This is a genomic window from Streptomyces cyaneochromogenes (genome assembly GCF_003963535.1).
In the GTDB taxonomy this organism is placed as follows: Bacteria; Actinomycetota; Actinomycetes; order Streptomycetales; family Streptomycetaceae; genus Streptomyces; species Streptomyces shaanxiensis.
The window spans coordinates 5,530,137-5,585,903 of the sequence record NZ_CP034539.1; the positions used below are offsets into that span (position 1 = coordinate 5,530,137).

Below are 55,767 nucleotides of genomic sequence, written 5' to 3' on the forward strand. Positions count from 1 at the left end.
AGCCGGTGGGCGATCAGGACGACCGTGCAGTGCTCGGCCGCGCGCTCCACGGTCTGCCGCAGTGCCGTCTCGCTCAGTCCGTCGAGGTGGGCCGTCGCCTCGTCGAGCAGCAGCACCTGCGGGCGGCGCAGCAGGGCGCGGGCGATGGCCAGGCGCTGGCGTTCTCCGCCGGACAGGGCCAGACCGCGGGTGCCGACGTGCGTGTCGAGGCCCTCGGGGAGCCGGGCGACGAGCGCGTCGAGCAGGGTGTCCCGGAGCACCCGGTCGACCTCCTCCCCGGTGGCGTCGGGGGCGGCGTACAGCAGGTTCTCGCGAAGGGTGCCCGCCAGCATGGGGGTGTCCTGCTCGACGTACGCGATCCGGCGGCGCACCTCGGCGCGGCTGAGGGTGGCGATGTCGGTGCCGTCGAGCAGGATGCGGCCGGAGTCCAGGTCGTAGAAGCGCTGGAGGAGGGAGAAGACGGTCGTCTTGCCGCTGCCGGACGGGCCGACGAGCGCGGTGACGCCGCCCGCCGGGGCGGTGAGGCTGACGTCGTCGAGGGTGCCGGTGCGGCCCGCGTAGGCGAACGTGACGTGCTCCAGCGTGACTCGGGGCGGCGGACCGACGGGGCGGGCCGGGGTCTCGTCGACGTCCGTCTCGGTCTCCATCTGCCGCACCTCCTCGATCCGGGTGAGCGCGCCGAGGCCCTGCTGGAGGGAGGTCGTGCCGCCGACCAGGGAGAGCACCGGGCCGCCGAGGTTGAACAGATAGAGCAGGAAGGCGATCAGCGCGGCCAGGTCCAGGGTGCCGGTCGCGACCAGGGCGCCGCCGAAGCCGATCACCGCGAGGAACGAGGCCTGGACGACCAGGGCGGACAGCACCGCGATCGTGGCCTGGTAGCGGGCGCCGGCCAGGCCCGCCCGGTAGGCGTCCTCGGCGGCGGCCACGGCCCGCGCGGTCTCCGTCGCCTCGCCGCCGTTGGCCTTCACGGTGCGGGCGGCGCCGAGCGAACGGTCGAGAGCGGCGCCGATCTCACCGACCGACGTCTGCGCGACCGTGGTGACGCGGCGGATCCGCGGCATCACCACGCCCATGGCGACACCGACCACCAGCAGGACGCCGGAGGTGATGCCGAGCAGCGGCAGACTGGTCATGCCCATCAAGACGATGGTGGCCAGCAGATGGATGCCTCCGTCGAGCAGCTGGATGACCCCGCTGGTCGCCGCGTGCTGCACGAGCGTGCTGTCCGAGGTCACCCGGGTCGTCAGACCGCCGGGCTCGTGCTGGTCCAACTCTCCGGTACGCAACCGGATCAGACGGTGGATCAGGCCCTTGCGGACATGCAGGACGACCTTCTCCGCCGTGCGTTCGCTCAACAGGGCCTGGGCCCAGGTGAGGACGATCGAACCGGCCAGCAGGGCCAGCATCAGCAGGATCTCGTCGCCGAGGCCCCGGCCGGTCATGAGTGCCGTGAGCGCCGACTCGACGACCATCGGCTGTGCCAGCCCCGCCGCGCTGCCCGCGAGGGTCAGCACCAGGACCAGCAGGAGGACGCGCCGGTGCGGGCGCGCGTGGGCGAGGAGGGCCCGAAGCGGCGGCCGGGGCGCGGGCCGCGGGGCCTGGGCGGTTGCGGAGTCAGGTGAGTTCACCCTGATCTTTTTACGCGGGAGGGCGGGGGCGGCGGTATTGGCGGTTGCGGCAGTGCCGAGTCCGGTCATGCCGTGCTCGGTTATGCCGGCACCGGTTATGCCGCCACCGGTCATGCCGATCCCGGTCATGCCGTAACTGACAATAGCGGGCGGCTTTTCGGGTGGGTCATATTTCTCATGTCCGCAGCGGACAGCAAGAAAATCCAAGAGCTTCCCAAAGCTCGTCACACCAAGGGAGAGACTCATGCAGTCGACGCAGAACGAGAAGGACCTGTTCGAGGGTTACACCGCCTACACCTCCGCCGAGGAGCTGGGCCTGTACGACGGCAAGGACGCCGCGCCCGCGTTCAGCCCGACCATCCCGTGGGCGATCCGCGCGACCATCATCACGGCCCGCTCCTCGCAGCAGTGCGCCGCGGCCATCGGTTCGCTGACCGCCAAGACCATCGAGAACAAGTGCTGACGGGACATCCCGAGCAGTGACCCGCGGGGAGGGGCCGGTGCCGGCCACCGGCCCCTCCCCGGGCAACCGAACCACATATCCCAGGAGGAAGGTCATGGAGATCCCGGACCCCACCGGTGTCGCGGATCCCGGATTCCGACGAGTGCTCCTTGTGGGCACCGGAGCGCTCAGCGTGGCATTTCTTCCTTTCTGGATCAACTGGCTGAACAACACCTTTCCGGAGATGGAGAAAAGGGTCGTGCTGACCCGCTCCGCCCGCCGATTCGTTTCGGTGGAGGCGATATCCACACTCAGTGGAAGGAAAGTCTTCACCGACGACTGGAACGAGGCGGAACCCGGCACCGCCCCCCATGTGGAACTGGCCCGCTGGCCCGACCTCGTCCTCGTCCACCCCGCGACGATGCACTTCCTGACCCGGTACGCGCTCGGGCTCACCGACACCCCGCTGCTGTGTGCCCTCCAGTCCACCACCGCCCTCGTCGGCGTGGCCCCCTCGCTGCCGCCCGGCGCCCAGCTGAGCCCCGTGCTGCAGGGCCACCTGGACACCCTGCGGGCCCGCCCCGGAGTCGTCGTCGCGCCGACCGTGCCCGCGGTCAGCGCGAGCACCGGCGAACGCGAGGACGGCGGCGCGGCCCCGCTCTCGGAGCTGATGGGGCTGTGCGTGGGCGCGTACGCGAGGGCGCGGCGAGGGGAGGGGGAGTGACGGCGGCCGTTGCGACGCCCGGCACCGCACAGCCGGTCGCGGAGTTCGGCACCGGGCTCCAGGTCACCCGCGTCACGCCCACGTCCGACGGGCGTTACGAGTGGTGGCAGGGGCCTGGAGCGCGGCGGGCGGACCCACCGACGGTGCCTTACGTGTCGTACGTTCCCCGCCACACCTCGGGCGCTCGACTGGTCGTCCCCCGCCCCTCGGGGCGCGGGCTCGCCTACCTCGCCGACGGGCCGTACTCGGCCGCCGCATGGCTGCGTGATCCACGGCCGCAGGCACGGCGGCTGGTCGCGCACGCGCTGGCGGCGACGGGTGCGGCGCTGCGGGAGCTGCACACGACTCCCGTGCCCGCGGCGGAGGTTCCGCCCGCGCTCGCACGACTGCGGTCGTTCGTCGACGGCCGCGACGCGGCCCCTCCTGCCGTACGACGCCTGCGCGAGCACTCGGCACGCGTCTGGGGGCCCGCCCGTCTCGAACTGCTCCGGGCCTGGTGCGCCGAGCTGACGCGCCCCGCCGGCCCCGTTCTCGTCCACGGTTTCGCCTCCCTCGGCGCGCTGATCCCGCCCCTGCACCGGGGTCCGGTGGCGCTGCTGACCGGGGAGGACCTGGGGGCAGGCCGGCCCGAGCTGGACCTGGGCTGGCTGCTGGGCGACCTGGCCGAACTCGCCTGGGCCGTCCCGGTGTTCGGGGACGATCCGGGGCCCGATCTGCCGGGTGCGCTGCTCGACGCGTACGGGCCGGGCGCGAACCGGGAGTGGGCGGCCCGGGCCGCCGTGCTGCGGATCACCGCGCACATGCGCGACTTCGCCGCGTACTGCGACTGGAGCGACGAACTCACCGACTACACCGCCTTCATCGCTGACCTGATCGACGAGGAGGGCCGCCGCGCGGTCCCCGGGGGAGCCACACCGTGACCACCATGACCACCGCCGTGAACACCACCGCCGTGAACACCACCGCGACCGAACAGCCGCGTACCCGGCAGCGCTACCGGCCCACCGAGCTGGAGACGGTGCCCGCCGTGAACGCACTGCTGGAGCGGCTCGGGCTGGGTCGTCTCGACGCGCAGGCGGTCACCGCGTTCGGCGGGCGCAACGACAACTGGGCGGGACCGACCACCACCGGCGAGCAGGTCTTCGTCAAGACGGTCACCCTGCTGCCGGACGGCGACTGCCCCGAACTCGGACGCGCCCTGAGCTTCGAGGAGTTGGCGTCCCGTCGGCTGCCGCCGGGCTCGCCGCTGCGCTCGCCCGCGCTGCTCGGCGCCGACCGCGCGGCCGGGGTGACGGTGCACCGCCTGGTGCCGGGCGCCCGCTCGGGCGCCGAGCTCGCCCTGGACGGGGAGTTCGACGACGCGCTGTGCCGCGCGGCCGGCCGCGCCGTCGGCACCCTGCACGGGCTGGGCCCCGCCGAGGACGTGGACACCGGTGAGGCGCCGCTGCCGCCGCTCGCCTGGCTGAAGGCCCTGCCCTGGAGTGCCGTCCAGGAGCGGAGCATGGCGCAGATCGCCGCCTGGCAGCTGGTCCAGGACGACACCGAAGTGGTCGCGGCGCTGCACCGGCTGCGGGACCTGGAGAAGACCGTGCCGCACGGGCCCACGCACTGCGACCTGCGCTTCGACCAGTTCATCCGGGCGGACGAAGGCACCGGGGACCTCTACCTGTGCGACTGGGAGGAGTTCCGGCTCGCCGATCCCGCGCGGGACGTGGGCGCGTTCGCCGGGGAGTGGCTCTTCCACGCCGCGTACTCCGTGTTCGCGCCGACGGGCGAGGGCGGGGACGGGGGCGGGGGTGACGGCGGGGGCGCGGGGCAGCCGGGGCCCGCCGCCGGGTTCGGGCTGACGCACGAGGAGATCGTGGCGCGCGGCTCGGCGAGCCTGCGCCGCCATCTGCCGCGGATCGGTTCCTTCTGGCGCGGCTATCTGGAGTGCCGTACGCCCGACGCCGGGCTGCCCGAGCGGGCCGCCGCGTATGCCGGGTGGCACATGTTCGACCGGCTGATCGCCACGGCCGAGGCGCACGCCACGCTCAACCCGGTCGCGCGGGCCGCCGCCGGCATCGGCCGGACGGTCCTGCTCGACCCGGCGGCCGCCGCGCGGACGCTGGGCCTGACCCTGCCGGCCTCTTCCCTGCCGGGGCGGTCCCTCACAACCCCTTCCCGCCCGGCCCCTTCCCGCCCGGCCCCATCCCTCTCGAACGGGAGCAGCCACCGATGACCCTCGCCGCCCCCCTCACTCCCCTCCGTCCCCTCGCTCCCCTCGACTCCCCGGTGCCGGACGCTTCCCCCGTCGCCCCGCACCGGGGCCTCGCACCGCGGCCTGCCGCCGCGCTCGCCGCCGTCACCGTCGCGCCGGGCGCCCGTGAGGCCACCGTCGCCGGGCGTACGGTCACCGCCGACAGCCCGCGAGACCTGCGCGGCCGGCTCACCAACGCGCTGTACGAGGAACTGCACGCGGGCCGCCACCAGGGCGGTGCCCTTCCCGACGGGCCGCCGCCCCGGCGCACCCTGCGCGACCCCGACCTGGAGCGTCGGCTCGCGGCCGCCGTGCCGCACCGCACCACGCCCACCCGGGGCCGCCTCATCGAGGTGCTGCGGCGGGCGGACGGCGACCAGCTCGTCGTACGTCTCCCGGAGGTCACCACGCGTGTGCCGGCCGACCGGCTGCTGAGCCCGGGCACGCCGCCCGCGCCGGGCGATTACGTCGAACTCGCGCTGGAGGCCGCGCGGCCCGCGCTGTCCCCCGGGTTCTTCTACGTCATGGGGTCGCGCCCGCTGCCCCGGCCCGCCGGTGCCGTCCGCCGTCTCTTCCTGCACGCGCGGGACGCGGACGCGGCGGTCGTGCTGTGGGGCCTGGCGCTCGACGCGCTGGAGTCCGCCGGGGCCCGGTACCACGCGAAGGTGCTCTCCGATCCGCAGGACTTCCCGCGCCGTGACGCCGTCGTGGTCTATCTGCATGGCGACCACCTGCCCGGCGAGCACGCGGTCGCGGCCGCCGTGGCTCCGCACGCGGGCACGCTGACCGGCGCCGAGACCTCGGTCTTCACCGAGGAGCTGGCCCCCGGCGTCGCCGCCGCCTGGGATCCCGAGGACCCGCGCCCCGGCCAGGACGGCATGAGCTTCGGCCAGCACCGTGCCTTCGCCCTCGCCTCCGGGCTCATCGCGCACGCCCTGGCCGACGGCTCCGAGGCCCGTACCCGCGAGGAGTACGTCGTACGGGCCTTCCGCGAGGCGGGAATCGACCCGCTGCAGCCCCAGAACAACCTCGACACCCGCTCGGGAGACGGACGATGACCACCAGCACCGCGACCACCGAAGCCCGCGCGCTCCCCGAGGCCGGCGGGCTCGGCACCGCCCTGACCACCGCCTACAGCGACGCGATCGCCGAGGTGTACGACGAGATCTACCCCTCCACCCCGGACCTGGAGGACATCGCCGACTTCCTCCTCACGCTCACCGCATCCGGTTCGAGCGTGCTCGAACTCGGCGTCGGCACGGGCCGGGTCGCGCTGCCGCTGGCCGACAAGGGCTTCCGGGTGCACGGCGTCGACTCCTCCGCGGGCATGCTCGCCCGGCTCGCCGAGAAGGACCCCGAGGGCCGGATCACACCCGTGCACGCCGACTTCGCCGCGCTCGACCTGGGGCGGGCCTTCGACGTCGTCCTCGCCCCGTTCAACTCGCTGTGCTGCGCGGTCACTCCGGACGAGCAGATCGCCCTCATGCACGCCGTGGCCCGGCACACCGCGCCGGACGGATGCGTCGTGATCGAGACGTTCGACCCCAGCGACTACCACGTCCAGAAGAAGAACGAGATCAGCACCTACCCCGTCGACGGGCGCGGCGCCATGATCGAGTCCATCGGGGTGCTGCCCGCCTCGCAGAACATGATGGTGCACAACACCCTCTTCCTCGACGGTGAGCCGCCCAAGTCCGCGACCACCGTGATGCGTTACCTGTGGCCGAGCGAGCTGGACCTGCTCGCCGGGATCGCCCGCCTGGAGCTGTCCGGCCGCTACTCCGGCTGGCGCGAGCAGCCCTTCGACGGGGGCGACAGCCGCAAGATGTGCGTGTCCGTGTACCGGCCGCTGCGGTGAGCCCTCGGCCGGATACGGGGATGCGGCTGGTCACCGAGGAGATGCCGGGGCGCGGACGCGGGCTCGTGGCCGTCGCGCTGACCGTGGGCGCGGGCGGCGACGACGATCCGGCCGGGCGGCACGGCATGGCGCACCTGGTGGAGCATCTGATGTTCCCGCGCGACGACGAGGCCGACGGCTTCGTGGCCCTCGTGCAGGAGGCGGGCGGCATGTGCAACGCCGAGACCCACCGCGACCACACGGTCTTCCACAGCGTCGTCCCCGCCGACGCGCTGCCCGATGTCCTCGCCCTGGAGGCCCGTCGCCTGCTGCGCTTCGGGCCGTCCGCCGCGACGCTCCGCTCCGAGGCGGCCGTCATCGGCGAGGAGATCCGCGCCGCCGGAGCCGGGAACCGCCTGTGGGACACCGTGCTCGCCGCGCTCCACCCCGGCGCGCGGGACGCCTACGGCACGACAGCGGAGCTGCGGGACGCCACCGTGGAGGAGGCGCAGACCTTCTTCCGCCGTCACTACCGGCCCGAGCGGGTCGTGCTGTCCGTCGTCGGAGACGTGGACGCGGGGCGGGTGGAGGAGCTGGTGCGGCGGGAGTTCGGTGCGTGGACGACGCCTGCAGCGGAGGTGGGGGCGGAGGCCGGCCCCGCCGCCGAGGCGCCCGCCCACCGGGAAGCGGCCCGCCGCACGCCCGGCGTCACCTCCTCCCTCCCGTATGCCCAAAACGGCGTCGCGATCGGCCACGCCCTGGCCGACCCGAACCGGTGGGGCCTCGGGCCGTACCTCGCCCAGGTCGTGCTCTGCGAGGTGATGCGCCGCCGGATCCCCGGACTGATCGCCCGCACCGGCGCGTGGGACGCGGCGAGCGTGCACACCGGCTACCAGGGCCAGTGGCTCGCCTCGGCAGCGCCCGACCTCGCACTCGTCCTGCTCGGCCGGGCGCCGGGCGCCGACAGCGAGGAGGCCGTCGGCCCATGGCTGGACGCGCTCGCCGACGTGGCCACCGCCCCGCCGGACGAGCCCGAACTCAGGCGCGCGGTCGCCGTGTTGAGGGCGTCCTGCTACCGCCAGGCCGACTCACTCGCCGCCCGCGCGGTCACCCACGGCCGCACCGCGCTCCTCTTCACCCCGGCGGACGGCGACACGAACCCCGACGCCATCCCCGCCCACCTGGCCGCCGTCACCGCCGCCGATGTGTCCGAGGCCGCTCGTGGGCTGCTGGTCGCGCCCCGGTCCGTGCACGCCCTGGAGGGGGTCGCCGTATGACCGCGTCACCCGCGCTCGGGTTCCCCCGGCGCACCGCCCTGCCGAACCGATCCCCCCTGCGCACCGTCCTGCCGAACGGCCTGGACACGGTCGTAGTGGCCGCCCCGGGCGCCCCCCTCGCCGAGATCCGCCTCGTCCTGCCGTACGCCCGTACCGAACCCGCCCTCGCCGCCGTGCGGGAGCTGCTCGCGGCCGGGCTCGGTACCGCCACGGTCTCCCGGGACCGCCGGGCCGTCGCCGACCGTGCGGCCGATCTCGGGGCCGAGTTCAGCACGGTGGTGACCGCCGAGCAGCTGGTGCTGTCGGCGAGTGTGCTGGCGGAGGGGCTGCGCGGTGCGCTGGAGCTCCTCGGCGACCTGCTGCTGCGACCGGCGTACGACCACCTGCCGCCCCCGGGGAGTACACCCGCGCCGCGGACGAGCCCCGGCCCCCGCACCCGCCTGCGCCGTGCCCAGCTCCGCCATGCCTTCGGCGGCCCGCACCCGCTGGTCGACGACGACCACGCCACCGGCACGGCGGACGTCGACCTGCTCGCCTTCCACCGCCGGGCCGTCGTCCCGGCCGGTGCCGTACTGCTCATCCTCGGCGGCGACGACCCGGACCGCGTCCTGGCCGCCGTACGCGAGGAGTTGGCCGACTGGACCGGCGGCCCCTCCGGGCTCACGCTGCCGCCGTTCCCCCGCCCCGAGCCCACCCCCGGGCGGCTCGCCCTGCACGACCCGTCCGCCGACCAGGCGCTCCTGCTCACCGCCGGCCCGGCCGTACCCGTCCGCGACCCCGGCCACACCGCGCTGCACCTCGCCCAGACCGTCCTCGGCGGCCACGCCACCTCCCGGCTGACCCGGCGGCTGCGGGAGCGGCACGGGCTGGCCTACGCGGTGGACGCGCGGATCCGGCAGAACGGCGCGGGCTGCTGGCTGGAGATCGACTGTGCCGGGGCCCCAGGCACGGGGGACCGGCTGGCCGAGGAGGTCACCGCCTGCATGGCGGAGCTGGCCCGAAGCGGGCCCACGCCCGAGGAGACGCACCGCATCCGCCGTTACACGGCCGGGTTCACCCGGTTCGCCCTCGCCACCCGCGCAGAGGAGGCGAGTGCCCTGGCGGGCTTCGCGGCGAGCGGGATGGACCTGGACTGGCTGACGCGCTACCCGGACGCCATCGCCGAGGTGACGGACCGTCACCTCGCCGAAGCCGCCGCCCACTTCCTCGACCCGGCCCGCACGCTCGTGGCCACCCTCGACCGCACACCCACAGGAACCCGCCCGTGACCGCACCCGAGCCCCTCCCCGCCCCTGCTCCCGCCTCCACCTCCGTCCCCGCCGTCCTCTACCCCCTCCAGCCCGACCACCCCGAACTCGTGGCCCCCTTCGCCGAGTTGGTCGCCCGCACCGACGCGCGCCGCCTCTGGCTCTGCCAGTCCTTCCGGTCGGAACCGCACCAGGTGCTGGCGTACCTGGCGGGCCTGGGCCACACCGTCCCCGTGGGCACGGCCGTCACCCTGCTGCCCCTGCGGCACCCGTACGAGGCGGCACTCCAGGCCCGCTCCCTGGCCCTGCTCACCGGGCGGCCGGTGGTGGCCGGGTACGGCATCGGCACCCCCGAGTTCGCGCACGGGCTCACCCCTCAGCCGTATCGCAGTCCGCGTACGGCGGTCGGGGAGTACGTCACCTCCGTACGGGCCCTGCTGGACGGCGAGAGCGTGGCGCACGACGGCCCGTACCACCGCCTGCACGCGGCGCTCCCGCCGGTCGGGCCGCACGCGCCGGTGGAAGTGGGCGCCGGGGTGCTCCGCCCCGGCATGGCGCATACGGCGGGCGCCACCGCGGACGTGGCGATCACCTGGATGACCCCGCCCGACTACCTCCGCGACACCCTCGTACCCCGCCTCGCCGCCGGCGCCGCCGAGGCGGGCCGCGCCACCCGGCCCCGCGTCGCCACGGCGGTCCACGTCGCCGTCCGCCGCCCGGGCCGCGACCCGCGACGCCTGGCGCAGGCGGCCGCGGGCACCCACCTGTGCGCCCCGCACTACGCGGACATGCTGCGCCGCGCCGGCGTGGACGTCGACGGGCCCGACCCGGCGACGCAGCTCCTGCGCGCCGACGTGGTCGTCACCGGCACCCCGGACGAGATCGCCGCGACCCTGGCCGGCTACCGCGCCGCCGGCGTCGACGAGATCCTCCTCAACCCCACCGCCGTCCTCCTCACCGAGGGCGTCCACGCGGCGGTGACGGACCTGGAGGAGATCGTCACCGCGTGCCGGTCGTCCGGCCGGTCAGCCGCCGGTTCGACCGGCCGGTCAGCCGCCCCTGCTTCTGGCCGGGTTCGTTCGGTCCTCTGATCGACCAGCGCATCCCGGCCGGCTCTTTGATCAAGTTCCGGTGGAGGGGGTGTAACGGATGATCAAGAACTGATGGAGGGGGTGTAATGGGCGTTTGGGTGCGGTCCGTCATGTCTTCACAAGCTCAGCGGAGCGTGGTGTTGCGCACTCGTTAAGTAGTTCGGCTTGACGCTGAGGGGCCACGGCGCGTTGTCTTTTCAGACATCTGGGCGCAACGGCGCGCCCGTGTCCCGAAGGCACCAGAAGTGAGCTCCTCTATGCGTCCCCTGCGCCCCCTGCGCCGTACTGCCACCGCTGTGGCCGCCGCCTCCACGCTGACCCTCTCGCTGGCCGCGTGCGGGGCACTGGGCGTCACCGGGGACAGCAGCGAGGCGAGCCCGACCAAGGGCAACGACGTGACCGTGGGGTTGCTGCTGCCGGAGACGGCGAACACGCGCTATGACAAGTTCGACTTCCCCATCATCAGGAACAAGGTCCTGGAGCTCACCGACAAGCAGGGCCGGGTCGTCTACCAGAACGCGGACGCGGACGCGAGCAAGCAGGCGGCCCAGCTCCAGCAGATGATCGACGACCAGGTCGACGTGATCCTGCTGGACGCCGTCGACTCGCACGCCATCGCCACCGGCGTGCAGAAGGCCAAGGACGCCGGAATCCCGGTCATCGCCTACGACCGCCTGGCCGAGGGGCCCATCGACGCGTACGTCTCCTTCGACAACGAGCTGGTCGGCGAGGTCCAGGGCCGCTCCCTGCTGGAGGCCATGGAGGCGCCCGACTCCTCCGACAAGATCGTCATGATGAACGGCTCGCCCACCGACCCGAACGCCAAGCAGTTCAAGGCGGGCGCCCTCTCCGAGCTCAACGGCTCGGTGGACATCGCCAAGTCGTACGACACCAAGGACTGGAAGCCGGAGAACGCCCAGGCCAACATGGCCCAGGCGATCAAGTCGATCGGCCTGAACAACATCAAGGGCGTCTACTCCGCCAACGACGGCATGGCCGGCGGCGTCATCAAGGCCCTGCAGGCCGCGGGCGTGACCGATCTGCCGCCGATCACCGGGCAGGACGCCGAACTGGACGCCGTCCAGCGGATCGTGAGCGGCGAGCAGTACATGAGCGTGTACAAGTCGTACCCGCAGGAGGCCGAGAGCGCCGCGCAGATGGCCGTGGCCAAGGTCCAGGGCAAGGACATCCAGTTCGACTCCCTCACCCAGAACCAGGTCGACAGCCCCACCGGCAAGGACATCCCGGCCCTGCTGGTCCCCGTGGTCGCCCTGACCCAGGACAACATCAAGGAGACCGTCCTCGCCGACGGGATCTACGAGCTGTCCGAGATCTGCACGGCCGAGTACAAGGCCGACTGCGCGCGGATCGGGCTCAGCAAGTAAGGGACGCGCAGACGGGGCCCGTCGGTCTCCCGACGGGCCCCGCCCGTTCCACCGGCTCATCCCACCGGGCTCACCCCACCCGCGTGAACTCCACCGTCACCTCCGGCGGCCCGCCGGGAACCCCCCGGTAGATGCCCTTGTGCGGGGTGACGTCGTCGTAGTCGCGCCCGCGCCCGACCACGACGTGCGACTCGTCGGCCCGGGTCCGGTTCGTGGGGTCGTAGCCGCACCAGTCGCCCGCCCAGTACTCGATCCAGGCATGGCTCTGCCCGGCCACCGGACGGTGCAGTTCCGCGTCCCGCTCCGGGTGGAGATAGCCGGAGACGTATCTCGTCGGCAGCCCCAGCCCCCGCAGCAGCGCGATCGTCAGATGGGCGATGTCCTGGCAGACGCCCGCGCCCTGCTCCCAGGCCTCGGCGGCCGAGGTGTTCACGCCGGTGGCGCCGGGGAGGTATTCCACCCGGTCCGCGACCAGGGCCGAGACCGCCACCGCCGTGCCGTGCGGGTCGAGGCCCGCCGCGGCCTCCCGCGCCTTGTCGACCAGCCCGTCCGGGACGGTCGTACGGGGAGTGGTGCCCGCGAACTCCAGCAGGCGGGTCCGCGCGACCTGTTCGACCACCTCCGCCCAGGCGGGCGCCTCGGGGAGCGTGCCCGGCGGGGACGTCTCGACCAGGCTGGAGGCCGTGATGGTGAGGTCGGCGTGCGGGTCCATCAGGTCGAAGCCGGTGACCTGGGTGCCCCAGTAGTCCCAGTACGACCAGGTGGTGGCCGCCGGGCTGATGGTGACCCGGGAGTCCAGCGTGGTCTGGGCGGGCAGCGTCAGCGGCGTCATGCGGACCTCGTTGTGGGAGGACGCGGCGGGCTGGGCGTACGAGACGCGGGTGACGTGCTTGATGCGGAGCCTGCGAGTCATCTCACGCTCCTTCCTGGGCCCACTCGACGGGCCCCTGGTACGGGAAGAACCGGTCGGCCACCGCGTCCGCCGAGGCCATGCAGGCCTGCCGCAGGTCCCGCAGCAGCACGGGCAGTTGGTCCTCCAGCGCGTGCGTGTCCAGGTACTCCAGCCGGGTGCGCATCCGGCCGATCGGGCGGCGCGCCGGGTCCTGCCGGGGGCGGCCCAGCGCGGTGAGGCACTCCTCGGCGGTGGTCAGCGCGTGCAGCGCCGAGCGCGGGAAGTCGCGGTCGAGGAGCAGGAACTCGGCGACGCGCGGGGTGTCGCCGAAACCGCCGTACACGCGCGCGTACGCCTCGTCCGCGCCGGACGCGCTCAGCAGGGTCGGCCAGTCAGGCGCGTGGGCGGCGTCCAGCACCCGCACCGACAGCAGCCGTACGGTCATGTCCACCCGCTCCAGACTCCGGCCCAGCACGACGAAACGCCAGCTGTCGTCCCGGCTCATCGTCGAGTCGGCGAGCCCGAAGAACAGCGCCGCGCGCCTGCGCACCAGCTCCAGATAGGCATACGGTCCCGTCCGCCTGGCCGCCATCCGCTGATCGGCCAGCGCGTGCCACGTCGAGTTCAGGCACTCCCACATCTCGGACGAGACGGCCTCGCGGGCACTGCGCGCGTTCAGCCGGGCGGCGCCCAGCGCGCCCTCGATCGAGCCGGTGGAACGGGCGTCGAAGGCCAGCTGGTCGAGCACCCGCTGCATGTCCACGGGCTCGTCGCCCGCGTCCATCCCGAGGATCGCGTACAACGACCGGCAGGCCACGTCCTCGTCGCGCCAGGGGTCCTCCAGCATGCGGTGGAGGTAGGCGTCGAGGATCCGGCCGGTGGCGTCGGCCCGCTCGACATACCGTCCGGTCCAGGTCAGGGCCTCGGCGATGCGGGAGAGGATCACGTCGTTCACTGCTGCTGCGCCCCTTCCTGTACGACGGTGGGGGTGCCGTCGGGTCCGAGCTGACGGGGTGCGACGGCGAGCGGATCGCCCGCGCCGATGGGCACGGGGGAGTCCGCCGGCCCCTCCGCGAGCACCCAGGTGTCCTTGGAGCCGCCGCCCTGGCTGGAGTTGACGATCAGGTTGCCCTCCTGGAGGGCAACTCGGGTGAGGCCGCCGGGCAGCACCCAGACATCGTTGCCGTCGTTGACGGCGAAGGGCCGCAGATCGATGTGGCGCGGCGCCATCCGCTCGCCCGCGAGGGTCGGGGAGGTGGACAGGGCGACGGGCCGCTGGGCGATGAAGCCGCGCGGATCGGCGACGACCGCTTTGCGAGTGCGTTCGATCGTGTCCCGGTCCGCCTTGGGTCCGATGACGATGCCCTGCCCTCCCGCGCCGTCGACCGGCTTGATGACGAGCTGCTCGATCTGGTCGAGGACGGCCTCCAACTGGCCGGGCTCGTCGGGCCGGTAGGACTCGACGTTGGGGAGAATCGGTTCCTCGCCGAGGTAGTACCGGATGAGGTCCGGGACGTAGGTGTAGAGGAGCTTGTCGTCGGCGATGCCGTTGCCCACGGCGTTCGCGAGTGTGACGTTGCCCGCCATGGCCGCGCTCATGACGCCCGGGCAGCCGATCACCGAGTCGGGGCGGAAGTGGAGGGGATCGAGGAAGTCGTCGTCGAGCCGCCGGTATACGACGTGGACGGGCACCTCGCCGCGCGTTGTCCGCATCCACACGCGGTTGTTGCGGCAGACGAGGTCGTGCCCCTCGACGAGCTGCACACCCATCAGCCGGGCCAGCAGGGCGTGTTCGAAGTAGGCGGCGTTACTGGGCCCGGGGGTGAGGACGACCACGCGCGGATCCTCGATGCCGTCGGGAGCGGCCGCGCGCAGGGCGGCGAGCAGTTTCTGTGTGTAGCCGTCGACGGGCAGGACGTGCTGCTCGGCGAAGAGGGAGGGGAAGATCCGGGTCATGGCACGCCGGTTCTCGATGACGTACGAGACGCCGCTGGGCACGCGCACGTTGTCTTCCAGTACCCGGAAGTCCCCGGCCTCGTCCCGTACGAGGTCGATGCCGGCGACGTGGATCCGTACCCCGCCCGGTGGTTGGACCCCGTGCGCGGCTCTGTGGAAGTGCGGGGAGTTGAGCAGCAGCCGCCAGGGCACGACGCCGTCCTCGAAGGCACGGGCGTGTCCGTAGGCGTCGGCGAGGTAGGCCTCCAGGGCCCTGACCCGTTGGCTCACCCCGCGTTGTATGAGATCCCATTCGAGGGCGTCGAGGATGCGGGGCACGAGATCCAGCGGCCAGGGCCGCTCCTCGCCCGCGAAGGCGTACGTCACGCCTCTGTCGGTGAACGCCCGGGCCATCTGGTCGGCCCGGAACCGCAGTTCACTCGGCTCGATCGGCTGAAGTGCAGCCAGCACCGGCTCATAGGCGGTTCTGACCTCACCCGGCCGCTCAAACATCTCGTCCCACGCGTCGGCCAACGCGTACGCGTCAAATATGTCCGCCATGGCCTGACGTTAAGTGGGGGGTGTAACGCGGTGATCTCTGGGGGATTTCCGGGAGGTGCACGTGGAAGGGGGGCGTCCGGGTCGCCTGGGGCGGTCGGCGGCATCCGGCAGTTCGGGGGGCGGCGGCTTTGCTGCGCACACGGCAAAGTCCGGTAAGAGACCCCCAGCTTGTTGCAACTCGACGGACGGAGGCCCGGAGATAGTGGTTCATACCGGTGCTTTAAGGCGCCCTTCCCGGCGGGAGCCGTGTTGCGGAGCACGGCCGGTCCGCGCATAGTTGCGCTGCGGAAGCGCGAGCGAACCGTAGGCCCGACGGGCTGTGCAGGTGGGCCCCTCGACCAGGGCCATGCCTGCCGTGGCGCCCCGGCAAGGGTGTCGGCACCGCGCTCCGGAGGTGGGCGAGCCGGCGAAAGAGGCAAGGACCGGGGGTGGATGGGCGATGGCCGGGCACGGGACGGAGGAGCATCCACACGGTGCCGACCGACTGTGCGAGGCCGGGGATCGCGTGTATTCCCGGGCCGTACGGCGCGGCCGTGTGCCGCGCCGGGACGCCGAGCAGGTGCCCTGCCTGCTGGAACTGGCGCTGCTGCACCCCGACCCCGACGACATGGACTGGCTGGTGCCCACCTCCCCGCAGGAGGTCATGACGCGGCTGCTGCGCGGGGTGTACGACGAGGTCAGCGCGAGCCAGCGGCGGGTGGGCTCGGCGGTGGCCGCCTTCGAGTGGTACGCCGGGCTCGGTCCCCAGCAGCGGCAGGCGTCCGGCGCGGAGGGCGCGGCGATCCGGGTGCTGGACGGCTCCTCCCGCATCCAGGGGGCGCTGGACGCGGCGACGGAGGCGTGCACGGCGGAGGTGCTGACCGTGCAGCCCGGCGGCATCCGTCCTGAGCACGAGCTGACGGAGGGTCTGCACCGGGCGCTGGCGCTGCGGGGGCGGGGCGTGCGGATGCGCGACCTGTACACGCACGTGGCCCGGCACGGCCAGGGCCTGCTCAACTACCTGGAGCTGATGGGCGATTCGGTCGAGGCCCGCACGCTGGACGAGGTGATCGACCGGCTGATCCTCTTCGACCGCACGGTGGCCTTCATCCCGGCGAACGCGGACCGCACGCTGGCCCTGGAACTGCGCCACCCCGCCCTGGTGAACTACCTGGTGACGGTGTTCGAGCGCCTGTGGCGCCTGGCCATCCCGCTGACGGCGCCCCTCCCCGACACCGGCATCGAGGGCATCTCCCACCGCGAGCAGTCCATTGCCGCGCTGCTCGCCGAGGGCCATCAGGACGCGGTGATCGCGGAGCGGCTCGGCATAAGCGTGCGGACCTGCCGGGCGCACATCGCGCGGCTGTCGGAGACGCTGGGCGCGGCGAGCCGGACGCAGCTCGGGGTGCGGATCGCGCACGTGGGCCTGGACCGCCCGCGGGCGTCGTCGTCCGAGGCGGCGGTGATCAGCGTTGCCGGGGTGCCGGGGGTTCCCGGCGCGCCGGGGGGTCCTGGGATGCCCGGGGTTCCTGGTCAAGGATCCCCGACTGGCCTATGAGATAGCCGAGTTGGGCCCGGCTCTCACTGCCCAGCGTCGCCGCGAGCTTGGCGATGTGGACGCGGGCGGTGCGGATGTTCATGCCGAGGCGGCCGGCGATGACGGCGTCGGTGTGGCCCTCGACCAGGAGGCTCGCGATGGCGCGCTGGCGGGGGGTGACGCCGTTGAGGGTGGGCTGCTGGACGGCTTCGGGGTGCATGGGGGTGGCCAGGCGCCAGAGGCGGTCGAACACCGTGACCAGGTAGTCCACCAGTGCCGGGTGGCGGACTTCGAGGGCGAAGGTGCGGTCCTTGTTGGCGGGGATGAAGGCGACGGTCCGGTCGACGACGATGAGCCGGTCGGTGACCTCGTCGAGGGTGCGGGCCTCGGCATCGCCCCTGAGTTGCTCGTAACGCGCCATGACCAGCGGCCGGTGGCGCTGCGTGTGCTGGTAAAGGCTGCGGATGCGGGCCCCGCGGTCCAGCAGGGCCTGGTCGCGGTCGAGCGCGAGGGCCTGGGCCGTCTCGGTGCGCGCGTCGTTGTGGTGCGTGGTGGGCTGGATGGACAGGAGTTCCCGGGACGCCTCGGTCATGGCCTCGCTGATGGCCTTGTTGATCCGCTCGGTGCCACTGAGCGTGATGATCGCCGGGTTGTCCGAGGTCGCCGAACGGTTGCACTCGATCCGCATGAGCGGTTCGAACATGTCGGCCAGCACCTGTTCACGTCGCCGTTCGTGCGCGATGCGGTCCGCGGAGGCCCGCAGCAGCCGGTGGAGCGCGACGGCGGGGGTGACGGGCTCCAGCCATTCGAGGTCCTCGACGGCCGGCTGGAGCAGGCCGAGATCGACCAGACACGCCGTACCGTCCGCCTGCCCGTTACGCACGCGCCCTTCGCGCAGGGCGCGTGCGTACAGGCCCATGCCGGCCTCGCACGGTTCGTCCACGCCATGCGTGTGTGCCTCGGTCACGGGTGGGAGTCGTCCCCCTGCGCGTGATCCTTGTCCAGGATCCCCGACTGGGCGATGAGATAGCCGAGCTGGGCCCGGCTGCCGCTGCCCAGGGCCGTGGCCAGCTTGGCGATGTGGGCCCGGCAGGTGCGCACGTTCATGCCCAGGCGGCGGGCTATGGCCTCGTCGACATGGCCCTCCACCAGGAGTTTGGCTATCGAGTGCTGGATCTCGCTGATGCCGTCCGGGTCGGTCTCGTAGGGCGTGCCGGCCTGCAGAGGTACCGCGCGGGACCACATGAACTCGAAGACCTTGATCAGGTAGCGCACCAGGCCCGGGTGCCGGAGCTCCAGGGCCACCTGACGGTCGTCCCGTATGGGGATGAAGGCGACGGTCTCGTCGCAGATGATGAGGCGCTCGACGAGCTCGTCGATGGTGCGGTACTCCACCTTGCCGTCGGCGAACCGGTCCATATAGGCCAGCCGGTCGGGGATGTACCGGGCCGTGTGCTGGTAGAGGGTCCGGATCCGCACCCCGCGGTCGATCAGCGGCTTGTCGCGCTCCATTGCCTCCAGGAGCCTGTTCTCGGGGCTGCGGTGGCCGCTCGGCTGGACCGCGAGTACCTCGGTCTGGCACTGGGCCGTCGCCAGGTCGAGTGCCGTGTTGATGCGGTCGAGGCCCTCCAGCACCGTGATCGCGTGGGTAGGGGCGGTGTCCTGGGCGCCCAGGGCCATGAATGGCTCGAAGGCTTCGGCGAGTGCGATGGACATCCGGCGCTGCTCGGTGATCTCGCGCTCGATGGGGTTGAGCCGCTGGGCCAGGGCGACCGACGGGGGAACTGGACGCAGCCATTTCGCATCATCAGGATCGGGGTGAAGGAGGGCGAACTCCATCAGACATGGAGCAGGCTCGACATCCGCCCGCAGAATGCGCCCCGTGCGCAGGGCGCTCGCATAGAGGCGGCCGCCTTCCTCGCACAGCTCGGTCATCGCATGGGGATGTGTCGCCTTTGTCCCATTTGTTTCCAAATCTCCACCCCCCAGGGTCCTGAACATGCAGGAACATGATGCACCGATCGTGTGGCCATGATGTGCCTGAATGAGCCATCGTCTTATCCGACGGGGGAAGAGGGGACCTTCAAGTGAGGACGAAGCCGACTATGCGTAAGAGAATGCTTCGCTCGGTACTTGTTGCCGCCTTCTCCGCCGTTGTGGCCTTCGGAACGCTGGCCGGCCTCTCCGGTGCGAAGAGTGACGTGCACAAGGTGAGTGATGCTCGGTCTGTGGTCGTCGCGGCCGACGGCGACAACGGGCCGGTCGTCCCTCTGGACACCAGGTGGGACTGATCGCGATGACCACTCCTCCTGATGATCGCTCCTTCCGCCGGGAAATGGCCACCGCCTACCGCTCCGGCTGGCACTTCATCGACCTGGTCACCGCGATCCCCCACCCCGGTGACTCGCTGATGGTGACCGTCTTCGGAGAGCCGGTCGTCGTGACGCGGGACGACGAGGAGGACGTACGGGCCTACCGGTGTCTGCGGCGGCCTCGGGGGGCGCCGCAGCCTGTCCGGTGCGCCATCCGGTACGGAATGATCTTCGTCAACCTGGATCAGCGTGACCACCGGCTGGTGGAGCCGGAGGCCCCGGCCCCAAGGACCATCTCAGCCACCCCCCGCAGTGCCTGACGCGATTCCCCCGTCGTAACAGATCGCTCAGGTGCTTCCCCCCGCAGCGGCGTCACCGTGACCTGAACACGGTGACGCCGCTGCAGTTTTCTGGGGACATTTCCCGGTATCCGTCCGTTCTGCCGGTGGCTGAAACCGGGCGCCCGGTATTCAGCCACCTCTCCCGGCAGTCCGGTCACACCCGCCCCATCGCCCGGGTCAGCTCGATCTCGATCACCACCCGGTCGGGATTGGGCGTCGGCGTCCGCCCGTACCGCTCCGCGTACCGCCGCTCCGCGTCCCCGACCCGCTCCGGCTCGGTCCGGACGTACGCCCGCCCCTCCAGCGTCGCCCACCGTCCGCCGTCCACCTGGCAGACCGCGACGCGTGCCCCGTCCGGGCCGGCGGCCAGCACATGGCGCACCTTGACGCTCGACTTGAGCGTGATCACCCGAGCAAGCCGCGCCTCGGGGTCGTATGTCACTCCGACGGGCACGACGTGCGGGGAGCCGTCCGGGCGCAGGGTCGTCAGGGTGCACAGGTGCCTCTGCTGCCAGAAGGTGAGGTACGGCGCGTCCGGCGCGCCAGGATCCTGGGGGTGAGCTGCCATGGCCCGGAACCTAGTCGCAGCAAGCCTCCTTCCACTACCTTGAGCGGAATAGACTCAACTTTGTGTACGCTGACGCAGTCAGTACGGGAGACGCTGACGCCAGGAGGAGAAAGCGAACGTGGACGCCGAGCTGACCAACAGGAGCCGGGACGCGATCAACGCGGCCAGCAACCGTGCCCTGACCGAGGGACACGCGGACCTCACCCCAGCCCACCTGCTGCTGGCTCTGCTCCAGGGCCAGGACAACGAGAACATCGTCGATCTGCTGGCGGCCGTCGAGGCCGACCAGGCCGCCGTGCGCGCCGGCGCCGAGAAGGTGCTCGCCGCGCTGCCCAGCGTGACCGGCTCCACGGTGGCGCCCCCGCAGCCCAACCGTGAGCTCCTCGCCGTGATCGCGGACGCCCAGGCGCGGGCCAAGGAACTCGGGGACGACTACCTCTCCACCGAGCACCTCCTCATCGGCATCGCGGCCAAGGGCGGCCAGGCGGGTGACGTGCTCACCCAGCAGGGTGCCGGTGCGAAGAAGCTGCTGGACGCCTTCCAGAAGGCACGCGGCGGGCGCCGGGTGACCACGGCCGACCCCGAGGGGCAGTACAAGGCGCTGGAGAAGTTCGGCACCGACTTCACGGCCGCCGCGCGGGAGGGGAAGCTCGATCCCGTCATCGGGCGGGACCAGGAGATCCGGCGGGTCGTGCAGGTGCTGTCCCGCCGTACCAAGAACAACCCCGTCCTCATCGGTGAGCCCGGCGTCGGCAAGACCGCCGTCGTCGAAGGGCTCGCCCAGCGGATCGTCAAGGGGGACGTGCCCGAGTCGCTCAAGGACAAGCGGCTCGTCGCGCTCGACCTCGGCGCCATGGTCGCCGGGGCCAAGTACCGCGGTGAGTTCGAGGAGCGGCTGAAGACCGTGCTCGCGGAGATCAAGGACTCCGACGGGCAGATCATCACCTTCATCGACGAGCTGCACACCGTCGTGGGCGCCGGGGCCGGCGGCGACTCCGCCATGGACGCCGGGAACATGCTCAAGCCCATGCTGGCCCGCGGTGAGCTGCGGATGGTGGGCGCCACGACCCTCGACGAGTACCGCGAGCGGATCGAGAAGGACCCGGCGCTGGAGCGCCGCTTCCAGCAGGTGCTGGTCGCCGAGCCCACCGTCGAGGACACCATCGCGATCCTGCGCGGGCTCAAGGGGCGCTACGAGGCCCACCACAAGGTCCAGATCGCGGACAGCGCGCTGGTGGCCGCCGCCACCCTCTCCGACCGGTACATCACCTCTCGCTTCCTCCCGGACAAGGCCATCGACCTCGTCGACGAGGCGGCCTCCCGGCTCCGTATGGAGATCGACTCCTCCCCCGTGGAGATCGACGAACTCCAGCGCGCCGTCGACCGGTTGAAGATGGAGGAGCTCGCGCTGGAGAAGGAGACCGACCCGGCCTCGCGCGAGCGCCTGGAGCGGCTGCGCCGTGACCTCGCCGACAAGGAGGAGGAGCTGCGGGGCCTGACCGCCCGCTGGGAGAAGGAGAAGCAGTCCCTCAACCGCGTCGGTGAGCTGAAGGAACGGCTCGACGAGGCGCGCGGGCAGGCCGAACGCGCCCAGCGCGACGGCGACTTCGACAGTGCCAGCAAGCTGCTCTACGGCGAGATCCCCGCCCTGGAACGGGACCTGGAGGAGGCCTCGCAGGCCGAGGAGGAGGCCGCCAAGAGCACGATGGTCAAGGAGGAGGTCGGCTCCGACGACATCGCCGACACCGTCGCCGCCTGGACCGGTATTCCGGCCGGGCGCCTCCTGGAGGGCGAGACGCAGAAGCTGCTGCGCATGGAGGAGGAGCTGGGCAAGCGGCTCATCGGGCAGACGGAGGCCGTGCAGGCGGTGTCCGACGCCGTGCGCCGCACCCGCGCCGGCATCGCCGACCCCGACCGCCCGACCGGCTCCTTCCTCTTCCTCGGCCCGACCGGCGTCGGCAAGACCGAACTCGCCAAGGCCCTCGCCGACTTCCTCTTCGACGACGAGCGGGCGATGGTCCGCATCGACATGTCGGAGTACGGCGAGAAGCACAGCGTGGCCCGGCTGGTCGGCGCGCCCCCCGGATACGTCGGCTACGAGGAGGGCGGCCAGCTGACGGAGGCGGTGCGCAGGCGGCCGTACAGCGTGGTCCTGCTCGACGAGGTGGAGAAGGCGCACCCCGAGGTCTTCGACATCCTGCTGCAGGTGCTGGACGACGGGCGGCTGACGGACGGGCAGGGCCGTACGGTCGACTTCCGCAACGCGATCCTGGTGCTGACGTCGAACCTGGGCAGCCAGTTCCTGGTCGACCCGATCACCAGCGAGGCGGAGAAGAAGGAGCAGGTGCTGGAGGTGGTCCGGACCTCCTTCAAGCCCGAGTTCCTCAACCGGCTGGACGACCTGGTCGTCTTCTCGGCGCTGAACAAGGACGAGCTGGCCCGGATCGCCCGGCTCCAGATCGACCGCCTCGCCAAGCGGCTCGCGGAACGCCGCCTCACCCTGGAGATCACCGACGAGGCGCTGGCCTGGCTCGCCGACGAGGGCAACGACCCGGCCTACGGCGCCCGCCCGCTGCGCCGCCTCGTCCAGACCGCCATCGGCGACCGCCTCGCCAAGGAGATCCTCTCCGGCGAGATCAAGGACGGCGACACGGTCCGGGTGGACGCCTTCGGGGACGGCCTGATCGTGGGGCCCGCGACCGGAAAGACGCTGTGATTTGCGGGTACCCGGTTGTTCCGGGTACCCGGATGGCCTGATCGGATCGAGTCAGCCGACGGCTGACAGGCCCGGCGGGGCTTGCCACCCCCCTCCCCGCATGGGGGAGGATGACGGAATCCGTACGAAGGGAAAATCACGGTGAGCATCGACCCGTCCTCGATTCCGAACTTCGGGGGGCAGCAGCCGCAGTCCGGGCCGCCGCCCGGCCCCGTAGTCCCGGATCAGGACCTCGTGAAGCAGCTCCTCGACCAGATGGAGCTGAAGTACGTCGTCGACGACGAGGGTGACCTCGCGGCGCCGTGGGAGCAGTTCCGTACGTACTTCATGTTCCGTGGCGAAGGTGACCAGCAGGTCTTCTCGGTGCGGACGTTCTACGACCGGCCCCACAAGATCGACGAGAAGCCCCAGCTTCTGGAGTCGATCGACGACTGGAACCGCCGGACGCTGTGGCCGAAGGTCTACAGCCACACGCACGACGACGGCACCGTCCGCCTGATCGGCGAAGCACAGATGCTGATCGGCACCGGCGTGAGCCTGGAGCACTTCGTCTCGTCGACGGTCAGCTGGGTGCGGGCCGCCATCGAGTTCGACAAGTGGCTCGTCGAGCAGCTCGGCCTCGAGCAGGAAATCAACGACGCGGAGAAGCCCGAGGAAGAAGAGTAGGCATCTCCGTCACGGCGCCACGTCGGCCGTCATGGTCACGAGCACGCCGTATGTGAACGAGAGCCCGGCAAGGGCCGCGACCAGCACGGACGCGCGCCATGGCCGGGCTTTCGCCGTCCGTGCGAGCACCCCCGCGAGCGGCAGCAGGAGGGGGAAGGCGGGCAGGATGAAGCGCGGCTTGGACGCCACGTAGCCGGAGCCGCCCACCGCGATCAGCAGCAGGACGCCGCTGTAGACCAGGAGGGGCAGGGGCGCGCGGTCGGCGAGCAGCCGCCAGAACAGCAGGACGGCCGCCGCCACGATCACGAACGCCATGGCGAAGATCAGAAGGTGGCGGAGTTGGGCGCCGTGCACGAGCAGGTGCTTGACGAAGCGCACGGTGTGCAGGCCGAAGTCGAAGCTCGATCCCCACAACCGCTGCACCTCGAAGTACCCGCCGAGCGTGTCGCCCGTGCGCCGGCCGACCCACAGCACGTACGAGCCCCAGCCGAGCGGCGCGAGCGCGGCGCCGATCCACAGCCTGTGGGAAACGCCGTCGCCCCGGCGGCGGGCGCGCCAGACCTCGTAAGCCGCCGCGGCGACCACGGCCGCCGCGACCGCGAGCCCGTTGGGCCGGGTCAGTCCCGCGAGAGCCGCGAGGGTGCCCGCCCACAGCCACCGCCCGGTCAGCACGGCGTACAGCGACCAGGCCGCGCACGCGGTGAGCAACGGCTCCGTGTACCCCATGGACAGCACGATCGAGTGCGGCAGCAGGCCCCAGAGCACCACCAGCGCGACGGCCACCGCCCGCCCGCGCAGCAGATTGCCCACCGCGTAGACGCCCCAGGCGGCGACGGCCGCCGCGAGCCACGCCACCACCAGCCCCGCCGCCCCGCCGCTCAGCGGGGTCAGCTCCGTCACCGCCCGCACCAGCGCCGGGTAGAGAGGGAAGAACGCCAGGTCGTTCGCGAGGACACCGGACGCCATGCGCAGGGTGAGGCCGTACCCCTCCGAGGCGATCGACAGGTACCAGTGGGAGTCCCAGGACCGGCCGAGCACCGCGAGTGGCAGCCTGCCGTCGCTGCGGGCGGCCAGGGCGAGCACGACCGCCCCGGCCAGCCGGGCGACCACGAACAGGCCGATGGCGATCCCTGCCGCCGGGAGGGAGATCCGGGGACGGACGCGTCCCTGGGTACGGACGGTGACGCCGTCAGAGGCGCTGATATGAGTCATATCAGCAAATTTGCTGGGGAAGGGTGTACGCGGTGTCGAGGCGCGTCCGGGCGGGCACGGAAACGCGCGCTTTGGCGTAGCAGCGCGCTGTCGGCGGCCGCCGCGCTACGCCAGCGTCTTCAGGCGCCGCACCGCCTCCTCCAGGACGGTGGTCTGCTTGCAGAACGCGAACCGCACGAACGGCGCCCCCGCCTCCCGGTGGTCGTAGAAGACCGCGTTGGGGATGGCGACGACCCCGGCGCGCTCCGGCAGGGCGCGGCAGAAGGCGAAGCCGTCCGTCTCGCCGAGGGGGCGGATGTCGGTGGTGATGAAGTAGGTGCCGGCGGGCCTGAACACCTCGAACCCCGCCTCCGTCAGCCCTGCGGCCAGCAGGTCCCGCTTGGCCAGCATGTCCTCGCGGAAGGCCGCGAAGTAGCCGTCGGGGAGGGCGAGCGCCTCGGCGACCGCGTACTGGAACGGCCCCGACGACACGTACGTCAGGAACTGCTTCGCCGACCGTACGGCCGTGACCAGCGCGGACGGGGCGGTCACCCAGCCGACCTTCCAGCCGGTGAAGGAGAACGTCTTGCCGGCCGACCCGATCGTCACCGTCCGCTCGCGCATGCCCGGGAAGGTCGCCAGCGGCAGGTGCTCGGCGTCGTCGAAGACGAGGTGCTCGTACACCTCGTCGGTGACCACGAGCAGGTCGCGCTCCACCGCCAGCTCGGCGATCGCCGTCAGCTCCTCGCGGGTGAGGACCGTGCCGGTGGGGTTGTGCGGGGTGTTGATCAGCAGCAGGCGGGTGCGGTCGGTGACGGCGGCCCGCAGCTCGTCCAGGTCGAGCCGGAAGCGCCGGTGCGCCTCTGCGTCGCGTGACTCCTCGCCCGGCCGCAGGGTGACCGGCACGCGGGTCCCGCCGGCCATCGCGATGCAGGCCGCGTACGAGTCGTAGTACGGCTCGAAGGCGATCACCTCGTCGCCGGGCTCCAGCAGGGCCAGCAGGGCGGCGGCGATGGCCTCCGTGGCGCCGGCGGTGACCAGGACCTCCGTGTCCGGGTCGTACGACAGCCCGTAGCGCCGCTCCTGGTGCGCGGCGACGGCGGTGCGCAGCTCGGGGACGCCGGGGCCCGGCGGGTACTGGTTGCCGCGCCCGTCGCGCAGCGCCCGTACCGCCGCCTCACGGACCTCCTCGGGCCCGTCGGTGTCGGGGAAGCCCTGGCCCAGGTTGATGGAACCCGTCCGCAGGGCCAGCGCGGACATCTCCGCGAAGATCGTCGTTCCGAACTCGGCGAGCCGGCGGTTGAGCAGGGGGCGCGAGGTGGAGGTCATGCCGGTCATCCTGCGCTCAAGCTCCGGCGTTCCTCAACTCACGTCCACGGACGAGCACGAGATCGGTGGTCCAGGGGCGGCTCCGCCTCCTCGGAGGGGTGCGTAGAGTACCTGCGGTCATCGATGGGAGAAGACGTTGGACGCGGTCGAGTTCCCTCTCAGCGCTCGGGTGCGTGGAGCCTGGCGGTGGCTCGTGGCCACGAGCGCGGCGGGCGCCGTACTCGTGGGAGCCGCCGTGGCGTCCGTGGTCGCCGACGCCTTGGGGTGGATGTCGGTGCCGCGGACGGTCCAGGCGGGCCTGGTGCTGGCGACGCTGTTCGTGCTGCCCGTCGTATGGGTGGGAGTGCACGCCGTGTGGGTGCTGCGCGGGCGGGCCGAGCTGTTCGTCGCCGCCGAAGAGCACCCGCGGCGGCGTCCCACCGACCGGCAGTTGTTCAACCACCTGCGCAACGAGCACCCGCTCACGCCCCTGTGGTGGATGGTCGCGGTCCTCGGCGGCCTCGGCACGCTCTGCCTCGGGTTCGCGCTTCCGTTCGCCCTGGCGGACGGCGCCGCAGGCGCCGGTGTCCTCCTCGGGGCCGGGCTGGCCGTGTCCCTGGCCGCCCTGGCCCTGGCCGTGCCGGGTATCCGCCGCGCCGCCCGCCAGGGCGCGGAGGACGAGAAGCGGCGTACCGAGCTGTGGTCCCTGCCCACCGCCGTCGAACGCCGGCTCATGATCCCCCTCCTCGGCGCCGGCGACGGGGCACACCTCGGAGCCTGACCAGCCGTGGGCCCCTGAGCTGCGCTTCTGTGCAGGTCAGGGGTCGTTCCTCCGTTCGAACCCTCTGAAGTTCCTCAACTCTGCTTTGGGCCGTGAGGCGGCCGGGCATCTGACTCGCACGCACCGAGCGGGAGGCGCCCACGGGGGGACACCTCGGTCCGCTTCGGGGGAACGGAAGGAGCTGACGCCATGGTCACGATCTTTATCGGGGCGCTCGTCGCAATGTTGTTCGTGGTGATCGTCGTGTCCATCGCCCGCGCGGGCGGACGTTCGGGCCACCGTTCGTCAGCGCGCCGGAGCAGCTCGTACGACAGCGGAAGCGGCGGCTGGTGGGCCGGCGGGGGAGACAGCTCGGGGGGTTCGTCCTGCGGGGGCAGCTCGTCCTGCGGAGGCGGGTCGTCGTCCTGCGGAGGCGGAGGCGGAGGCGGAGGCGGAGGCGGGGGCGGATGCGGTGGCGGAGGCAGCTGACACGGGGCAGCTGAGCTCCCCGAGCAGGGGGAACCGCATCCGTACGGAGCGGGGCCGGTACCTGGGACCGGCCCCGCTTTCCTGTTCCCCGTACGGTCGTCCGACGGGGCTCAGGGCGAAGATTTCCGCGCCCCGGCGTACGCCGGAGTTGAACAGTTGAGCTGATAAGCCCTCTGAGGGATGGAAAGCCCACGAACTTGGGTAAAAACGCTGTGGCGGCGCCACAGTTCATGATTCAGTTAATCTCCCCAACGCAGCCCCTCGGACGTCCTGCGGAGACCCTTCTGACCGGCCGACCGGGCTGACCGGGCCGACTCCCGGTGTCGGCCGGGGGTGCGCCGGAGACCGAAACCTCCCTCTCTTTGCGTGCTTGCGGAGCCGACCCATGCTCACGACCCTGAACACCGCCTATACCGACACGCGCGCGGCCGACCTCGCCTGGGCCCTGGGGCGGGAGCCGCTGCCCGCGCTGGCCACGTTGGATCTCGAACTGACCGGTGCGAAGCTCCAGTTGAGGCTGCTCGGCGCGTCCCATCAGGTGCTGCTGGAGGAGGAGCGGGGCGACTGTTCGGAGACGGTGGCCTGTATGACCGGCAGCAGCACGCCGCTTCCCCTCGGCGTGGCCAAGCGGGCGGGCGACTGGGAGTACGAGTTCGCGGCCCGGGTGGAGATCCTGTCGCCGGGTCAGTTCGCGGGCCGCGCCCAGGAGTTGCTGGCCCTGGTCGCCGACCACCCGCACGGCCTCGCCGGCGTGTTCCCGGGCAGCCCGCACGCGTTCACCGCGCTGCTCGCCCAGTACCACGAGGGCCAGGTCCACTGGCGGACGTGGCACGCGTACCCGCAGGACGGGCAGTTGGTGGCGACGCGGACGCGGGTGGGGGTGAGGGTACCGGCGGCCGCCGTTCGGCGCCGGACGGGGAAGTTCAGCCCGTCCGGCGTTTGAGGACGAGGCCCTTCGGGCCGAAGCGGGGGTCTGGGGGCGGCAGCCCCCAGTAACGGTCACACAAACGTGCCGCGCCTCAACAACACACGTGTGGGTGACCCAGCGTGCCGGAGGCCTAACGTACCGTCGGCAACGTGATCGACCCGCACGCACCCGCACCACCCGGAGCCCCGCCCCCCTGGCCCGGCCCGGCGCGACTGCCGGTGCGGCCGGGCACCGGACGGTTCCTGGTCCTCGCGTGCGTCTTCGTCTGCGCCGCCTGCGGACTCGTGTACGAACTCGAACTCGTCGCCCTCGCCTCGTACTTGATCGGCGACTCGGTCACCCAGGCCTCCGTCGTCCTCTCCGTCATGGTCTTCGCGATGGGCATCGGCTCCCTCGTCGCCAAGCGCCTGCGCCCGCGCGCCGCGGCCGGCTTCGGCGCCATCGAGGCCGTCCTCGCCCTGGTCGGCGGCTGCAGCGCGCTCGCCCTGTACGCCGTCTTCGCCTGGACCGGCGACTGGGGCGGCATCTGGGCCGACGGCCCCCGCTACCTCCTCGTCGCCTTCTCCCTCACCATCGGCCTGCTGATCGGCGCCGAGGTACCGCTGCTGATGGAGCTGATCCAGCGCATCCGGCGCCAGGACGCGGGCGGCGCGGTGGCCGACCTGTTCGCCGCGGACTACGTCGGCGCGCTGGTCGGCGGCCTCGCCTTCCCCTTCCTCCTCCTGCCCCTGCTGGGCCAGTTGACCTCGGCCCTGATCACCGGCGCCGTCAACGTCGTGGCGGGCGGCGCGCTGGTCCTCGGGCTGTTCCGGGGGGACCTCACCCGCCGGGCCCGCTGGCTGCTGGTGATCGCCAACGTCACGGTGCTCGGCGTCCTCGCCTCCGCCGCCGTACTCGTCGACGACTTCGAACGCGCGGCCCGGCACGCGGTGTACGGGCGGGACGTACGGGTGGCGCTCCAGACGGACGTCCAGGAGGTCGTCATCACCGGCGGCACGCACGGCCGCCCGCTCGACCTCTTCCTCGACGGCCGCCTGAGGGTCAGCGGCCAGGACGCGCGCCGGTACCACGAGGCGCTGGTCCACCCCGCCATGAGCGGCGAGCACACGCGCGTGCTGATCCTCGGCGGCGGGGACGGGCTGGCGGCGCGCGAAGTGCTGCGCCATCCCGAGGTGCACCGGGTCGACGTCGTCGAAGTCGACGCCGGGGTGGTGCGGTTGGCGCGCAGCGACCCCGCGCTGTCCGAGCTCAACGGGCATGCGTACGACGACACGCGCGTCCACGTCATGACAGGCGACGCCTTCCACTGGCTGCGCGGGGCGCCGCCGGCGACGTACGACGTCGTGATCTCGGACCTGCCCGACCCCGGCATCACCGCCAGCACGAAGCTGTACTCGCAGGAGTTCTATGCCCTCGCCCGCCGCGCCCTGACCCGGCACGGCCGCCTCGCGGTGCACGCCGGGCCGGTCTCCGCCCGCCCCCGTGTCTTCTGGACGGTCGACACGACCCTGCGCGCCGCGGGCCTGCGCACCGCCCCCTACCGCGTCACGGGCCACGACTCCGGCTTCGCGTCCGGCCCGGACCGCACGGCGGGCCCCACGCGGGCGCCGCACGACTGGGGATTCCTCCTGGCCGGCCAGGGCGAGCGGCCGGTGCTGCGGCTCCGGCAGGGGCAGGGGGCGCCGCGGCTGGGGACGTTGACGCAGGTGGGGCTGGTGGCGGGGGCGCGGGCGGCGGAGGGGACGCGGGTCGGGGGGTTGGGGGCGTCGACGTTGGTGCATCCGCGGTACTGACGGGGGTGGGACGGGAAGGGGGCCGCGTGGTGGGGGCGGGCGGGGAGGATACGCCCGGCGGGAGTGCGGGTGGGGCGAATCCCCGGATGCATGGGTGCGTTTCGCGCCGTGCTGGGTAGGCTCGGTGACCATGGAGCATGAGGTGTTCGTTCCGGTTGTGGCCGAGCGGCTCAGGGAGGTCCTGGCCGACCCCGCGCGGGTCGCCCGGGCGGTTCCCGGGCTCCAGCAGGACGCCGGCGCCGAGCCCGTGACCGGGCGGCTGAAGATGCGGATCGGCGGTCACACCATCACGTACCGGGGGGTCGTACGGCTCTCCGAGCGCGCGGACGGTTCGTACGCCGTCGAGGGCGACGCGACCGAGGCGCGCGGTACCGGCTCGGTGAAGCTCGCGCTCACGCTGCGGCTGGTGGATGCGGAGGGTGGCTCCGCGGTGCGGTTCGAGGGAGCGGCCTCGGCGGACGGTCGGGTCTCGGAGTTGCCGGGGGAGGCGGTCGGGGCGGCCGTGACGCGGCTGCTGAGCCGGTTCGTGGAGAACCTGGGAGCCGCGGCGGGGGAGGAGCGGGTGGAACCCGAGCCTGAGGCTGCACCTGCGGCTGAGCCGGGGCCTGGTCGGGGCGGGGACGCGTCTGTGGAAGACGTGGAGGAGTCCCTGGCGCCCGGGGAGTTCGAGCCGCGGGTGACCAGCGAGTTCGAGACGACGCCGGATGCCGATGACGCGGCTGCGCCTGCGCCGGAGCGGGAGCGGGCGCAGGCGCCTGTGGGCGGCGAGGGCGAAGGTGACGGTGAGGCGCCCGTCGCCGAGGCGGCGCATGCTCGGCGGACGATGATCGGGCGCAGTGCGGAGGAAGTGGACCATGCGCCGCCTCGGGGGCGGTATGCGCCGGTTCCCGCGCCGCAGACGGTCGCGCCCAGCTCCACGTTGCGGTGGGCGGCTCCGGCGGCGGCGCTGGTGGTGGCTTCGGCGATCGTGGTGGGGCGGATGTTGCGGCGGCGTCGCTGAGGGTTTCCTCGCCCCCGCCGCCCCTACCCGTCCCGTCCCTGGGGGCTGCCGCCCCCAGACCCCCGCTTCGGCCCTTGAGGAACCTCGTCCTCGAACTCTCCCCCAGAGGGGGCACCCCCGACGGGCTGAATTTGCCTTGGCCGGTGTCCTCTTGATCACCCCAGTAGGGTCGGTCCCGTGAGTAGCGAAGACATCACGCTGACCGCGGGTGACGCGGAGGTGGACGTGCTGCCGGGGAACGGCGGGCGGGTCGGGGGGCTGCGCGTCGGGGGCACGGAGTTGTTGCGGCAGGGGGAGCGGTTCGGGTGTTTCCCGATGGTTCCCTGGTGCGGGCGGATCCGGGACGGGCGGTTCCTCGACGGTGCCGTCGTGCGGCAGATGCCGCTCAACGCGCCGCCGAACGCCATCCACGGCACCGCGCGGGACGGCGTCTGGAACGTCGCCCGGGTCGCCGACGGCGAGGCCGTCATCACCTACGACCTGGTCGAGCCGTGGCCGTACGCCGGCCGGGTCACCCAGGTCGTCGCGCTCACCCCGGACAGCCTCAGTCTCACCATGTCCGTCGAGACGTACGACGCGTCGTTCCCGGCCCAGATCGGCTGGCACCCCTGGTTCAACCGGAACCTCGGCGGCGACGGAGCCCAGGACGTACGGCTCGATTTCTCGCCCGCCTGGCAGGAGGAGCGCGGGGCCGATCACCTTCCGACCGGGAACCGGATCGATCCCGAGCCCGGCCCCTGGGACGACTGCTTCGGCATGCCCGGCGGCGTCGACGTCACCCTCACCTGGCCGGGGCAGCTGGAGCTGAAGGTCGGCAGCCGGGAGGAGTGGGTCGTCGTGTACGACGAGCAGGAGGCCGCCGTGTGCGTCGAGCCGCAGACCGGGCCGCCCAACGGGCTGAACACTCTGCCTCGCCTGGTCACGCCCCTGGAGCCACTGGAGGCGACGACCGTCTGGAGCTGGCGGCGGCTGTGAGCGGGGCCCTTAAGCTGGCCGCATGACTGACGTACGCGACGAGCTGCTGCAACAGATCAAGGACAAGGCCGTGGTGCGCGGCAAGGTGACCCTGTCGTCGGGTCTGGAGGCCGACTACTACGTAGACCTGCGGCGCATCACCCTCGACGGGGAGGCGGCCCCCCTGGTCGGGCAGGTGCTGCTCGACCTGACCGCCGATCTTGAGTTCGACGCGGTGGGCGGGCTGACCATGGGCGCCGACCCGGTCGCCGGCGCCATGCTGCACGCCGCCGCCGCGCGCGGGAAGCGGCTCGACGCCTTCGTCGTACGGAAGGCGGCCAAGGCGCACGGGCTGCAGCGGCAGGTCGAGGGGCCGGACATCGCGGGGCGACGCGTGCTCGTCGTCGAGGACACCTCCACCACCGGGGGCTCGCCGCTCACCGCCGTCGAGGCCGTGCGGGCCGCCGGCGCCGAGGTCGTGGCCGTCGCGACGATCGTCGACCGGGCCACCGGCGCCGCCGAGAAGATCCAGGAGGGGGCCGGTGTGCCGTACCTCTTCGCCTACTCCAAGGACGAGCTCGGTCTCGACTGACGGACAGGGCCGAGGGGCGCTCGGAGCATCCCGGTTCGTCTGGAAAGATGGGGCCGACGATGACGTCACACCCCCCAAGGTCTAGGTCAGGGCCGTAAGCAGAACGCCGTACGCAGTACGTCAACCCGCACACTCCAAGGAGCGGACAGATGCCCATCGCAACCCCCGAGGTCTACAACGAGATGCTCGACCGGGCGAAGGCAGGCAAGTTCGCCTACCCGGCCATCAACGTGACCTCCTCCCAGACCCTGCACGCGGCCCTGCGCGGTTTCGCGGAGGCGGAGAGCGACGGCATCATCCAGATCTCGACGGGTGGCGCCGAGTTCCTGGGCGGTCAGCACAGCAAGGACATGGTCACCGGCGCGGTCGCCCTGGCCGAGTTCGCGCACATCGTCGCCAAGAAGTACGACATCACCGTCGCCCTGCACACGGACCACTGCCCGAAGGACAAGCTCGACGGGTACGTACGTCCGCTGCTCGCGATGTCCGAGGAGCGCGTCGCGCGCGGTGAGAACCCGCTGTTCCAGTCGCACATGTGGGACGGTTCGGCCGAGACCCTCGCCGACAACCTCTCCATCGCGCAGGAGCTGCTGGAGCGCGCCCGCGCCGCGAAGATCATCCTCGAGGTCGAGATCACCCCGACCGGTGGCGAGGAGGACGGCGTCTCGCACGAGATCAACGACTCGCTGTACACGACCGTCGACGACGCCATCCGTACGGTGGAGGCCCTGGGCCTCGGCGAGAAGGGCCGCTACCTGCTCGCCGCCTCATTCGGCAACGTCCACGGTGTCTACAAGCCGGGCAACGTCGTGCTCCGCCCCGAGCTGCTGAAGGAGCTGAACGAGGGCGTGGCCGCCAAGTACGGCAAGGCGTCCCCGTTCGACTTCGTCTTCCACGGCGGCTCCGGCTCCACCGAGCAGGAGATCGCGACCGCGCTGGACAACGGCGTCGTCAAGATGAACATCGACACCGACACGCAGTACGCCTTCACGCGTCCGGTGGCGGCCCACATGTTCCAGAACTACGACGGCGTCCTGAAGGTCGACGGCGAGGTCGGCAACAAGAAGACCTACGACCCGCGCACCTGGGGCAAGCTCGCCGAGGCGAGCATGGCCGCGCGCGTGACCGAGGCCTGCTCGAACCTGCGCTCCACGGGTACGAAGATCAAGTAACCCGCGTTCTGAGCGACGAGCCCGGTGCCACGGCACCGGGCTCGTCGTATGCGCGGGTGTATATGTGGGGCATGCCCGATGTCAGGCTGGCCTCGCCGCAAGGCAAGTGGATCCTGCTCACCACCATCCTCGGCTCCAGCATGGCCATGCTGGACTCGACCGTCGTCAACGTCGCCCTCCCGCGCATCGGCGAGGATCTGGACGCCGACCTCGCGGCACTCCAGTGGACGGTCAACGCGTACATGCTCACGCTGGCCGGGCTGATCCTGCTGGGCGGCTCGCTGGGGGACCGGTACGGGCGGCGCCGGATCTTCGTCATCGGGGTCGTGTGGTTCGCGGCCGCCTCGCTGCTGTGCGGGCTCGCACCGAACGCCGGGGTGCTCATCGCGGCCCGGGCTCTGCAGGGCGTCGGAGGGGCGCTCCTCACGCCGGGGTCGCTCGCGCTCATCCAGGCGTCCTTCCACCCCGACGACAGGGGTCGGGCGGTGGGTCTGTGGTCCGGGTTCGGGGGGATCGGCGCCGCGGTCGGCCCCTTCCTGGGCGGCTGGCTGGTGGACGGGCCGGGCTGGCGCTGGGTGTTCCTGCTCAACGTCCCGCTGGCCCTGCTGTGCGCGCCGATCGCCGTACGGCACGTCCCCGAGTCGGGGGGCGGCGGCAAGCACGGCCGCTTCGACGTGCTCGGCGCGGTCCTGGGCGCCCTGTCCCTCGCCCTGGTGACGTACGCGCTGATCGAGGCCCCGGAGGGCGGGCTGGTCGTGGCGGTGACGGCGGTGACGGGCGTGGCCGCGGGCATCGCCTTCGTGGTCGTCGAGAAGCGCCGCCCCGACCCGATGATGCCGCTCGACATCTTCGCGTCCCGCCAGTTCACCGCGGTCAACCTCGTCACCCTGTGCGTGTACGCGGCCCTCGGCGGCTTCTTCTTCCTCGCCGCGCTCCAGCTCCAGGTCGTCTCCGGCTACTCGGCCCTGGGCGCCGGTACGGCCCTCCTCCCGACGACCGCCCTGATGCTGCTGCTCTCCGCCCGCTCCGGCGCTCTGGCCGACCGGATCGGCCCGCGCATTCCGCTCACCGTCGGCCCCCTGCTGTGCGCGGCCGGCATGCTGCTGATGCTGCGGGTCGGGCCGGACGCCTCCTACGTCGCCGACGTACTCCCCGCCGTCCTCGTCCTGGGCTTCGGCCTGGTCACCCTGGTCGCGCCCCTGACCGCCACCGTCCTCGCCTCCGTGGACGTCTCCCGGGCAGGGCTGGCCAGCGGCATCAACAACGCGGCGGCCCGCGCGGCCGGCCTCATCGCCGTGGCCGCGCTACCGCTGCTGACCGGCATGGGCCAGGAGGCGTACCGCTCACCGGACGCCTTCGACGAGGCCTTCGACCAGGCCATGGCCCTGTGTGCGGGGCTGTTGGCGGCGGGAGCGGTTGTCGCCTTCGCGACCGTACGCCGCCTGCCCCCGGACTGCACCCGGCCCGAGTGCCGCACGCATGGTGGGGTGATGGCGCCGCCGTTGGAGGGGGTGCGCAGTGGGCGGCGGTTGTAGGGCGAGGACCCTCGGCGGGGGCCTGACGGTTGCGGGCCGGGAGGGTTTTCGCCCCCGCCGCCCCTACCCTTCCCGTCCTTCTGGGGCTCCGCCCCAGACCCTGCTCCTCAAACGCCGGAGGGGCTGGATTTCGCCGGGCCAGGCAATTTCAGCCCGTCCGGCGTTTGAGGACGAGGCCCTTCGGGCCGATGCGGGGGTCTGGGGGCGGCAGCCCCCAGGGACGGGACGGGTAGGGGCGGCGGGGGCGAGAGAACCCGGCGGGTCGCGTAGGCGCCTCGTGCCGCACCCGGACCTGCCGAACCCGGCCCATGGGCCAGACTGGACCTCATGGCCATTCACGAAAACCTCCTCGGGGGCCCGCCCCCGACCCACCTCCCCGACGACCCCGGCCCGCGCGACCTGCTCGCCACCGGCACCGCCCCCGCGGACGTCGCAGCGAAGTACCCCACCTCCTCGCTGGCCTGGGCCCAGCTGGCCGACGACGCCTTCGAGCGCGGCAGCGTCGTGGAGTCGTACGCCTATGCCCGTACGGGCTACCACCGCGGCCTGGACGCCCTACGCCGCAACGGCTGGAAGGGCCACGGCCCCGTCCCCTGGGAGCACGAGCCGAACCGCGGCTTCCTGCGCGCCCTGCACGCCCTCGCCCGCGCCGCCGGAGCGATCGGCGAGCAGGAGGAGTACGAGCGCTGCACGCAGTTCCTGAAGGACTCCTCGCCGACGGCGGCCCAGACGCTGGGCTAGACAGCCCCCAGCGGAAGCGACTGCCGCCAGGGCCCGCCCGGCCGATGTGACCAGGCGGGCCTTGCGAGGTCCCGGGGCGATCCCTGAGGATGCCGGTGGGGACCGGGGCCCCTTTGCCGATAACGGCAGGGCGGACCGCTACCCGGAGTTACACAGGAGACAGCAATGTCCCAGCAGGCTCACCCACGCGTGGAGACGTCAGGGGAGACGTCCGCGGAGACGCACGAGCCCGAGACCCCGCATCTCGACTTCGCCGGCACGACGCCCTACGAGGACTACGTCAAGGCGGACGTGCTCACCCACCTCCAGCACACCCTCTCCGACGACCCCGGAGAGATGGTCTTCCTGGTCACGACCCAGGTGATGGAGCTGTGGTTCACGGTCATCGTCCACGAGTGGGAGACGGCGGCGCACGCCCTGCGCGAGGACCGTCCGGGCGTGGCGATCGACGCCCTGAAGCGTTCCGTACGGGAGCTGGAGGCCCTCAACGCCTCCTGGAAGCCGCTCGGCCAGCTCACGCCGGCCCAGTTCAACGCGTACCGCAGCGCCCTCGGCGAGGGCTCCGGCTTCCAGTCGGCGATGTACCGCCGGATGGAGTTCCTGCTCGCCGAGAAGTCCGCGTCCATGCTGGTCCCGCACCGCGGCGCACCGCGCGTCCACGCGGAACTGGAGAAGGCGCTGCACGAGCCGAGCCTGTACGACGAGGTGCTGCGGTTCCTGGCCCGGCGCGGCTGCGACATCCCCGAGGCCGTCCTCAAGCGCGACGTCTCGCAGCGGTACGTACCGTCCGACGAGGTCGAGGCCGCCTGGACCGCGATCTACGCGGGCGACCAGAACTCCGAGCTCACCCGCCTCGGCGAGGCGCTGACCGACGTCGCGGAGCTGGTGTGGCGCTGGCGCAACGACCACCTGGTCGCCACCCGGCGCGCGATGGGCGCCAAGGCCGGCACCGGCGGTTCGGCCGGGGTGGCCTGGCTGGAGAAGCGGGCGCGGAAGAACGTCTTCCCGGAGCTGTGGACGGCGAGGTCCCATGTCTGAGCTCATGGCGAGGGCGGGCGCGCTGGACGCCGCCGACGAACTGGCCGGGGCCCGCAAGCAGTTCGTACTCGATACTGTGTCCGATCATGCGGCTGACGCCGCGGGTGTCTACCTCGACGGCAACTCGCTCGGCGCCCTGCCCGCGAACGTCCCGGCCCACGTCGAGGACGTCGTACGGCGGCAGTGGGGCGAGCTGCGGATCCGGTCCTGGGACGAGAGCGGCTGGTGGACCGCGCCCGAGCGGATCGGCGACCGGATCGCCCCGCTGGTCGGGGCGGCGCCGGGGCAGATCGTCGTGGGCGACTCGACAAGTGTCAATGTCTTCAAGGCAGTTGTGGCCGCCGTACGGATGGCTGAGTCCGCCGGTACCGGCCGCGACGAGATCCTCGTCGACGCGACGACCTTCCCCACCGACGGATACATCGCCGAGTCGGCGGCCCGGATGACCGGCCGTACACTGCGGCCGGTGACGCCGGCCGAAGTGCCGGGGGCGCTGAGCGACCGTACGGCCGCCGTCCTGCTGAACCACGTCGACTACCGCACGGGACGGCTGCACGATCTGCCGTCCCTGACCGCCGCCGTGCACGCGGCGGGCGCGCTCGCCGTCTGGGACCTGTGCCACAGCGCGGGCGCGCTGCCGGTCGGGCTCGACGAGCACGGGGTCGACCTGGCCGTCGGCTGCACCTACAAGTACCTGAACGGCGGCCCGGGTTCACCGGCGTACCTCTACGTACGCCGCGATCTCCAGGACCGCTTCGACTCCCCGCTGCCCGGCTGGAACTCGCACACCGAGCCCTTCGGGATGCGCCCCGCCTACGAACCCGCCTCCGGCGCCCCGCGCGGCCGCGTCGGCACGCCCGACATCCTCTCCATGCTCGCCCTGGAGGCGGCCCTGGAGGTCTGGGACGGTGTGTCGATCGACGCGGTGCGGGCGAAGTCCCTCGCGCTGACGGACTTCTTCCTGGAGTGCGTCGGGGCGTATGTGGGGGAGGGGCGCGTGGAGTCGTTGACGCCGGTGGCCCATGCGGAGCGCGGCAGCCAGGTGGCGTTGCGGTGCGAGGGGGCCGGGGAGGTCATGAAGCGGCTCATCGAGCGAGGGGTCGTGGGCGACTTCCGGCATCCGGATGTGCTGCGGTTCGGTTTCACGCCGTTGTACGTGGGGTTCGCGGATGCGGAGCGGGCGGCGCGGGTGCTGGGGGAGGTGCTGACCGGGGAGGTGCTGTCGGGGGAGGCTCCGTGCTGACCTCGCCGCCCAGGTCGCTTTCTAGGTGACGTAGACCCCCGCCACGGCAGCCGCGTGCGCGGCCCGCGCGGCGCGCTCCGCGGCGGGGGCGTCCGGGATCACCCCGGTCGTCAGCAACTGGTAGTAGAGGGGTGCCGACACCGCCCGTACGACCGCCTCCGCATCCGTGCCGACGGGCAACTCGCCTCTGGCGACACCCTGTTCCACGCACGGCGCCCACTCCGCCACCCGCACCTCGTAGAACCGCCGAAGCGCGCCCGCCGTACGTTCGTCGCACGTCGCCGCGGCGATGACGGCACGGAACAGCGCGCCCTGCCGGGGATCCGCCAGAGTCCGCCGCACGAGCGCCGCGTTGGCCCGCAGATCCCCCAGCACGGACCCGGACTCCTCGCGCGGCGACGACTGCTCGGCCATGTCGGCGAGCAGGTCGGCCACCAGTCCCGTCACCGAGCCCCACCGCCGGTAGACGGTCGTCTTGCCGACCTCCGCGCGGCGGGCGACGTCCGCGAGGTCGAGGCCGTCGAACCCCTGCTCCGCCAGCACGTCCCCGGCCGCCCGCAGCACGGCCGCACGGACACGCGCGGTGCGCCCTCCGGGACGTACGGTGCCGGGTTCGGCGGGCATATCGGCCTCCTTGTGCGCATACGATCTGCGGTGCGATCGCCGGTGCGATCCGCGCTTCCAGCGTAACGAAACAGCAGAACCGTTTAACCCTCACCGAGCGTGACATCCGCGTGTCGACGCATGTCACCCGCCTGGTACCGTCCCCGCCAACGGCCGAATCCCCACTCTGGTCCGCCGATCCCCGCCACCGTCCAAATCCCCTACGTCGCTGAGAGGTTGGAGCATGCCGGACAACGTCGCAGCAGCCCGGGCCGCCGCAGAAGAGGAGTCGGCCTTCTCGCACCCGCCCGTCGACCCCGACGCCATCGCCACGTACGGCGACCATCCCGACCAGGTGATCGACTTCTACGCGCCACGCGGCGAGGCCGGTCCGGGCGGCCCGGCACCACTGGTCGTCCTGCTGCACGGAGGGGCGTGGCGGGCGCCGTACGACCGACGGCATGTCACGCCGTTCGCGGACTTCCTGGCGCGGCGGGGGTTTGCCGTGGCCAATGTGGAGTATCGGCGGGGTGCGGAGGCCGCGGACGGGGTGGAGGCTGGTGGGCACGGTACGGAGCAGGTGGGTGCGGTCGCCGGTCGCTGGCCGGAGACCTTCGACGACGTCGCCGCCGCGCTGGACGCGCTGCCCGCGCTGGTACGGGAGGTGCTCCCGCAGGCCGATCCGCGCCGGACCGTGCTCACCGGCCACTCGGCCGGCGGCCACCTGGCGCTGTGGGCCGCGGCCCGCCATGTCCTCCCCGCGGACGCGCCCTGGCGCGTCGATCGTCCCGCGCCCCTGCGGGGTGTGGTCGCCCTGGCGCCGATCGCCGACTTCACGGTCGCCGACAAACTGGACGTGTGCGGGGGTGCCGCGCGGCAACTCCTGGGCGGGGCCGAGGAGTTCGCCGAGCGCCGGCCCTACGCCGACCCGGCCCTCCTGCTCCCGACCGGCATCGCGACGACCCTCGTCCAGGGCCGCACGGACGATGTCGTTCCGCACGCCGTCGCCGAGTCGTACGCGGACGCGGCGGCGAAGGCGGGGGAGGTCGTCGGACTGACGCTGCTGGAGGACGTCGGGCACTTTCCGCTGATCGATCCGGCGGCGGACGCGTGTGCGGTGGTGGTGGAGGAGATCGCGCAGTTGGCGTGGTGAGCCGCCCCTGCGTGCCCTCCCCTACCTGTCCTGGCCCTACCTACCCCTGTCCCTCTGATACCCGTAATACCTGAGAGCTACGTCGCAGGTGAGCTCCCTGGCGTGACGCGGACGACGAGTCCGGATCCGTAATTTCCCCACCAGACAAGCCCGATGGCCGGGCGGACTGGAAGGGACGACGACCATGGGGCGTACGACGGGGGCGGCCGAGGCGAGCGTGTCGGCCGAAGCGAGCGCGCCGGCCGAGGCGCGGGACCGGCGGGTGGCACAGGACCCGCGGGCGGCGCACGGGCCGGGCGAACAACCGAGGAAGATCCGCGCACGTAAGTCCCCGCGCACCCACGGCTGGCGCCGAGCCCTCCTCGCCGCACTCGTCACCGGCGCCGTGGTCCTCCCGCTGTCCGGCGCCGCGCGCCCCGAGATACCCGCCCCGGCCCCGGCCGCCGTCGCCGCTCCGGTGACGGCGGCGACGCTGGACCAGGCGTACGCGGCCAACCGTGCCAACGCCGCCGAGGCGTCCCGCATGGCCGAGGCCCACGGCAACCGTGAACGGGCCGCAGCGGACCGTGCGATGGCCGACCCGTCCCGCCACTTCCTCAGCTTCGACGGCCGCGGCCCCGGCCTCGCGACGGAGGTCTTCGGCGACCTGGCCCACGCCGACCGCGTCGCGGTCCTGGTCCCGGGCTCCGACACGTCCATCGACACCTACGACCGCTTCCGCGACGGCGCCCGCGCCCTGCACGAACGGCTCACCCGGGAAGCCCCACAGGGCACCCGCACCGCGGTCGTGGCCTGGCTCGGCTACGAAACCCCGGCCACGGTCAGCACCACGGTGGCGACGGCGGGCCGAGCGGAGGAAGCGGCCCCGCAACTGCGGGAATTCATAAGGCAGTTGGGTGCGCTCACGGACAACGAGACGACCGGCGCGGGCCACCGCAAGCCCCACATATCCCTCCTCTGCCACTCCTACGGCTCGGTGGTCTGCGGCCGCGCGGCCTCCCACCTGGACGTGGACGACATCGCGCTGGTCGGCAGCCCCGGCACCGGCGCGGACACCGCCGCGGGCCTGCGCACACCGGCGCGCGTCTGGGCGGCGCGCGGCGGTGACGACTGGGTCGCGGAGGTCCCGCACATCGAGCTCGACCTGCTCGGCACCACCGTCGGCTTCGGTACCGACCCGGTGTCCCCGTCGTTCGGCGCCCGGGTCTTCGCTGCGGGCGACGGCGGCCACAGCGACTACTTCAGGCCGGGCTCGACGTCCCTGGCCAACCTGACCCGCATCGTCCTGGGCGAGACCTCGGAGGTGACTCATGGCTGAGCCGATGTCTGTGTCTGTCCCTGCGGGACGCCTGCGCGGGGCATGGAAGGGCATACGGGAGGGCGCCGCCCGTGTCGATGCCGCCACCCCCGCCGAGCGGGACCGTGCGGTCGACGCCCTGCGTGCCTTCGCCATCCTCGGCGTGGTCCTCGGCCACAGGCTGGTCACGGCCCTGGTGGCGGACGGCGACGGAGTGGGCCTGCACACGGCGAGCCCGCTGCGGCACATGCCCTGGCTGGCCCCGATCTCCTGGATCTTCCAGACGCTCGCGGTGTTCTTCCTGGTCGGCGGCCATGTGGCAACGCGCGGCTACGCGTCGGCCCGAGCGCGCGGCACGACGTACGGACAGTGGCTGAGGTCCCGTCTGTCCCGCCTGTTCAGACCGGTGGCGGCCGTCCTCACCCTGTGGACGGTGGCGTCGGTCCTGCTGCTCGTCTCAGGCACGGACACCGCCACGATCCACACGCTGCTCAAACTGGCCCTGTCCCCGCTGTGGTTCCTGCTGGTCTTCGCGGCACTGACGGCGGCGACACCACTCCTGCGGCGCCTGCACCCCCTCTGGCCCTTGGCCGTCGTCCTCCATGTGGATCTCCTCCGCTTCGGATTCGGCGCCCCCGACTGGCTCGGCTGGGTGAACGTGGCGGCCGGCTGGCTGGTGCCGTACACCCTGGGCGCGGCCTGGACCCGGGGCGAGCTGGAGCGTCGTCGGGCGGGCTGGATCCTGCTGGCGGGCGGCGCGGTCTCGACGGCCGCGCTGGTCGCCTGGGCGGGCTACCCGGCGTCGATGGTCGGCGTCCCGGGTGCCGGAATCTCCAACCTCAACCCACCGACGCTGGCCGCGGTCACCTTCGGCCTGGCCCAGTGCGGGTCGGCCCTGCTGCTGCGGAAGCCACTGCGCCGCGCGATGCGGCGTCCCTTGGCCTGGGCGGGCGTGGCCGTCGTCAACCTCTCCGCGATGACGATCTTCCTCTGGCACCAGACGGCCCTGATGGCGACCACGGCCATGCTCCTGCCGACCGGTCACCTCCCCGGCTTGCACACCGTCCCCGATCACCTCGGCTGGGTGGCGGCCCGCCTGGCCTGGCTCCCGGTCTTCGCGCCGGCTCTCGCGGTCTGCTGGGCGGCCTTTCGCGACTACGAGCAGGGCGGCAGGAGCGGACGCGGGCGGGGCCGATCGCGGATCGTCCGGGCGCACCGCCCGTCGGATCGGGCAGCGGCGACAGGCGTCCGGCGTGCCTAAGGTGGACGGCGTGACGGAAACGGGGACCCAGCGCCCGCTCGTGGGCCGAGTGCGGCGCTGGCTGCGGGTGTTGCGCGACGATCTGTGGACCGTCCGGGCGGATCCGCTGCCCCCGTCCACGTGGCTGCGCTGGCTGCCGCACGGTGTGCTGTGCCTGGTCGCGTTCGGCGTCACCGTGGGGGCTGTGGCGCAGCTCAACGACAACGGCGGGGCGGGCCTTCAGGTCGCCTTCGCGATCGGGCTCGCGCAGGGCGGCGCGGTGGTCCTCGCGTTGTGGCGGCCGGTACCCGGGTGGTGGCTCTCGATGGGGGCCATGGTGGCGGGTGCCGTCGAGGTGCGCCGCCACCTGCTGGCCGGTGTCGTGCACGACTTCACCTGGCCCTGGACCTCGGCCGGGATCATCGGGCAGATGGCCGTGCTGCTGCTGCTCTCCCTGAGGGTGCGCACCCGGGTGTCGGTCGCGACGCTGGCCCTGACCGTGCTCGTCACCTACATCATCCAAGGGCTGTGGGGCGCGGGCGGCTACGTGCCCACCGGGGTGCTCGCGACCATCCTGTCCGCGGTCGTCGTGGTCCTCGGCGTCGCCCTGCGCGGCCGTCGCGAGGCCCGCGCGGAACTCGTCGAACAGACCACGCTCACCGCCGAGGAGCGCGCCCGGCGCACTCTGCTGGAAGAGCGCAGCCGCATCGCGCGCGAGCTGCACGACGTGGTCGCCCACCACATGTCCGTCATCTCGATCCAGGCCCAGGTCGCCCCGCACCTCGTCGAGAACCCGCCCGAGGAGCTGAAGGAGAACCTCGACGGCATCCGACAGAACGCGCTGGAGGCGCTGACCGAGCTGCGCCGGGTGCTCGGCGTCCTGCGCTCGGAGCATCCCGAGGGCGCGGACGCGCTCGACGAGCCCGGCACCGGTGCCGCCCCGCACACCCCGCAGCCCACCCTCGACCGGCTCGACGCGCTCGTCGACAACACCCGCGCCGCGGGCCTGGACGTGGTCGTCGAGGTCAACGGCGAGCGGAAACCGCTGCCGCCCGGCGTCGAGCTGTCGGCGTACCGGATCGTGCAGGAGGCGCTGAGCAACGCCCTGCGCCACGCGCCGGGCGCGACCGCCCGCGTCGGCCTCAGGCACACCCCCTTCGGGCTGAGTGTGCAGGTCGTCAACTCGCGCCCGACGCACCCGGCACCACCGTCGCCCGGCGTCGGCCACGGGCTGCTCGGCATGCGGGAGCGAGTCGCGATGCTCGACGGCTCCATGACGGCGCACCCCTTGCCGGACGGCGGCTTCAAGGTGATGGCGTTCCTCCCGGCGACCCCGGACGCCACAGTCCCGGATGCCGCCGCCGCGGACACCAAAGCCCCGGGCCCCGCAGCCGCGGGCCCCGCAGCCCCGGATGGCGCTGCCCGCACCGCCAACAACCCCAAGAAGGACACCGCATGACGAGCAGCCCCATCCGTGTACTCATCGCCGACGACCAGCAGATGGTCCGGCAGGGATTCACCGTGCTGCTCAACACCAAGCCCGACATCGACGTGATCGGCCAGGCGGTCGACGGCCTGGACGCGGTGGCGCAGGTCGCCGAACTCGCCCCCGACGTCGTCCTGATGGACATCCGCATGCCCGAGCTCGGCGGCATCGAGGCCACACGCCGCATCACCACCGCGACACCGCACATCAAGGTGCTGGTGCTGACCACCTTCGACCTCGACGAGTACGTGTACGAGGCTTTGCGAGCCGGCGCCTCGGGCTTCCTCCTGAAGGACGCCTCCGTGGACCAACTGGCCGAAGCAGTACGGGTGGTGGCGGCCGGCGACGCGCTGCTCGCGCCCGGCATCACCCGCCGGCTGATCTCCGAGTTCTCCCGCCTGGACAACCGGCCCCGCGCCCCGCTCAAGGACCGCGTCGGCGACCTGACCGAACGCGAGACGGAGGTGCTCGCCCTGATCGCCCAGGGCTTGTCGAACGCGGAGATCGCCGAACGCCTCGTCGTGGCCGAGCAGACCGTGAAGACCCACGTGGGCCGCATCCTGGTGAAGCTGGGCCTGCGGGACCGGACACAGGCGGCGGTGTTCGCGTACGAGTCGGGACTGGTCCGGCCCTCCGGATACTGAGGCACGGTCTCCCGGTACAGAGGCACGGTCTCCCGGTACCGAGGCACGGCTTCCCGGTACCGAGGGCACGGCCCCCCGGTACTGAGGGCGGCCGGCGGCCGGCGCGGCCATGCGCGGCGTGACCTGCACGGCTACCCGTAGTACCTGAGAGGGACCTGCGGGAACCCCTCTCACTGGGGACGACCGCGACACCGCCCTGCGCCTACCGTTCTGTACGTGACCGAGACGACTCACATGCAGACGCCGCCACCGGGGGACGGGGCCAAGCCGCGCAGCCCGGAGTATCGGCTGGCCGCGAACGCCCTGCACGGGCTGCGGCAGGACCTGTTCCACGACGCCTTCGCCTACCGTCCGCTGGCCCGCATGCGGGTCGACGGCCCGCTGACCCGGCGGCTCCCCCGCCACCTGCGCGAATACGCGGCCTGGACACCGCACGCGGTGATCTCCACGGCCGCCTTGTTCACGCTGCTCATGGCCGCCGTCGACAACGAGGGCGCGGCCGTGCTGCTCGGTCCGCTCGCCGTGCTCCCGATCCTGCTGACCATGCTCCGGCCGGTCGGAGCGTTCTGGCTGTCGATGGCGGCCACCCCCGTCAGCCAGGTCTTCGGCAGCAGCATGGACGGCTATCCCTGGCTGCCCGCCAGCTTCGCCTGCCATCTGACCGTGCTGACGGTCGTGGCCATACGCACCAGGCCGCGCACGGCCGGGTACATGTGGGCCATCACCGCGGCGTACGCCTTCGTGGTGGACGTGGTCTTCGGCCCGGGTTACTACTACCCCGACGACACCGCCCCCATGGTGGTCTTCTCCGCGCTGATCCTGCTCGTCGTCGCCGTCTGGCACACCCGCAAGGAGGCCAGGCAGGAGGTCACCGCCCAGCAGAACGTGACCGCGCAGGAGCGTTCCCGGCGCGCCCTGCTGGAGGAGCGCACGACGATCGCCCGCGAGTTGCACGACGTGGTGGCCCACCACATGTCGGTCGTCGCGATCCAGGCGGAGGCCGCTCCCTACCGGGTGGAGAACCCGCCGCCGGAGCTGGAGCGCGCCTTCGCCACCATCCGGGAGAACGCGGTGGCGGCGCTCACCGAACTGCGCCGCGTCCTGGGCGTCGTCCGCGCCGAGGACTACGAGGCCCCGGACGCCCCGCAGCCCACCCTCGCCGACCTGGACGGCCTGCTGGCGAACGTGCGGGACGCGGGGCTGGCCGTCGAGAAGGCGGTGACCGGCGCGGTGCGCGAGCTGCCGCCCGGGGTGGAGCTGTCGGCGTACCGGATCGTGCAGGAGGCGCTGAGCAACAGCCTGCGGCACGCGCCCGGCGCGAGCGCCCGTGTCGAGATCGGCTATGTGCTCGGCGGCCTGGGCCTGCGCATAGTCAACGGCCCGCCGCCCGCGCCCGCCCTTGTAAAACCCTCACCCGGCGCCGGGCACGGCATCACCGGTATGCGGGAGCGCGTCTCCATGCTGAACGGCGAGATGACGGCGGGCCGCACGGATGACGGCGGCTACGAAGTGGCGGTGTTCCTGCCGGTCACCACGATCACAGAGGACGGCTCATGAGCATCCGTGTGCTGATCGCGGACGACCAGATGATGGTGCGCGAGGGCTTCTCGGTCCTGCTGAACGCGATGCCGGACATCGAGGTCGTCGGCGAGGCGGTCAACGGACGCGAGGCGGTGGAGCGGGTCCGCGAGCTCACCCCCGACGTCGTGCTGATGGACATCCGCATGCCGGAGCTGAACGGCATCGAGGCGACCCGGGAGATCGTGGCGGCCGACGGCGCGGCGAAGGTGCTGGTGCTGACCACCTTCGACCTCGACGAGTACGTGTACCAGGCGCTGCGCGCGGGAGCCTCGGGCTTCCTGCTGAAGGACGCCTCGGCGCGCCAGCTCGCCGACGGTGTGCGCGTGGTGGCGGCGGGCGAGGCGCTGCTCGCCCCCTCGGTCACCCGGCGGCTGATCACCGAGTTCTCGAAGCTGTCGGACTCCCCGCGCCTGATGTCCTCCGCCCACGCGGCGTACGGGGAGCTGACCGAGCGCGAGACGGAGGTGCTGGTGCTGATCGCCCAGGGCCTGTCGAACGCGGAGATAGCCGAGCGTCTGGTGGTCGCCGAGTCGACGATCAAGACCCACGTCAGCCGCATCCTGGTGAAGCTGGGCCTGCGGGACCGCACCCAGGCGGCGGTGTTCGCCTACGAGGCCAGGCTGGTCACGCCGGGCTGACAGCCTCACGTGGCGGGACCTCGGTGGACGTACGGTGAGGGCATGGAACAGCGCATCACTCTGATCACGCTGGGAGTCTTGGATCTGGCCCGGTCCAAGGCGTTCTACGAGGCCTTGGGCTGGCGCGGGCAGGAGGTCGAGGAGACCGTGTTCTTCCAGGCGGGCGGCCTGGGGCTGGTTCTGTGGGGCCGGGAGAAGCTGGCGCGGGACTGCGGTCTGCAGCCGGGGCGGGCCGACGGTTTCGGCGGGATCGCCCTCGCGCACAACGTCCGGTCCGAGGCGGAGGTCGACGCGCTCCTCGCGGCGGTGGAACGGGCCGGCGGCACGGTCACCAAGCCGGCCGCCGTCAACGCCATCGGCTTCTACTCCAGTGCCTTCACGGACCCCGACGGCCACGCCTGGGAGGTCGCCCACAACCCCGGGTTCCCGCTCGCCGAGGACGGCTCGGTCACGCTTCCGGACTTCGGCGCGGCCTAGGACGGGGACACGGGGGGCCGGAATCGGGACGGGACAGGCCCTGGACCCCTGGTCAGGGAGGGGGACGGCGTTCTAACGTCCGTGCATGGCAGCTCCTTCCGACCTCGCTTTCGACCCGTGGGACCCGGCGTTCCTGGCCGACCCGTACCCCGCGTACGCCGAGCTGCGTGCCCGGGGCCGGGTGCACTACTTCGAGCCCACGAACCAGTGGCTGGTGCCGTACCACGCGGACGTCTCGGCACTGCTGCGGGAGCGCAGGCTGGGCCGGACGTATCAGCACCGCTTCTCGCACGAGGACTTCGGCCGGACCCCGCCCCCGGCGGAGCACGAGCCGTTCCACGTCCTGAACGACCACGGGATGCTCGACCTGGAGCCGCCGGACCACACGCGGATCCGGCGGCTGGTGTCGAAGGCGTTCACGCCGCGCACGGTGGAGCAGCTGAAGCCGTATGTGCGGGACCTGGCGGGCGAGCTGGTGTCCGGTCTGGTCGAGGCGGGCGGCGGTGACCTGCTGACCGACGTCGCGGAGCCCCTGCCGGTCGCGGTGATCGCCGAGATGCTGGGCATTCCGGAGGCGGACCGGGCGCAGTTGCGGCCCTGGTCGGCGGACATCTGCGGGATGTACGAGCTGAACCCGTCGCAGGAGACGGCGGCCAGGGCGGTCCGTGCCTCGGTCGAGTTCTCGGAGTACCTCCAGGAGCTGATCGCCACCCGCCGCAAGGAGCCCGGTGAGGACCTGATCTCGGGTCTGATCGCGGCGCACGACGAGGGCGACCGCCTCACCGAGCAGGAGATGATCTCCACGGCGGTCCTCCTGCTCAACGCCGGCCACGAGGCCACGGTGAACGCCACGGTCAACGGCTGGTGGGCGCTGTTCCGCAACCCCGACCAGCTGGCCGCCCTGCGCGCCGACCACTCCCTGATCCCGTCCGCGATCGAGGAGCTGATGCGCTACGACACCCCGCTCCAGCTCTTCGAACGCTGGGTCCTGGACGAGATCGAGATCGACGGCACGACGATCCCGCGCGGCGCGGAGATCGCCATGCTCTTCGGCTCCGCCAACCATGACCCGCAGGTCTTCGATGCCCCGGACAGGCTGGACCTCACCCGCAAGGAGAACCCGCACATCTCCTTCAGCGCGGGCATCCACTACTGCATCGGCGCACCGCTGGCCCGCATCGAGCTGGCGGCGTCGATGACGGCGCTGCTGGAGCAGGCACCGACCCTGCGGCCGGCCGCCGAGCCGGAGCGCAAGCCGAACTTCGTGATCCGGGGTCTGGAGGGGCTAGCGGTCGAGGTCTGAGCGGCGGGGGTGCGCGCGGCGCCACCGGCCGGCCAGGACGGCGACGACCGCGCAGGCCAGGGCCGGGAGGGCGGCTCCGGCGACGGTGACGAGGGGCAGTTCGGTGATGAGCACCGTGTAGTCGGTGCCCTCGCCCTCGAAGCCGCCGCCCATGTGGCGCCGGGTGCGGGACGAGGAGGCCCAGGCGTAGGTCGCCACGCCCGCCCCCACCGCCGACAGCACGCATCCGCCGCACGCCAGCGCGTTCCGCCGGTCCCGTGGATCTCCCTGGTCCATGACCGCAGGGACGCGGCAGGCGGCTTCCCGGTTCTGCGCCCGGCCTCCGGCGCCTGCCGACGGCGCTCCACACCCGCCCTCTGGTGCTCGCCCGAGGTTCTCGCACCTCGGCCGAGCCACCGTCACGTCGTCATGTCCCGCCGCCGCAACCCCGCCAACCCGGCGGCCACCAACCCCGCCGCCAGCGCCGGCAACACCAGCACCGGCCCCCACTCCATCCCCCCACCCGGCAACTTCGGCAGATGCCCGAACGGCGACAGATCCAGCACCACCTGGGGCACGTCGAGCGCAGGGCCCACCCAGCCGAGCAGCAGCACCGCCCCGGCCACCCCCCACGCCCCCACCGCGGCCCGCGGCAGCACCCCGTACAGCAGCACCGCCAGCCCCCCGACGACCCACACCGCCGGGAGCTGGACCAGGCAGGCGCCCAGGATCGGGCCGACCTCCTTGCCGTAGCCGACGGCGAAGCCCAGGCCGGCGAGGAGCATGATCAGGCCGGCGCCGGCGAAGGCGATCACCAGATGGCCGCAGGCCCACCGCAGGCGGCTCACCGCGCCCGCCAGGATCGGCTCGGCCCGCATCGAGGTCTCCTCGCCGTGCAGCCGCAGGACCGAACCCACCACGTACAGCGCGGCGATCAGGCCCAGCATGCCGACCATCGACGCCAGGAACGCGTCCGTCAGCCCCGCCTGGCCGCCCATGCGTTCGAAGATCTCCCGCGCGTTGGCGTTGTCGCCGACCAGGTCGGCCACCCCGTCGGTCAGCCCGCCATAGACGACCCCGGCGAGGAAGAAGCCGATGCTCCAGCCGAGCACGCTGCCCCGCTGCAGCCGCCAGGCGAGCGCGCCCGCCGTGCCGAGGCGGCCGAGGGCGGGCCCCGGCCGGGTGGGCAGGAAGCTCATCCCCACGTCCCGCCGCCCGGCGAGTCCGTACGCCACCACGCCCTGCAGCAGTGCCGCCGCCGCGAACAGCAGCAGCACCCACCAGCGTTCGTCCGCGAAGGACCGCAGGTTCTCCAGCCAGCCCAGCGGCGACACCCACGTCAGCGCCGACGAACCGTCGTCCGACGCCGAGTCGCCCGCCGCCCGCAGCACGAACGCGGCGCCCAGCAGCCCCGCCGTCAGGCCTCGCGCCAGCCGGGCGCTCTCCGTGAACTGGGCGACGATCGCCGCCAGCGTGGCGAACACCATGCCGACCCCGGCGAGGCCCAGCCCGAAGGCCAGCGCACCGGAGGCGCCCTGTCCGGCCAGTCCGGCCGTCACCAGCAGGGCCAGCACGGCGTTCGCGACGGCGGCCGTCAGCAGCGCGGCCGTCAGCGAGGCCCGGCGACCCACCATCCCGGACGCCACCAGCTCGTGGCGGCCGCTCTCCTCCTCGTCCCGGGTGTGCCGGATGACGAGGAGCAGGCTGACCACGGCCGCGAGGGCGCCCGCGTAGACGCCGACCCGCCAGGCCGTCAGGGCGCCGACCGAGTCGTCGAAGACGGGGCCGATCAGCGCGCGGAAGGAGGCGTTGCCCGCCGTGTCCTTCAGCAGCTCGGCGCGGTCGGCGGGGGAGTCGTACAGGTTCTCCAGGGTGTTCGGCATGGAGAGGATCATGAGCGCGTTCACGCCCACCCAGACCGGGATCATCAGCCGGTCGCGGCGCAGCGCGAAGCGCAACAGCGTTCCGGTGCCCGCCAGTTGGCGCGAGCCTGCCGGACGTACGTCGAAGGCGGTGGCGGCGGCGGTCATCGTGCGGCCACCTGTTCCGGCCCGTCGTCCTGGTAGTGCCGCAGGAACAGTTCCTCCAGCGTCGGCGGCGTCGACGTCAGGGAGCGCACACCGGACTCGCTCAGCGAGCGCAGTACGGCGTCCAGCTTGTCGGTGTCGACCTGGAGGCGGACGCGACGGCCCTGGCCCCTCTCCACCGGCTGAACGGCGAGGTCGTGGACGCCCGGCAGACGGGACAGCCCGTTGGGCGCGCCCGCCAGCTCGGCCGTGACGCTCGTCCGGGTCAGATGGCGCAGGTCGGCGAGCGAACCGGACTCGACCGTACGGCCCTTGCGGATGATGCTGACCCGGTCGCAGAGCTCCTCGACCTCGCTGAGGATGTGCGAGGAGAGCAGGACCGTACGGCCCCTGTCCCGCTCCTCCTCCACGCAGCGCTGGAAGACCTCCTCCATGAGCGGGTCCAGGCCGGAGGTCGGCTCGTCGAGGATCAGCAGGTCCACGTCCGAGGCGAACGCGGCGACCAGGGCGACCTTCTGCCGGTTGCCCTTGGAGTACGTGCGGCCCTTCTTGGTCGGGTCCAGCTCGAACCGGTCGATCAGCTCGGCGCGGCGGTGGGTGTCGAGGCCTCCGCGGAGGCGGCCGTAGAGGTCGATGACCTCGCCGCCGGACAGGTTCCGCCACAGCGTCACGTCCCCCGGCACGTAGGCGATCCGGCGGTGCACCTCCACCGCGTCCGTCCAGGGGTCGCGGCCGAGTACCTGCGCGCCGCCCGAGTCGGCGCGCAGCAGGCCGAGCAGGACGCGGATGGTGGTGGACTTGCCGGAGCCGTTGGGGCCGAGGAAGCCGTGGACCTCGCCGGCCTCGACGTCCAGGTCGAGCCCGTCGAGCGCGTGCGTCCTGCCGAACGACTTGTGCAGTCCGGATACCTCAATGGCGGGGTTGGCCTTCGTCATGCTTCAGAACGTACGCTTCTTTCAGAAATTTGTGAAGTTAAGGAAGCGTATAAAGCCCCGATAGGATGGCGCCATGACGGAAACAGCTGGTGACGGGCGGGACGCGGAGTCCGTGTCGAAGTTCGTGGAGTCCTTCGCGGCCCAGCTCGTCGAGGCCGGGATGCAGCGCATGGCCGCCCGGGTCTTCGCGGCACTCCTCGCCTCCGACAAGGGCGTGCTGACCTCCGCCGAGCTGGGCGAACAGCTGCAGATCAGCCCCGCGGCGGTCTCCGGCGCGGTGCGCTACCTGGCCCAGACGCACATGGTCTCCCGCGAACGGGAGCCCGGCTCACGCCGCGAGCGCTACCGGGTGCACGGTGACCAGTGGTACGAGGCCCTGACCAACCGCGAAGCCGTCCTCAAGCGGTGGGAGAGCGCCCTGCGCGAGGGCGTCACCAGCCTCGGCGCCGACACCCCGGCAGGCCGCCGCCTCGCCGAGACGCTCGCCTTCTTCGAGTTCGTCGAGGGCGAGATCGCGGCCATGATGGAGCGCTGGCGGGTGCACCGGGAGAAGACCTTCGGGCAGGGCTGACCCACGGTCCGCCGCGTGCCCGAGGGCGCGGCGGCAGGATCACACCGGCATACGGCGGGACAGGGCACCGGCCCGCTCACGCAGCGTGGCCCACCAGGCCTCGTGACCGGGCATCGGCACCTGGACGTCCGACCGGCCCTCGTAGCCGGACGGCTCCGGCCACCGCACCTCGACACGGGCGCGCTCGGCGAGGACCAGGACGGATGCGGTGAACCCGCGCGAGAGCGCGTCGATCACATGGTGCGAGTGGCTGTCGTGCCAGCGCAGCAGGGTGTTCACGAACGTCCCGAAGACCGCCGGATCGATCTTGCACTCGTCGTTCTCCATCGGCCCGAACCCCGACGGAACGCCCAGTTCCTCCTCGTACAGGCGCACATACCGCAGGAACAGCCGGGCCGCCCCGTTGGACGGGTTCCACAGGGTCTCGTCCCCGATGTCGAAGTACTGGCTCATCGCGCCCCCCATGATCGACGGCCGGTCAGCGTAGACCGGACCCGCCCCGAGGCGCCCGCGATTTACCGCTCACCGCCCCGGCAGCACCAGCCGCAGCCCGCCCTCCCCCACGGTCCACGTCCGTCTGCGCAGCGGCCCCGACACCGCCGTGTCCGCGCCGTACCGGAAGTGCGCGCCCGACACCGTCACGGTCCGTCCCTCGGCCCGCAGCGGTGAGGCCTCCGCGCCCACGGACACCGGCCGCACCTCCACCGCGGCCACCCCGGCGACCCCCGGCGTCACCGACACCGCCTCCACCGGCTGGTCGAGGTCCACCAGCGTCGCCCCGTCCACCTCGACGCGCAGCCGCGACGGCCCGGAACCGGACCCGGCGGAGGCGGGGCGCGCCGGCACCAGTGTCCGTACGAGCGACTGGCACGTCCGCAGCCACGGCCGCGCGGCACCGGCCCCCGCGCCCGGCCCGCTGGCCGGTCCCGCACCGGCGCCCTCCCGGTCGGCACCCTCCGGCGCGACGGGCTCGCGTACCGGCGGGATGCGCAGCGTGCCCAGCACCACGCCGTCGCTGTCGTCCACGAGCACATCGAGCCGCCGCTCCACGCCCTCCAGCACGGCCCGGGCCGCCGCCACCGCCCCCGTCGGCACCCCGAGGGACCGGGCCAGCGACAGCGCGCCCCCGACCGGCACCACCGACAGCACGCATTCGGCCAGCTCCCGCTGCCGGTGCAGCAGGGTCACCGTCCGCGTCAGTGTCCGGTCGTCGCCGACGACCACCGGCCGGCGCGACCCGCGCCGCGCCAGTGCCCGGGCGAACTCGTCGGGATCCTCCGGCAGGCACACCTTCGTGGCCGCACCCGCGCTGAGCACGTCTTTCGCGATCCTGACGGACTCCCCGTCCATCATCCGAGCGACCGGATCGATCACCACCAGCAGCTGGTCGGACATCGCGAAAGTCGCCACCTCGGCCATGCCTCGCTTCCTCGGGTAGCATCTTTGTGCAAGAGCCCCTTGCGCTATTGCGCCAGGGGCTTCGTCTATTCCGGGGCCATCCGGTCCGACGGTGCGCGGCCAACGACGGTCGCGGCCGGTCGTGGTACACGCGGCGAGACACCTTACGCGTGCACCCCTGACCTTGGACATGCCCCGCCCGGAAGGGGTGTACGCGCGTGCCCGCACTTGTGCTGCTCGGTGCTCAGTGGGGTGACGAAGGCAAGGGAAAGGCGACGGACCTGCTAGGCGGATCCGTCGACTATGTGGTGCGCTACCAGGGCGGCAACAACGCCGGCCACACGGTGGTCGTGGGTGATCAGAAGTACGCCCTGCACCTGCTCCCTTCCGGAATCCTCTCGCCGGGGTGTACCCCGGTCATCGGCAACGGTGTCGTCGTCGACCCGTCGGTCCTGCTCTCCGAGCTGAGCGGTCTGAACGAGCGTGGCGTCGACACGTCAAAGCTCCTCATCAGCGGAAACGCGCACATCATCACGCCTTACAACGTGACGGTGGACAAGGTGACGGAACGCTTCCTCGGCAAGCGGAAGATCGGCACCACCGGGCGCGGTATCGGCCCGACCTACGCCGACAAGATCAACCGCGTCGGTATCCGCGTCCAGGACCTGTACGACGAGTCGATCCTTCAGCAGAAGGTCGAAGCGGCCCTCGACGCCAAGAACCAGATCCTCACCAAGCTCTACAACCGCCGCGCCATCGCCGCCGACCAGGTCGTCGAGGAGCTGCTGGGCTACGCCGAGAAGATCAGGCCGTACGTCGCCGACACGGTCCTGATCCTCAACCAGGCGCTCGAGGACGACAAGGTGGTCCTCTTCGAGGGCGGCCAGGGCACGCTCCTCGACATCGACCACGGGACCTATCCCTTCGTCACGTCGTCCAACCCCACCGCCGGTGGTGCGTGCACGGGCGCGGGCGTCGGTCCCACGAAGATCAGCCGCGTCATCGGCATCCTCAAGGCGTACACGACCCGTGTCGGCTCCGGTCCCTTCCCGACCGAGCTGTTCGACGAGGACGGCGAGGCGCTGCGCCGCATCGGCGGCGAGCGGGGTGTCACCACCGGCCGTGACCGCCGCTGCGGCTGGTTCGACGCGGTCATCGCCCGCTACGCCACCCGCGTCAACGGCCTGACCGACTTCTTCCTCACCAAGCTGGACGTGCTGACCGGCTGGGAGGAGATCCCGGTCTGCGTGGCGTACGAGATCGACGGCAAGCGCGTCGAGGAACTCCCGTACTCCCAGACCGACTTCCACCACGCCAAGCCGGTCTACGAGACCCTGCCCGGCTGGTCGGAGGACATCACGTCGGCCAAGTCCTTCTCGGATCTGCCGAAGAACGCGCAGAACTACGTGAAGGCGCTGGAGGAGATGTCCGGCGCGCCGATCTCCGCGATCGGTGTGGGTCCGGGCCGCGACGAGACGATCGAGATCAACTCGTTCCTGTAGGTCACGGGTAGCAGTTGATGATCGTGTGGAAGGTGGTGTACTGCGAGCCCGGGGGACCGGTCTCGCGGTACACCACCTTCGCCTCGTCCACGCAGTAGACAGGATTGAGGTTGCCGCCGACGCTCAGCTCGTCCGTGTGCTCCACGTAGACACCGTTGCCCTCGCCGTAGACGGACACCTCTCCACAGGTGCCGGTGAGGGTCAGTCGCACCTCGTCGGCGTCGACCTCCACCCGACCGCCGTGACAGACGTGGGACCTGCGCGGCCCCCAGCCCGCACCGCCGCGGCGGACAGCACCAGGGAGACCGCCGGCCGGGCGAAGGCCCGCCACGGTGTGCCGCTGCCTCGGCCCGGTCGGGTCCCTCATGCGCCATATGTCCCTCGCGCAACGGTTCTTGACGGATCATCAGCAACCTGCACGGCTGGTGGTGGATCCATTCACTTCGGGAACTAGCACCGACTGAGACACTCCCCCTGGTCTCGGTGGTCTTCCGCGAACGTACGGACTCCACCCGCCGGCCGGTCCCTGACATCTGTCAGGACGCGACCCGCCCGCCGGCTCCGTACGGTTTCCAGCGGCTGGACATACGCCCACAGGACCCGTACCGAGGGTCCGACCGTTCCAAGGGGGAACACACGTGATCCACTCTGTGAAGGTCGCCGTCGCGACCATGGCATCCACCGCGATCGCCGCCGCCGGCCTCGTCTTCGGCGCGGCGGGTTCTGCCCACGCGACCGGTCATGGTGAGGGCTACTACGGCGTCTGGGCCTCCGGCGTCAACGTCCGTGCCGGTGGCGGGGAGCAGTGCTAT

The 55,767-nt window shown here is 72.2% G+C and carries 54 protein-coding genes (2 of these 54 running past the window's edge); 38 read left to right on the plus strand and 16 right to left on the minus strand.

What is annotated here, in order from left to right; translation table 11 throughout:
- A protein-coding gene (locus tag EJ357_RS25120) for an ABC transporter ATP-binding protein (protein ID WP_323377640.1) crosses the window boundary here: on the minus strand, nt 1-1,757 show its 5' portion. It extends 142 nt beyond the left edge of the window; 1,757 of the gene's 1,899 nt are visible here — the first part of the coding sequence; it begins with the start codon at nt 1,755-1,757; its stop codon lies off the left edge, out of view.
- A 115-nt stretch (nt 1,758-1,872) separates the two neighbouring features.
- On the opposite strand from EJ357_RS25120, the gene lxmA reads away from it, so the two are divergent.
- The 10 genes from lxmA to EJ357_RS25170 all read left to right on the plus strand — a co-directional run bounded on the left by lxmA (nt 1,873) and on the right by EJ357_RS25170 (nt 11,870).
- Nucleotides 1,873-2,091, plus strand: coding sequence for a lexapeptide family class V lantibiotic (lxmA, locus tag EJ357_RS25125; protein ID WP_093908739.1), 219 nt, complete (start codon nt 1,873-1,875; stop codon nt 2,089-2,091).
- Between the two features lie 94 nt (nt 2,092-2,185).
- Nucleotides 2,186-2,794 (plus strand): peptide terminal cysteine decarboxylase LxmD, encoded by a 609-nt coding sequence (gene lxmD / locus EJ357_RS25130; protein WP_126393838.1) that lies wholly within the window; start codon nt 2,186-2,188, stop codon nt 2,792-2,794.
- The gene (locus tag EJ357_RS25135) at nt 2,791-3,714 is read left to right on the plus strand and encodes a hypothetical protein (RefSeq protein WP_126393840.1); all 924 of its coding nucleotides are present in this window, start codon (nt 2,791-2,793) and stop codon (nt 3,712-3,714) included. Before lxmD ends, EJ357_RS25135 begins: the two co-directional genes overlap by 4 nt.
- A gap of 5 nt (nt 3,715-3,719) precedes the next feature.
- Nucleotides 3,720-5,015 (plus strand): class V lanthionine synthetase subunit LxmK, encoded by a 1,296-nt coding sequence (gene lxmK / locus EJ357_RS25140; protein ID WP_175647843.1) that lies wholly within the window; start codon nt 3,720-3,722, stop codon nt 5,013-5,015.
- Nucleotides 5,012-6,091 carry a T3SS effector HopA1 family protein gene (locus EJ357_RS25145; RefSeq protein ID WP_126393842.1) on the plus strand — a complete coding sequence of 360 codons (1,080 nt, stop codon included), beginning with the start codon at nt 5,012-5,014 and terminating at the stop codon, nt 6,089-6,091. Before lxmK ends, EJ357_RS25145 begins: the two co-directional genes overlap by 4 nt.
- A complete protein-coding gene (locus EJ357_RS25150; RefSeq protein WP_228472591.1) occupies nt 6,088-6,891 on the plus strand; it encodes a class I SAM-dependent methyltransferase in 804 nt (267 codons plus the stop codon). Before EJ357_RS25145 ends, EJ357_RS25150 begins: the two co-directional genes overlap by 4 nt.
- Nucleotides 6,892-6,911: 20 nt before the next feature.
- The gene (locus tag EJ357_RS25155; protein WP_126393844.1) at nt 6,912-8,147 is read left to right on the plus strand and encodes a M16 family metallopeptidase; all 1,236 of its coding nucleotides are present in this window, start codon (nt 6,912-6,914) and stop codon (nt 8,145-8,147) included.
- The gene (locus EJ357_RS25160; RefSeq protein WP_126393846.1) at nt 8,144-9,415 is read left to right on the plus strand and encodes a M16 family metallopeptidase; all 1,272 of its coding nucleotides are present in this window, start codon (nt 8,144-8,146) and stop codon (nt 9,413-9,415) included. The genes EJ357_RS25155 and EJ357_RS25160 overlap by 4 nt, the downstream gene beginning before the upstream one ends.
- On the plus strand, nt 9,412-10,485 hold the full coding sequence (gene lxmJ / locus EJ357_RS25165) for a F420-dependent peptide dehydroalanine reductase LxmJ (protein WP_126393848.1): 1,074 nt from the start codon (nt 9,412-9,414) through the stop codon (nt 10,483-10,485). Before EJ357_RS25160 ends, lxmJ begins: the two co-directional genes overlap by 4 nt.
- A 257-nt stretch (nt 10,486-10,742) precedes the next feature.
- The gene (locus EJ357_RS25170; protein ID WP_175647522.1) at nt 10,743-11,870 is read left to right on the plus strand and encodes a sugar ABC transporter substrate-binding protein; all 1,128 of its coding nucleotides are present in this window, start codon (nt 10,743-10,745) and stop codon (nt 11,868-11,870) included.
- 70 nt (nt 11,871-11,940) lie between these two features.
- On the opposite strand, the gene EJ357_RS25175 is transcribed toward EJ357_RS25170, so the two are convergent.
- The 3 genes from EJ357_RS25175 to EJ357_RS25185 are packed head-to-tail and all read right to left on the minus strand — an operon-like array spanning nt 11,941 to nt 15,258.
- On the minus strand, nt 11,941-12,783 hold the full coding sequence (locus EJ357_RS25175) for a transglutaminase family protein (RefSeq protein WP_126393850.1): 843 nt from the start codon (nt 12,781-12,783) through the stop codon (nt 11,941-11,943).
- Between the two features lies 1 nt (nt 12,784).
- On the minus strand, nt 12,785-13,717 hold the full coding sequence (locus EJ357_RS25180; RefSeq protein ID WP_126393852.1) for an alpha-E domain-containing protein: 933 nt from the start codon (nt 13,715-13,717) through the stop codon (nt 12,785-12,787).
- Nucleotides 13,714-15,258, minus strand: a complete 1,545-nt coding sequence (locus tag EJ357_RS25185) for a circularly permuted type 2 ATP-grasp protein (protein ID WP_126393854.1) — start codon at nt 15,256-15,258, stop codon at nt 13,714-13,716. Before EJ357_RS25185 ends, EJ357_RS25180 begins: the two co-directional genes overlap by 4 nt.
- 439 nt (nt 15,259-15,697) lie before the next feature.
- Between EJ357_RS25185 and EJ357_RS25190 the strand changes: the two genes are divergently transcribed.
- Entirely contained in the window at nt 15,698-16,795 is a 1,098-nt protein-coding gene (locus EJ357_RS25190; RefSeq protein ID WP_126393856.1) for a helix-turn-helix transcriptional regulator, read from the plus strand.
- On the opposite strand, the gene EJ357_RS25195 is transcribed toward EJ357_RS25190, so the two are convergent.
- Both EJ357_RS25195 and EJ357_RS25200 read right to left on the minus strand, forming a co-directional pair.
- Nucleotides 16,704-17,741 (minus strand): helix-turn-helix transcriptional regulator, encoded by a 1,038-nt coding sequence (locus EJ357_RS25195; RefSeq protein WP_126393858.1) that lies wholly within the window; start codon nt 17,739-17,741, stop codon nt 16,704-16,706. The two genes, EJ357_RS25190 and EJ357_RS25195, sit on opposite strands and share 92 nt — an antisense overlap.
- Nucleotides 17,738-18,709, minus strand: a complete 972-nt coding sequence (locus tag EJ357_RS25200; RefSeq protein WP_228472592.1) for a helix-turn-helix transcriptional regulator — start codon at nt 18,707-18,709, stop codon at nt 17,738-17,740. Before EJ357_RS25200 ends, EJ357_RS25195 begins: the two co-directional genes overlap by 4 nt.
- Nucleotides 18,710-18,861: 152 nt before the next feature.
- On the opposite strand from EJ357_RS25200, the gene EJ357_RS25205 reads away from it, so the two are divergent.
- Both EJ357_RS25205 and EJ357_RS25210 read left to right on the plus strand, forming a co-directional pair.
- Complete coding sequence (locus EJ357_RS25205) at nt 18,862-19,065, plus strand: hypothetical protein (RefSeq protein WP_175647220.1); 204 nt, start codon at nt 18,862-18,864, stop codon at nt 19,063-19,065.
- 5 nt (nt 19,066-19,070) lie between these two features.
- On the plus strand, nt 19,071-19,406 hold the full coding sequence (locus EJ357_RS25210; RefSeq protein ID WP_031482824.1) for a Rieske (2Fe-2S) protein: 336 nt from the start codon (nt 19,071-19,073) through the stop codon (nt 19,404-19,406).
- A gap of 175 nt (nt 19,407-19,581) precedes the next feature.
- On the opposite strand, the gene EJ357_RS25215 is transcribed toward EJ357_RS25210, so the two are convergent.
- Entirely contained in the window at nt 19,582-19,995 is a 414-nt protein-coding gene (locus EJ357_RS25215) for a pyridoxamine 5'-phosphate oxidase family protein (protein WP_126393862.1), read from the minus strand.
- Between the two features lie 118 nt (nt 19,996-20,113).
- Between EJ357_RS25215 and clpB the strand changes: the two genes are divergently transcribed.
- Together clpB and EJ357_RS25225 are read left to right on the plus strand one after the other, a co-directional pair.
- A complete protein-coding gene (gene clpB, locus EJ357_RS25220) occupies nt 20,114-22,711 on the plus strand; it encodes an ATP-dependent chaperone ClpB (RefSeq protein WP_126393864.1) in 2,598 nt (865 codons plus the stop codon).
- Nucleotides 22,712-22,852: 141 nt separating this feature from the next.
- Complete coding sequence (locus EJ357_RS25225) at nt 22,853-23,377, plus strand: YbjN domain-containing protein (protein ID WP_126393866.1); 525 nt, start codon at nt 22,853-22,855, stop codon at nt 23,375-23,377.
- A 9-nt stretch (nt 23,378-23,386) separates the two neighbouring features.
- Here EJ357_RS25225 and EJ357_RS25230 read toward each other — a convergent pair whose 3' ends face one another.
- Both EJ357_RS25230 and EJ357_RS25235 read right to left on the minus strand, forming a co-directional pair.
- Nucleotides 23,387-24,589: a hypothetical protein gene (locus EJ357_RS25230; protein ID WP_126393867.1), complete on the minus strand. Its 1,203-nt coding sequence runs from the start codon at nt 24,587-24,589 to the stop codon at nt 23,387-23,389.
- A gap of 105 nt (nt 24,590-24,694) precedes the next feature.
- On the minus strand, nt 24,695-25,906 hold the full coding sequence (locus EJ357_RS25235) for a pyridoxal phosphate-dependent aminotransferase (RefSeq protein ID WP_126393869.1): 1,212 nt from the start codon (nt 25,904-25,906) through the stop codon (nt 24,695-24,697).
- Between the two features lie 184 nt (nt 25,907-26,090).
- On the opposite strand from EJ357_RS25235, the gene EJ357_RS25240 reads away from it, so the two are divergent.
- The 11 genes from EJ357_RS25240 to kynU all read left to right on the plus strand — a co-directional run bounded on the left by EJ357_RS25240 (nt 26,091) and on the right by kynU (nt 38,121).
- Nucleotides 26,091-26,657, plus strand: coding sequence for a hypothetical protein (locus EJ357_RS25240; RefSeq protein ID WP_126393871.1), 567 nt, complete (start codon nt 26,091-26,093; stop codon nt 26,655-26,657).
- Between the two features lie 853 nt (nt 26,658-27,510).
- A complete protein-coding gene (locus EJ357_RS25250) occupies nt 27,511-28,068 on the plus strand; it encodes a DUF2617 family protein (RefSeq protein WP_126393875.1) in 558 nt (185 codons plus the stop codon).
- A gap of 134 nt (nt 28,069-28,202) precedes the next feature.
- Nucleotides 28,203-29,846, plus strand: a complete 1,644-nt coding sequence (locus EJ357_RS25255; protein WP_126393877.1) for a polyamine aminopropyltransferase — start codon at nt 28,203-28,205, stop codon at nt 29,844-29,846.
- A gap of 130 nt (nt 29,847-29,976) precedes the next feature.
- On the plus strand, nt 29,977-30,846 hold the full coding sequence (locus EJ357_RS25260; protein WP_126393879.1) for an SRPBCC domain-containing protein: 870 nt from the start codon (nt 29,977-29,979) through the stop codon (nt 30,844-30,846).
- Nucleotides 30,847-31,023: 177 nt separating this feature from the next.
- Nucleotides 31,024-31,821, plus strand: coding sequence for an aldose epimerase family protein (locus tag EJ357_RS25270; RefSeq protein ID WP_126393882.1), 798 nt, complete (start codon nt 31,024-31,026; stop codon nt 31,819-31,821).
- A 22-nt stretch (nt 31,822-31,843) separates the two neighbouring features.
- The gene (gene pyrE, locus EJ357_RS25275) at nt 31,844-32,392 is read left to right on the plus strand and encodes an orotate phosphoribosyltransferase (RefSeq protein ID WP_126393883.1); all 549 of its coding nucleotides are present in this window, start codon (nt 31,844-31,846) and stop codon (nt 32,390-32,392) included.
- A gap of 149 nt (nt 32,393-32,541) precedes the next feature.
- Nucleotides 32,542-33,564, plus strand: a complete 1,023-nt coding sequence (fbaA, locus tag EJ357_RS25280) for a class II fructose-bisphosphate aldolase (protein ID WP_126393884.1) — start codon at nt 32,542-32,544, stop codon at nt 33,562-33,564.
- 71 nt (nt 33,565-33,635) lie between these two features.
- Complete coding sequence (locus EJ357_RS25285; protein WP_126393885.1) at nt 33,636-35,099, plus strand: MFS transporter; 1,464 nt, start codon at nt 33,636-33,638, stop codon at nt 35,097-35,099.
- 327 nt (nt 35,100-35,426) lie between these two features.
- The gene (locus EJ357_RS25295; RefSeq protein ID WP_126393887.1) at nt 35,427-35,840 is read left to right on the plus strand and encodes a DUF3151 domain-containing protein; all 414 of its coding nucleotides are present in this window, start codon (nt 35,427-35,429) and stop codon (nt 35,838-35,840) included.
- Between the two features lie 165 nt (nt 35,841-36,005).
- Nucleotides 36,006-36,878, plus strand: coding sequence for a tryptophan 2,3-dioxygenase family protein (locus tag EJ357_RS25300; protein ID WP_126393888.1), 873 nt, complete (start codon nt 36,006-36,008; stop codon nt 36,876-36,878).
- Nucleotides 36,871-38,121: a kynureninase gene (gene kynU / locus EJ357_RS25305; protein ID WP_126393889.1), complete on the plus strand. Its 1,251-nt coding sequence runs from the start codon at nt 36,871-36,873 to the stop codon at nt 38,119-38,121. The genes EJ357_RS25300 and kynU overlap by 8 nt, the downstream gene beginning before the upstream one ends.
- Nucleotides 38,122-38,142: 21 nt before the next feature.
- Here kynU and EJ357_RS25310 read toward each other — a convergent pair whose 3' ends face one another.
- Nucleotides 38,143-38,745: a TetR/AcrR family transcriptional regulator gene (locus EJ357_RS25310; protein WP_126393890.1), complete on the minus strand. Its 603-nt coding sequence runs from the start codon at nt 38,743-38,745 to the stop codon at nt 38,143-38,145.
- A 223-nt stretch (nt 38,746-38,968) separates the two neighbouring features.
- Between EJ357_RS25310 and EJ357_RS25315 the strand changes: the two genes are divergently transcribed.
- The 9 genes from EJ357_RS25315 (at nt 38,969) to EJ357_RS25355 (ending at nt 48,543) form a co-directional block, all read left to right on the plus strand.
- Nucleotides 38,969-39,877, plus strand: a complete 909-nt coding sequence (locus EJ357_RS25315) for an alpha/beta hydrolase family protein (protein WP_126393891.1) — start codon at nt 38,969-38,971, stop codon at nt 39,875-39,877.
- Nucleotides 39,878-40,061: 184 nt separating this feature from the next.
- Nucleotides 40,062-41,195, plus strand: coding sequence for an alpha/beta hydrolase (locus EJ357_RS25320; protein WP_126393892.1), 1,134 nt, complete (start codon nt 40,062-40,064; stop codon nt 41,193-41,195).
- 4 nt (nt 41,196-41,199) lie between these two features.
- Complete coding sequence (locus tag EJ357_RS25325; protein WP_228472593.1) at nt 41,200-42,435, plus strand: acyltransferase family protein; 1,236 nt, start codon at nt 41,200-41,202, stop codon at nt 42,433-42,435.
- Nucleotides 42,436-42,445: 10 nt separating this feature from the next.
- A complete protein-coding gene (locus EJ357_RS25330; protein WP_228472594.1) occupies nt 42,446-43,873 on the plus strand; it encodes a sensor histidine kinase in 1,428 nt (475 codons plus the stop codon).
- Nucleotides 43,870-44,544, plus strand: a complete 675-nt coding sequence (locus tag EJ357_RS25335) for a response regulator (protein ID WP_126393895.1) — start codon at nt 43,870-43,872, stop codon at nt 44,542-44,544. Before EJ357_RS25330 ends, EJ357_RS25335 begins: the two co-directional genes overlap by 4 nt.
- A 216-nt stretch (nt 44,545-44,760) precedes the next feature.
- The gene (locus EJ357_RS25340) at nt 44,761-46,101 is read left to right on the plus strand and encodes a sensor histidine kinase (protein ID WP_228472595.1); all 1,341 of its coding nucleotides are present in this window, start codon (nt 44,761-44,763) and stop codon (nt 46,099-46,101) included.
- The gene (locus EJ357_RS25345) at nt 46,098-46,763 is read left to right on the plus strand and encodes a response regulator (RefSeq protein WP_126393896.1); all 666 of its coding nucleotides are present in this window, start codon (nt 46,098-46,100) and stop codon (nt 46,761-46,763) included. The genes EJ357_RS25340 and EJ357_RS25345 overlap by 4 nt, the downstream gene beginning before the upstream one ends.
- 42 nt (nt 46,764-46,805) lie before the next feature.
- Nucleotides 46,806-47,240, plus strand: coding sequence for a VOC family protein (locus tag EJ357_RS25350; protein ID WP_126393897.1), 435 nt, complete (start codon nt 46,806-46,808; stop codon nt 47,238-47,240).
- Nucleotides 47,241-47,325: 85 nt separating this feature from the next.
- Nucleotides 47,326-48,543 (plus strand): cytochrome P450, encoded by a 1,218-nt coding sequence (locus tag EJ357_RS25355; RefSeq protein WP_126393898.1) that lies wholly within the window; start codon nt 47,326-47,328, stop codon nt 48,541-48,543.
- On the opposite strand, the gene EJ357_RS25360 is transcribed toward EJ357_RS25355, so the two are convergent.
- The 3 genes from EJ357_RS25360 to EJ357_RS25370 form a co-directional block, all read right to left on the minus strand.
- Nucleotides 48,526-48,819 (minus strand): hypothetical protein, encoded by a 294-nt coding sequence (locus EJ357_RS25360; RefSeq protein WP_126393899.1) that lies wholly within the window; start codon nt 48,817-48,819, stop codon nt 48,526-48,528. The genes EJ357_RS25355 and EJ357_RS25360 overlap by 18 nt on opposite strands.
- Before the next feature lie 122 nt (nt 48,820-48,941).
- Nucleotides 48,942-50,552, minus strand: a complete 1,611-nt coding sequence (locus EJ357_RS25365; RefSeq protein WP_126393900.1) for an ABC transporter permease — start codon at nt 50,550-50,552, stop codon at nt 48,942-48,944.
- Entirely contained in the window at nt 50,549-51,484 is a 936-nt protein-coding gene (locus EJ357_RS25370) for an ABC transporter ATP-binding protein (protein ID WP_126393901.1), read from the minus strand. Before EJ357_RS25370 ends, EJ357_RS25365 begins: the two co-directional genes overlap by 4 nt.
- Nucleotides 51,485-51,557: 73 nt before the next feature.
- Here EJ357_RS25370 and EJ357_RS25375 point away from each other — a divergent pair, with 73 nt between their 5' ends.
- Nucleotides 51,558-52,055, plus strand: coding sequence for a GbsR/MarR family transcriptional regulator (locus tag EJ357_RS25375; RefSeq protein WP_126393902.1), 498 nt, complete (start codon nt 51,558-51,560; stop codon nt 52,053-52,055).
- 39 nt (nt 52,056-52,094) lie between these two features.
- On the opposite strand, the gene EJ357_RS25380 is transcribed toward EJ357_RS25375, so the two are convergent.
- Nucleotides 52,095-52,508 (minus strand): DUF6086 family protein, encoded by a 414-nt coding sequence (locus EJ357_RS25380; protein WP_126393903.1) that lies wholly within the window; start codon nt 52,506-52,508, stop codon nt 52,095-52,097.
- Between the two features lie 69 nt (nt 52,509-52,577).
- Nucleotides 52,578-53,474: a diacylglycerol kinase family protein gene (locus EJ357_RS25385; RefSeq protein ID WP_126393904.1), complete on the minus strand. Its 897-nt coding sequence runs from the start codon at nt 53,472-53,474 to the stop codon at nt 52,578-52,580.
- 197 nt (nt 53,475-53,671) lie between these two features.
- Between EJ357_RS25385 and EJ357_RS25390 the strand changes: the two genes are divergently transcribed.
- Nucleotides 53,672-54,955, plus strand: a complete 1,284-nt coding sequence (locus EJ357_RS25390; protein WP_126393905.1) for an adenylosuccinate synthase — start codon at nt 53,672-53,674, stop codon at nt 54,953-54,955.
- A 1-nt stretch (nt 54,956) separates the two neighbouring features.
- Here EJ357_RS25390 and EJ357_RS48445 read toward each other — a convergent pair whose 3' ends face one another.
- The gene (locus EJ357_RS48445; protein ID WP_175647524.1) at nt 54,957-55,187 is read right to left on the minus strand and encodes a DUF3060 domain-containing protein; all 231 of its coding nucleotides are present in this window, start codon (nt 55,185-55,187) and stop codon (nt 54,957-54,959) included.
- Between the two features lie 406 nt (nt 55,188-55,593).
- On the opposite strand from EJ357_RS48445, the gene EJ357_RS25400 reads away from it, so the two are divergent.
- Nucleotides 55,594-55,767, plus strand: the 5' end (the start) of a protein-coding gene (locus EJ357_RS25400) for a hypothetical protein (RefSeq protein WP_228472596.1). It continues 213 nt past the right edge of the window; only the first 174 of its 387 coding nucleotides appear in the window; its start codon is at nt 55,594-55,596; its stop codon lies off the right edge, out of view.

What these genes read in the sequence shown, in the direction of transcription:
- EJ357_RS25155 (WP_126393844.1), top strand. Translation starts at nt 6,912, where the DNA reads ATGCGGCTGGTCACCGAGGAGATGCCGGGGCGCGGACGCGGGCTCGTG.
- EJ357_RS25170 (WP_175647522.1), top strand. Translation starts at nt 10,743, where the DNA reads ATGCGTCCCCTGCGCCCCCTGCGCCGTACTGCCACCGCTGTGGCCGCC.
- EJ357_RS25285 (WP_126393885.1), top strand. Translation starts at nt 33,636, where the DNA reads ATGCCCGATGTCAGGCTGGCCTCGCCGCAAGGCAAGTGGATCCTGCTC.
- pyrE (WP_126393883.1), top strand. Translation starts at nt 31,844, where the DNA reads ATGACTGACGTACGCGACGAGCTGCTGCAACAGATCAAGGACAAGGCC.
- EJ357_RS25375 (WP_126393902.1), top strand. Translation starts at nt 51,558, where the DNA reads ATGACGGAAACAGCTGGTGACGGGCGGGACGCGGAGTCCGTGTCGAAG.
- EJ357_RS25260 (WP_126393879.1), top strand. Translation starts at nt 29,977, where the DNA reads ATGGAGCATGAGGTGTTCGTTCCGGTTGTGGCCGAGCGGCTCAGGGAG.
- EJ357_RS25230 (WP_126393867.1), bottom strand. Translation starts at nt 24,589, where the DNA reads ATGACTCATATCAGCGCCTCTGACGGCGTCACCGTCCGTACCCAGGGA.
- EJ357_RS25300 (WP_126393888.1), top strand. Translation starts at nt 36,006, where the DNA reads ATGTCCCAGCAGGCTCACCCACGCGTGGAGACGTCAGGGGAGACGTCC.
- lxmD (WP_126393838.1), top strand. Translation starts at nt 2,186, where the DNA reads ATGGAGATCCCGGACCCCACCGGTGTCGCGGATCCCGGATTCCGACGA.
- EJ357_RS25385 (WP_126393904.1), bottom strand. Translation starts at nt 53,474, where the DNA reads ATGGCCGAGGTGGCGACTTTCGCGATGTCCGACCAGCTGCTGGTGGTG.
- kynU (WP_126393889.1), top strand. Translation starts at nt 36,871, where the DNA reads ATGTCTGAGCTCATGGCGAGGGCGGGCGCGCTGGACGCCGCCGACGAA.
- EJ357_RS25335 (WP_126393895.1), top strand. Translation starts at nt 43,870, where the DNA reads ATGACGAGCAGCCCCATCCGTGTACTCATCGCCGACGACCAGCAGATG.
- EJ357_RS25160 (WP_126393846.1), top strand. Translation starts at nt 8,144, where the DNA reads ATGACCGCGTCACCCGCGCTCGGGTTCCCCCGGCGCACCGCCCTGCCG.
- EJ357_RS25250 (WP_126393875.1), top strand. Translation starts at nt 27,511, where the DNA reads ATGCTCACGACCCTGAACACCGCCTATACCGACACGCGCGCGGCCGAC.
- lxmA (WP_093908739.1), top strand. Translation starts at nt 1,873, where the DNA reads ATGCAGTCGACGCAGAACGAGAAGGACCTGTTCGAGGGTTACACCGCC.
- lxmK (WP_175647843.1), top strand. Translation starts at nt 3,720, where the DNA reads ATGACCACCGCCGTGAACACCACCGCCGTGAACACCACCGCGACCGAA.
- EJ357_RS25315 (WP_126393891.1), top strand. Translation starts at nt 38,969, where the DNA reads ATGCCGGACAACGTCGCAGCAGCCCGGGCCGCCGCAGAAGAGGAGTCG.
- EJ357_RS25355 (WP_126393898.1), top strand. Translation starts at nt 47,326, where the DNA reads ATGGCAGCTCCTTCCGACCTCGCTTTCGACCCGTGGGACCCGGCGTTC.
- EJ357_RS25235 (WP_126393869.1), bottom strand. Translation starts at nt 25,906, where the DNA reads ATGACCGGCATGACCTCCACCTCGCGCCCCCTGCTCAACCGCCGGCTC.
- EJ357_RS25350 (WP_126393897.1), top strand. Translation starts at nt 46,806, where the DNA reads ATGGAACAGCGCATCACTCTGATCACGCTGGGAGTCTTGGATCTGGCC.
- EJ357_RS25215 (WP_126393862.1), bottom strand. Translation starts at nt 19,995, where the DNA reads ATGGCAGCTCACCCCCAGGATCCTGGCGCGCCGGACGCGCCGTACCTC.
- EJ357_RS25175 (WP_126393850.1), bottom strand. Translation starts at nt 12,783, where the DNA reads ATGACTCGCAGGCTCCGCATCAAGCACGTCACCCGCGTCTCGTACGCC.
- EJ357_RS25365 (WP_126393900.1), bottom strand. Translation starts at nt 50,552, where the DNA reads ATGACCGCCGCCGCCACCGCCTTCGACGTACGTCCGGCAGGCTCGCGC.
- EJ357_RS25185 (WP_126393854.1), bottom strand. Translation starts at nt 15,258, where the DNA reads ATGGCGGACATATTTGACGCGTACGCGTTGGCCGACGCGTGGGACGAG.
- EJ357_RS25345 (WP_126393896.1), top strand. Translation starts at nt 46,098, where the DNA reads ATGAGCATCCGTGTGCTGATCGCGGACGACCAGATGATGGTGCGCGAG.
- EJ357_RS25145 (WP_126393842.1), top strand. Translation starts at nt 5,012, where the DNA reads ATGACCCTCGCCGCCCCCCTCACTCCCCTCCGTCCCCTCGCTCCCCTC.
- EJ357_RS25200 (WP_228472592.1), bottom strand. Translation starts at nt 18,709, where the DNA reads ATGACCGAGCTGTGCGAGGAAGGCGGCCGCCTCTATGCGAGCGCCCTG.
- fbaA (WP_126393884.1), top strand. Translation starts at nt 32,542, where the DNA reads ATGCCCATCGCAACCCCCGAGGTCTACAACGAGATGCTCGACCGGGCG.
- EJ357_RS25210 (WP_031482824.1), top strand. Translation starts at nt 19,071, where the DNA reads ATGACCACTCCTCCTGATGATCGCTCCTTCCGCCGGGAAATGGCCACC.
- EJ357_RS25320 (WP_126393892.1), top strand. Translation starts at nt 40,062, where the DNA reads ATGGGGCGTACGACGGGGGCGGCCGAGGCGAGCGTGTCGGCCGAAGCG.
- EJ357_RS25310 (WP_126393890.1), bottom strand. Translation starts at nt 38,745, where the DNA reads ATGCCCGCCGAACCCGGCACCGTACGTCCCGGAGGGCGCACCGCGCGT.
- EJ357_RS25360 (WP_126393899.1), bottom strand. Translation starts at nt 48,819, where the DNA reads ATGGACCAGGGAGATCCACGGGACCGGCGGAACGCGCTGGCGTGCGGC.
- EJ357_RS25150 (WP_228472591.1), top strand. Translation starts at nt 6,088, where the DNA reads ATGACCACCAGCACCGCGACCACCGAAGCCCGCGCGCTCCCCGAGGCC.
- EJ357_RS25295 (WP_126393887.1), top strand. Translation starts at nt 35,427, where the DNA reads ATGGCCATTCACGAAAACCTCCTCGGGGGCCCGCCCCCGACCCACCTC.
- EJ357_RS25370 (WP_126393901.1), bottom strand. Translation starts at nt 51,484, where the DNA reads ATGACGAAGGCCAACCCCGCCATTGAGGTATCCGGACTGCACAAGTCG.
- EJ357_RS25190 (WP_126393856.1), top strand. Translation starts at nt 15,698, where the DNA reads ATGGCCGGGCACGGGACGGAGGAGCATCCACACGGTGCCGACCGACTG.
- EJ357_RS25380 (WP_126393903.1), bottom strand. Translation starts at nt 52,508, where the DNA reads ATGAGCCAGTACTTCGACATCGGGGACGAGACCCTGTGGAACCCGTCC.
- EJ357_RS25325 (WP_228472593.1), top strand. Translation starts at nt 41,200, where the DNA reads ATGTCTGTGTCTGTCCCTGCGGGACGCCTGCGCGGGGCATGGAAGGGC.